Genomic DNA, 57,671 nt, shown 5'->3' with positions numbered 1-57,671 from the left:
AAATGGAGAACTAATAGATTTTAATAATAACCTGACTGTCCCATACATAAGCCATTTAATGGACGTTTATGATATTGCTAACAATGGTGGCATTCCTAACCACACAACAGCAAATTCAATCAGACATATTATTGAAACACTTACAAAATTTGATAAAATAGATACTTCAAGAGAAAGTATTGCTGAATATATTAGAGATAATATCCCATCAGATACAAGAGCTTATACCTTGATTAATGATTTATCACATGGTGGTTGGCGCTCAGAACAAGCCCCAATTACGGATGATGATTTTACAGAAATATGTTCTACTCTAATTGAGTATATAGAATCGAAGTATAAAGGACAAATTGATTATTGTAATAGAATATGCAATTAGGAAATATGCGTGTATTAATTTATAAAAGAACTCATAAAGGCGACCCCGATGACAAAGGGGTATTTGGGAATCAGGATTGTATGGGAAGGATTCGAAATTGGGATTATGATGCGGTTATTGGTATTGGAGGTAAAACTACATTTAAAGGGGATGAAGACATAAAATACAAAATCAACTGGATAGGTTTGAAACCCCAAAGATTTAACTCAGAATCCAAACGAGGTAATTATGTTGCTTTTTCTCATTTTGCATTGTTTGAAGAAAAAGGTGAGGAAATAAATTATCATTACCCGCACCTTTTTGTTTATATGTATAGTAGCCGTAAAAGGTTTGACATGGCATCAGAGTTGCCTTCAAAGGTTTATGAAGAGGTTTTGAAAATATTAGATTCTGTAAAATCTTATCCTCCATCTAATTTTGAAATTACAGATGTAAAAGAACTGGAATCTGAGTGTATAACACATGATTCTCAATGTATAAATAGTTGTGGTGAACCTGTACAATTAACTATAGATGAACAAAATTGTAGAAAGCCCAGCTCCTAATAACTAAGCGTTATGGCTGGTTGAAAACCAGAGTCTGAGCGTCCCGAGTAATTCGGGATTGACGACAACCGGATAGAAATTAGTATGTATGGCGATTGATATAAGTGAGGTGAGTTTTTAACAGCCCTTCAAGAGCCGCTCATAATACATCGCAAACCGCAAACACAAGCAACTCATCATAGCCTCGTCCGTCATAAATAAAAAAACCTGCTCCAATCCTATGCCATTTCAGATTGAAGGTGTTCACCCCTCTTGACAAGTGCATAAACTATTCATTTCTTAACCTGGAGCGGCTTATTTCCATTAACAAATACGCAACTGACAACATTACTACTTTTAAATACTACACACATGGGTACCTTACACAATTTAAAATGCGAGGCATGCAGTGTTAATGCGCATCGATTATCAGCTGATGAAATTGCATCCCTGATGCCGGATGTACCCCACTGGGAATTGATTGAAGATGGGACTATTCAAAAGTTGAAACGGGTATTTCGCACCGATAATTTTATTCAATCCATGGCATTGACCAATGCTATTGCTGAACAGGCGGAGAAAGACAATCACCATCCTCAGCTGATTGTTGAATACTCATCGGTAACGGTTATATGGTGGACGCATAAAATACATGGACTTCACAAAAACGACTTTATTATGGCCTATCATACCTCCAATTTATACGCCAATATTACCGGAGAATGACATGGTAATTAGTCAATGTCATTAAGTTAAGGGTTTTTCGTGCCGCTATACACCTCCAGATACTACCCCAAACCCCTAAAGGGGCTTACCCCGCGCGCTGTTCCCTTTAGGGAAGCAAAGGGTGAGCGTGAGGGAGGCTACTAACTTAATGACATTGTGGTAATTAAGGGGCGTGGCATATCAGTAACTAAGAGCAATTCGCTGTCATACTAATCAATCCTATTGTCGCTGTCAGTATGCATCCTGCCTCTGGCCATTGAAAAGTAGGTTCCTCCTGCACAGATCATTGCAAAAGCCAGAAAGGCATAATGAATACTTTTAATAAACAGCTGGTCTGAAACACCTTCAACCGACTCGCCTTTAAAAAAGATGGCAAATATGGCGGTGGCAATCGTCATACTTGCCATTTGTCCCAGCACCCGCATTGTTGCAGCCATACCACTGGCTAGGCCCGATTTTGTTTTGTCGACTGAACTCATGATGGTATTCATGTTGGGAGAAGAGAAAAGGGCAAAACCAATACCTATAAATCCCAGAATACCTATAATAGCTATTGTTGATGTATCGGCCCCTATAAAAGCCAGAAGGGCTAAACCGAGAGAACAGATGGCCATTCCTGCAGATGCCAGGATGCGCGGCTCCATTCGGTCAGACAGATAGCCCGCTAATGGCGAAAGAAGCGCCATAACAACAGGTTGAGCTATCAATATACTGCCTGCCTCCCGGGGGCTGTAATGTTGAATTTTCTGAAGGTATAAGCTTAGCAGGAAAACGATGGCAAAGGTGGCGCTATAGTTAATTAGCGCTGCTGCATTGGAGTAGGCAAAGAGCTTGTTTATTCTGAACAGATGTGTAGGAAATACAGGAAAGACAACTTTCGTCTGATAAAACAGAAAACCAATGATGAGCAGCACACCAAGCCCAATAAGTATTTGCCCCTGTAAGCTGGTAATTTTAGAAGAACCATACACCAAACACGACAGAGCCAACATATAAATAATAGCTCCCCACACATCCATCCCGGATTGTGGGGATTTGTTTTTATCCTCTCCCAGAAACAGAAAAGCAACCAGCATGACTGCTAGTCCTAGTATACCCGAAATCCAGAAAATACCCTGCCATCCAAAATAATAGGTAACAAACCCACCAACCAGCGGCCCTGCCGAAAGACCAATATATACGGCGGCAACATTTATCCCCAATACTCTGCCCCGCTGATTCACCGGGAATTCGGATATGAGGATAGCGGGTCCCGTTGCCATCAGCATAGCTGCACCAACCCCCTGCAGGAACCTGGCAACAATCAGAATGGTTGAACTATTGGTAATAGCACATAAGAACGTGAACACCACAAAAACAACGGTACCTTGCTTAAAAATACGCTTTACGCCTTTTATATCGGCCCATTTCCCCATTGGCAAAAGAAATATAGCCGATGATAACAAAAAGGAAGTAATGACCCAGCTTAAGGTGATGGCATCAATAGCGAAATACCTTTCAATATCTGGCAGGGCAATGTTAACCGACGAGATAATGAATGGCCCGATAAATGATGTAAGCGTCACAACAAGCAGCACTGATTTTTGTGTCTGGGCCATTTTTTCCATAAACCGGTAGTTTTTATACCAATTACTATTCAAAATGTGCCTTTAGTGCGTTTCACTCCTAAAGCCACTATGAATATGTATCGGCATTATACAAGCGCATTTTAATATTTAAATGGTATTACTTACGCCATCAAGCAAATTAAATGTATCAATAATTTCACAACATTGCCATAGGCCTTAGCTTCTAAGCCTATGGGTCAAACAGCCGAAAAACCAGACAGCACTCATTCAGAACCAGCAAACAAAAAAGCCACCACAACTCGTTAGCTGCAGTGGCTTTATACAAAAACCAAAACCTTTAGTCTATATTATTTGGTCTTTACTTTTTCAGTACTGGGTTAATGTACAGGTCTTCATAATACCCTTCATTCGGACCACCTGTAAACGCGATGGCAAACGGATTGCGGAAAACAATATCTCCTGTTACGGGATCAATATCCCCTATTAAATAACCTTCGGTGATAATTCCACCTGGTGTCTCATCGTCACCAAACATGGTTAGCACATTTGTACCGTCATTGTAGGTCTGCTGACCGTAAGCAATACTAACTGTCATGGCTTCTAAATCAACTGTTCCCTTTACTTTGGTTGACAAGGCAAAATCTTCATTATCGCGATAATACCCAAGCACAATACCTACTTCAGTATCACTGCCCTCAACAGAGAATATTTGATTGACTTCCTGCTGACCATTGCCATTCCATGGCGAATCATAATTCAGTGTATAGGAGCCTAACACTGATGCCAGCGGGTGTTCATCATCAATGATGGTTACTAATACTTTTGACTGCTTACCATCAGCCAGTCCCAGGTCAGCATTAATATCATTGGAAACCATGGTCAGGTAAAACTGCTTATCACCATCTGTCTCGTCATTGTCCATCACTTTAATCGAAACTTCCTGGAAATACTCCCCACGAAATGTAATCGTTTCATCCCCCACAATTTCAAAGTCAACGCCCTCTATTGCCGGATTATCCAATCCTTCACTGTCTGCCTCCAAAACTACCGTACCAATAGCCTTGCTTTTGGCTATGTACAGACTCAAGTCTAATCTGTCTTCTGAGTTTTCGCTTATGGACGCACTCTCAGCCTCAAAAGCAAAGTAGGCATCCTGGTCATCAAACAGTTGCTTATCAGCTTCGCCACATGCCACAACGAGCAGTGCAATAATGGCGAGAAATATATATTTCACTATGTAATTCATAATTTATTGTCTTTTCAGATAACTACTAACTATTCTGTATAACCTCCGTTTTGAACCATGTTATCATTGGCAAATATTTCTTGCTGAGGAATGGGAAATACAAATCGATAATCGCCAGCCGGCAGATTCTTTGCGGTTGTTTCCGAGTCCTCATCTAATCGACTAACACCTAAATTCCAGCGTTTAAGGTCGTAAAAACGATGGCCTTCATAAGCAAGCTCACGGCGTCTTTCCAGCTGCAGTGCTTCCATGGCCTCTGCGGCAGTATTAAAGCTCAATAACACTGGATTGACCATACGCTGACTGCGCAGGTTATTAAGTTCTGAAGCCGCTTCATCCAACATATCTTTGGCGATGTATGCTTCTGCCTTAATCAATACAAGTTCTGATACCCTAAAAACTTTTAAGTCTACTACGTTTGGCTTATCATTGGGGCGACCATCATGCTTGATAACGACATCCTGCCCTCCTGAATTCTTGCCAAAGAAGGCCAAAGCGCGTATGTCGCCTTCTTCATACTGATTCATCAAATCATATGACGGATGAAAGAAGATATCACCATTTGAGCTACGTGTATAGTAATCGCCAAGCGTACCGTTCTCACGAAACAGTTTGAAAATAACCTCAACGCCTTCAGTAACGGCATCATCCCACACGCCTGTATATTCATCACGGTTAGCCAGACGTACACCTGTTTCAAGGCATTTATCAGCGGCTTCAATGGCTAAATCCCAATTGCGCATATATAATCCTACACGGGCTTTTAATGCATAGGCAGCTGCTTTGGTTGCAAAATAGCTTCCCTCAGCTTCATCAGGTAAAGACGGCAGTGCTGCGTCAATATCACCCAGTATATTCTCATAAACTACCCCTTGTGGCAAACGTGCAGGAGACTCTACACCTGCTTCGTATTTATAAGGGATACCCAGCGGATCGTTCGAATCATAGTTTTTACAGTACAGACGTACAATTTCGAAATGCGCATAAGCGCGTGTGAAAATTAATTCGGCTTTGATTCTTTTAACATCTTCATCTTCCGCATCGAAGCGCTCTGCCACCTCTAATATGCGGTTAGCACGGTCTACCAAAGTAGCATTGCCGTTCCAGGTGCCACTTAAATCACCAGTTGAGGCATTATAAGTCCAGTTATGAACCTGCACTCCCTGGCCAGTGTTACTCAATGAGTAGCGTAAATCGTCGCTGGCCCAGTCACTCATACCTACAATACCATGACCTCCGTAAGTACCCATAACCCCAACAAGGCCTTTTTCAAGGTCTTCAATTGTTTCAAATGCTTTATCGCTACTAATTGAATCAGTTGGTTCTATATCTAAAGAACAACTTGACATTAACAGCATTCCTGCCAAAAAAGCAGTGATTATATTTCTATTTTTCATGTGTTAAATTTTATTACATATTGTCACATGGAACTCCCAGTGAATTTTAGCTTGAGATATGTATATCCTAGAAGGTCAAATCAAGACCAAGTGTGAAAATTCGGGGAGTTGGATATTCATATTGGGCAATATTATTGCTGTCCTCAGGATCAAAACCAGTCCATTTTGTCCAGGTAAACAGATTCTGACCTTGTCCATACAGTCGCATACTCCTTATAAATCCAACTTTACTCAATACCGTTTTAGGCACATTATAAGCAATCATCAGGTTGCGGAAACGTAAATAAGAGGCGTCTTCAATATCTTTTGAAGAAAACTCACGCTGAGAGTGAACCCCCTGGATTTCGGTCATGTCACCTGGTTTTTGCCAGATATCTAACATGTTGGAAGACATATTGAACTGCGCAAAATTGGGATTCTCCTGGAAGAATGACTGGTTGTTGAAACGATAAAACCCTTGCGCAAAAGTGAAGTGAGCACTCAACTCAAATCCTTTATAACTCACCGAGGTATTAAATCCGCCAAAGAATGGAGGCTCAGATGAACCAAAGTCTGCCACATTATTATCGGCACTATAGTCGGTGGTAACCTGTCCATCTTTGGTATAATACATGGCATCACCGGTTGCAGGATTAACACCGGCCCACTGCACAATATAATGCGAATTAATAGGCAAACCGACGCGAACGATGGATGTTCCCTGCTCAAATTCCTTTACCTGCCCCAGGTCAGTAATCTCATTCGCATTGTATGACAGGTTGGTTCCTACCGTCCATGTTAAATCGCGGTTACGAATGATGTCGTAATTAATCAGTAACTCGGCACCACGGTTACGCATCTCACCGGCATTGGTGGTTTGGATATTACCCGGAACACCATCCCATGCGGAGAAGGTTTGTTGAATAAACAAATCAGAGGTTCTGTCATTATACAGATCAATCGAACCATTTAAGCGGTTATTAAACAGGTTGTAATCAATACCCACATTGAACTTGTGAGCCACCTCCCATTTTATATTCGGGTCTCCGGCTTGTGCTAAGTAATAGCCAGGATTACCGGCATACTCTGTGTTTGACCAAAGCGTTTTTGATTCAAAATTGCCAATGCCTTCCTGGTTACCGGTGGTACCATAACTGATTCTGAACTTCAGATTATTCACCCAATCAACCTGGCTCATAAAGCCTTCGCGTGCCACATCCCAGGTAAAACCAGCTGAATACAGCACAGCATACTGATTATTCGTACCAAAAGCAGAAGAACCATCGCGACGTAAACTTCCTGAAAAAGTGTATTTACCATCGTAGGTATAGTTAACCAATGAAAACAATGAGAACAAAGCACGCTCACTTTTGTAACCACTTACTGTTGGGATATAACCATTGGTATCGGTACCAGGCGTAATAGTTGCTGGTGTTTCAGGCAATTTAGGATCCAAGCCATAACCTGTATAACCAAAGTTGAAATATTCCCTGTTTAAATATTCTGTTCCGACAACGGCCGATATGGTATGGATATCATTAAAAACCTTTTTGAAATCAAGTGTATTGGTGAAACTGGTGGCCGTGCGACGACTAAAGGTTTCACTGATGGATCCATCGCGTCCCGGAGCACCTTCACCCAGACTGTTTGAGTAAAAGCTATCAGGACTCACCCAACGTTCATACAGGCTGTGACGATAATCAATACCGTACTGGCTTTTAGCCGTTAAATAGGGTAACACATCCCACTCCAGTGTAAAGGCCCCAATAAACTTTGTTTCTTCCTCCTTATTGGTAGAGTTGGCCATCATATCCAAGGCATTGGTTCCTGTTTTACTATATGGGTTGTACAAACTATTATTTTCGTCCTCAGTTAAATGTGGGTTCACGTAACGATAATGCCCGGCTGCTAATTCGCCATCTGCATTGTAAGGCTCTTCCCACGGGTTAGCTAAATAAACGGCAGCATAAGGATTACTTAGCGCCACGCCTCCTTCACTCTCAATATGGTTGATTTTTGATTGACCAATGGTGGTATTAATACCCACTCTGATATTTTCAAACAGCTGATGATCCAGGTTAAGTCGCCCGGTATTTCTGTTTAAGTCAGAACGAGGTGATAAGCCTTCCTGGTAATAGTTCTGGTAAGACACATAGTATTTAGTCTTTTTATTACCACCCGAGAAATTTACTTCATTGCTCATTGTTTTACCATTGCGGTAAAACTGATCCTGCCAATCGGTATTAATCTGGCGTAGTCGATTTAATTCGGCCACTTGAGCTGCCTGCGCTTCAGGACTTAATAATTCGTAGTTTGGGTTCATTGGACTTAACTCCCAGCCCGGACCTTTTTTAGCAATCTGCTCAAACCACAGTTTTTCTGATGAATTCATCATGTCAAACTTCTCAACACCTTTGATAGAAATACCTGACTGGTGACGCACATTAACTGTTGAAGTGCCTTCAGCACCACTTTTGGTAGTAATTAAGATGACACCATTGCTGGCTCTTGAACCATAGATGGCTGTTGATGCAGCATCTTTCAATACACTTACCGTTTCAAAATCATTGGCATTTAAACTGCCAAATACACCCGGCTCAATAGGGACACCATCAACCACATATAAAGGCTCATTGGAGGCCATAATAGAACCCGTACCACGAATTCGTACTTTGGTGTTGCTCGATCCGGGTTGCCCTGAACCACTGGATATTTGCAGACCTGTTGTTTTACCTTGCAGCATCTGGTCAAAAGTAGCAACGGGCATCTGTTCCAGCTCTTTGGCCGACACTACCGAGATAGCACCTTTCAGGCCTACTTTACCTTTACTACCATAGGCCGTTACAACCACTTCATCCAGGTCTTTGCTATCGCTCTCCAGTACTACATTAATGACATTTCTTCCTTCAATGACTTGTTCCTGGCTCGACATCCCAATAAAAGAGAAAACCAGTGTGCCGGCATCTGCCGGTACCGACAGATTATACTGCCCATCAATATTGGTGACAGTACCAATGGTAGTACCCTTTACCAACACAGACACACCCGGCATGGTAAATCCGTCATCTTTATTTGTTACGGTTCCTGTGATGGTGCGCGATTGAGCTTGCAACAAGCCAATACTCACGCAGCACAGCAAAGCCATGAATACGAAAAATCTTTTCATAGATTTAATAGATTAATTAATAGTTGAATTTATTATGCACCTCATTATCAGGTGCTGTATCATAGGTTTCGTACAGCTCGAATACCACCTTTCATCTAACGTTTAAAAGGTAGCTGCTAAGAGTTAATGAAAAAACGTGGGTGTCCGAAAATCAAAAAATCACAATAATAAACTTATAATTCATAAGAAAACACCTCTCCTCAATCCTCTCCTTCAAGGAGAGGAAGCCACTAATAAATAAAGATATCTTCATACATTAGAGATAGTTGCCTTATTAAATAATGTCACCTTCTCCTTGAGGAGGATTTATTCCGCCAGAGCGGAAAGGCTGGGATGAGGTAATGAAGTTATAGATTATTAGTATAAAAAATGTCTCTCTTCATTATCGGACACCCTCATAAATACTTATACTGAGATATTACTCTATGGTTAAAACCATGTTATAATTGGCAAAATTAAACTGCTTGTCAACCACCATAAACTCCAGATTGTATACGCCCGATTTGATATCCATCGGGATAGCTTCTCCAAATAATTCGTATGCCGAAAGATTTTGACTTTTGCCTGATAATTCAATGACTTCGCTTGTTTCCCAAGGCGTATTCCAGCCCTTCAACACTTGTGCTTCTTCTATGGATACCTCCACATGCGACAGCTCTTTATCATCTTCGAATGAAGCATTAACAATTATGGATTGTCCTCTTTGATAAACTGTTTCTGTTAACGGACTTGTAAAAACTGCTGTTGGTGCCATACTATCGCCGGGTTCATCTTTAGAGCAAGACCCGCTTAGCAGGCCAACCACCATTATCAGGTATAAAGTGGTTCTATATATTTTTTTATTCATCTGATTGCATTTTTTCTTAAACCAAGGAGTACCCAAAGAGGCACTCCAATGGTTTAACTATTAAAAAAAACCTAACCCAATTACTTCTTAATTAACTTGTAAACACTTGATTCTGAATCATGGTAAATCTCCAGCAGATAAATACCATTCGACAAGTCATCAATATTGACTGTGTGCTTTTGTGATGCACCCCAGTTAAACTCCTTCTCCTTAACCAGTGTTCCTGCGGCATTCATGATACGAATACGAACTGATTCCACATTAGCTGAACACTTAATATTAATAACCGAAGAGGCCGGATTTGGATAAATTTCCCATTGTGCAGCATCCATGTCATCAAACCCGGTACGGTGTATCACTTTCACATTGAATACGTGCTCAGTAAGTGCATTATGAATATCCGTTGCCATTACTGTAACAGCAATCCCTTGTTCACTCACCATCAGTGGCTCCAGCTTTAGTTTGTTGCCTGACAGGAATACGTCGAGGATTGATAAATCAGCACTATACACCTCATAGCTTACTGCTTCGCCATCCGGATCGGTGAAGTACGCATCCAGATCAAAATCAACCACCCCGTTCTCCCACACCATTTGCATATCATCAAGCATGGTTGTCATTTCAGGTGCACGGTTTACATTAATAACTTCTACTGGTATCTCCAGTATGCTGGCATTATTGTGAACATCTGTACCTGTAATAGAAATCACATTAACTCCCGCTGAAACATAATCGGGCGAGTAAGTCACTGTTATCGTATTCTCTGCGACAGCTAAGGTAACCATCTCATTGGCTTCCGTCAGTTCAAAAGTACAGGCATCACCTTCGTAGTCGCTTGCTGTAACATCAAAACTTATGGATGCGTTTTCTTCAACAGACAACACAGCATCCGGGTCAATGGTAAATGATGGTCCCTGGTTCAATCTCAGGTACATTGAGCGATCAACCATCGGACTCACAGGGTCATTCGACTCTACTATCAGCTTCGCATAATTATCAGCATCCATCACTCCTGCCGCGTTGAAATCCATCTCAACATTCAGCGACTGTCCCGCCTCTACAATACCAGTTAACGGCGAAGTAATGCGTACCCACGAAGCTGAGACATGCTCTTTTTCAAGCGCTTTAATCATCCAGGCATATCCTGCCAGGCTTTCAATGTCAGTTACATCCAGCCAGCCTTCATCGGTTGGGAAGAAGAAACGGCCTGCCACTGGTTCCTCCACTGTGGCTGTCCCCTGCGGATATGCAATACCCAACTGGTAAGCAATCGCAATATAGAATTTCTCATTCGGATAGAACTGCTGTGGCTCATCCAACTCGATGGTAACAAAACCGCCACCTTCAACAGCTTCTTCAACGCTATGTGTGTAGGTTTGCTCAGTTAGTAACTTTGCATCATCAAACCCGGTACCACCAGCCAATACATATACTGTCATATCAGATGTTAATACCTCACCAGGCGCATACCATGTTTTAATATGCGACAACTTAAACCCTTCGGCTGGTGCACTGAAAACAATACCCGGCATAAAGGCCTGTCCTTCGCCATAACCGGTAAAAATATCGGCAGCAGCATTTGTATCATATTCAAGTGTGGTATCAAAAGCTTCATTGCTCTGGGCATATGCACTCACCACAGGCACACTATTTTCTACTGACTGCAACTGCGCCATTGGAGTCACACGACTATATACAACAGCTGCAGGTTCGCCTGTCCGGTTGTAATCAATCGACAAACGATATTCAAGCGGCCCCTGCCCATTCACATTCGATAAGGTTAAACTACCTGTTTCTGTATGTGCCTTCGTGTTGGCCAGAATATTAATGTCGGCTCCTTCGATAATAGCAGCCGGTGCTTTAGATACGCTTGCTGTAACAGGGATTAGCACTTGTCCTTCAGGCAAATCAGTATCGAGCACTAAGTTGGTATTGATGGTTGCTACGTCGCCACCAGGCGTTAAAGCTACCCTGAATTTCATTGATGTACCAGGAGTTATCTCAACCCAGCGCGCGTACTGGATATCCTGCCAATACATAGGGGCTCCAGGGAAACGACTGGAGTACACCTGACCGGCTAACTCTGTTGCATCTTCGAAGAAGATTGAGTACAGGAGTAACGATTTAGTGCCTGGGTTGGCTACTTCAAATTCCTTATAGTAACTCACCGGATTGAGCTGCCCATAATTATCTTCCGTTTCATAGGCCATTACTTCGCCAAACTCCAACGTTGCTGGCGCTTCAATAGCTGCCTGACCAATAACATCCAGATTTACAGGAATACTAATCTTTGGCTGATCCGGTGTATTATTAATGATATTAAGCTGTCCGCCATACCAGTTTTCATTGAGCGCCACTGCATCCAATGCAATATCAAATGTTACAGCACTATTTGCCGGTACCACACGCTTTTCTGCTGGTGATAATACCACGGCCAGTTGGTCTTTTAAGTAAGTTTGATAACCAGCCACAAGCACTCCGTCATCACCGGCTGCATTTTCTAAGCCTACAATACCCAGGTGGTACCATGTATCCATACCTCCGGCCTTGTACTGGTATTTGATAACACCACTGGTATATATAATGGCCTGGAAACTATAGTTTGATCCCAATCCATACTTATCGAAGCACTCGTTCCACTGAACCACAATGCGGTCTTCATACAATTTGTGGTATACACCCGACACCAGGGCTTCTTCAGCATTTCTATCGTAGTTATGAATGCCGAAATATGGTGCTATCAAGCTATTGGGCTCTGTTGTATTCGGGAAAATATCAGGACCAATGTATGGTGGGTTAATTCGCGGCTCAACAGTTGTTATAAGGCCTTGCCAGCTAATCCATAGTTTATTTGTTGGCTGATTATAGAGCTTTATTTCGAAAGGCAACTCTACTTCTCTCCAAAGCTGCTGATGCTCCGAATACCATGACATAGGTGTTCTGACACCATCTTTCACAATGTCATCCCAATCGAAGACAATCCCACTTTCCCACTCATCGGATGTAGCAAAGCTATAAGCGAATTCAGGTAGCGACAGTGGCGCCACTGTCTCCTGCTCATATACCCAATCATTTCCACTAATCAACAACTCAAGGTCGCTATTACCATTATTGGTAATGGTCAACGGACGTACCACTTTTTGTCCGGCATCCAGCACTTCATAAAACTCGGTTACATCCACCTCTATTTGAGGTGCATCCAGCACTTCACCAGTACATGCAACATTAAAGACCGTACCATCTGCGCAGGTAATGGTCAGTTCATCGCTTAAAGTAGCAACAGCATCAGTTACCATACTCACTTTGATGTATTCTGATGTTTTTGCCTTCAGCACTTTAGGGTAAGTCGTTTCGATGGCAAAACCTGCTCCTGCAAAGGTTGCAGACGTTATCTCAACATCTTTATTTCCACTATTTACCAGGGTAACAATCTGCTCTGCAACTGCACCAGTAAAGACCTGTCCGAAATTCACATTCGTCCGATCAATGGTTGGCTCAGCTACCCCTCCGGCGTTTACATTTACTTTCACTGTAAAAGGCGTAGCTTCGGCAAATGGGTCGTTACTTAAGATGGATATATGCTGATATAGCTGGCCTTCGTTCACAGCAGATGTATTAATGTCGACCGTTATCACTTCTGATTCACCTGGTGCTATGTAACCAGATGTTTTAGACAAGGCTTCCACTAATTTTGTACCAGGATATTTTACCTTAAAAATAGTCTCGTTGCTGGTTAAGACACCATAGCGATCGTAACCAAATTGAAAATCAGCTCCACTAATGCGGAATTCATCATCATACGCCGGATTAGCAATACCTATCAAGGCCTCATTAGTATCCCAATGGGACATATTCTCGATGTCTTTGAAGCGAAAATCAATATCGCCGTTATTGAAAAGTACAATCTGGAATGTTCCCGATTCATAAATACTCCAGGCCTCTTCAAAGAAGACATCAGTATACTGCACAATCACCCTGTCACCATACTTTTTATAGTGGATGGAACCCCGACGATTAATATCAAAAGGCCAGCCTAATATTGATATAGCACCTTTAGGCGAACAGCGCGGGTCAAAGTTGGGCGGCGAACAATTGCCAAATGGTCCATTCTTGTCTAAGGTTAAAATCCCGTTTCGGGTAATATACAAACGCTCAATCTTATCGTCATAGAATGGAAACTGAAAACCTAGCTCCAACTCTTTATAGGTATAATTCGGATGTACATCCTTGAAATAATCAGATACATCAACACCAGTAGTTGTAATATCCTCCCACTCGAAAGGCACCGCTACATTTCCGTTGTTATTAGTCTCATAGGTATAACCAAACTTATGACGCAAACTATCCTGACGTGTCAAAGGCTGATTATCATAGGCGGCTATTTTATAATTTAACGGGTATTCGCCCACATTGGCAATGCTGAATGTGGTGGTAGTTGTTTCGCCAATGGCCATATCTGCTAATACTTGCTCAGCTGGGGTAACTTCTATTTTAGCCGGATTAACACCCACGCCAAACAGTCGTATATCATGCGTATGACCTTTTTGATCGGTCAGTGACAAAATCGCATTGTTGTTACCGGCCCCGTTAGGTGTGTATTTAACCGTAATATAGCCATAATCGCGTGCATTAATGGAGTAATCATTGGTAACTACTTCAAAAGTCGCATCAGAAACACTTGTTGATATACCAAAGAAGTTACCATATCCAAAATTAGTAACCGGGATAATCAGTGTTTTGGAAGTACCATTAAACACACTACCATAATCAATTACATCAAGATTACGTAAGTCGGGCTGCTGCTCCGAAACATTTAAACTAATGCCTAATCGTGATTCTTTCTCATCGCTATCGTTCGATTTAACCAGAATATTGGCATTATAGTTTCCGTTAATTAAAGTAGTACCATCTACATTCAGGTTCACTTCCTGAGATTGATTTGGTTCAACACTTCCTGATGCAGGTGTTAATGTAATGTACTCTCCCAGGTATTTATTATTACTTACTGCAACAGTTGACCAGGTATAAAAGTCATCAATCAGGCTACTCAATGGGTGCCATGTATTTCCCATATCAAAGCTCATGAAGCTATAATCTGAATAAGAAGGATCCAGTTCTACCTGGGCACCTAAACAGTAGGTATTACCCACCGGCACATGCAGCACTACCCAGAAAGTCTGTCCATAGCTGAAATACAATTGCTCCATCAACTGCACATTCATATCATAAGGATCTGGCGAATAACTTTCCACCTCCTGCGCCATTATGAGCTGAGCATTGTCCAGCGTTTCTCCTTCATATATCTCCATCACCATAGGACCTGTCTCTGGATCATGGCGTACATACATCTCAACATTTGTTAAGTTGAATCCATCTTTTCGATCTACGAAAAATTTCATGGCCGATGAATTCGTCAACGTTACATCTCCTTCGCCGATAATGTAAATATTACCATCAGCAAATCGTATCTCATCCTTAAAACCTGTCAGTTCAACGGCGCTTAAAGCTGATACCTCTGATTGATTTGTACGAGAAGGTACCTTTCGAACATTGTAAGAGGACTTACCTGCCAAAGTGTTGGCTACCGGATAATTGATATTGAGGGCATTAAAATCAAGGTTATGTGACTTATGACGCATCACGCCTTCCCATTTTAACAATCCTTCATCATGGTTTTCAATAACAAAGCTGCCGGTATTATCGGTAAAGCTATTGGCCTGATTCAATTCGTAACTGATCGGTGCTGTTGGTATATTAATATCGGGTCCGGCATTGGTTGTGCCTGAAACATTGGCCGATAATGCCGACTTATTGGCCCATCGGTCCATCGAACGAATGGCAAAATAATAGGTAGTAAGCGGTTCGAGACCTGTTACCTCAAACTGCTTTAAAGTCCCTGCTGCATCAATATTATTAATACTAACCAACTTAGCCTCAGCAATATTACTTTCCGTCACCTGTTCTGTATGATAGAATAGCTGGAAATTAGAAGGATAACCATCATCACTATCAGCTGGTACACTCCATGTCAGAGTCGCGAAATCCTGTGCAATTCCGGCGAGTGCTAAATCAGTAACATTGTCGGGTGTAACACCTTCATTTTTCTTTAATACCATGGCGGCATCAATGTACCCCACCCCTAATTTGCCTGCAAAGTCTGGGTTATATTGATCAATATCGTGAGTTGAGCTCTCCAGGTATAAACGTAATTCGTCAGCTGTAAAATTCGGCCCTCCATGTTCAGATACCGCCAAAGCTGCGATTCCCGACACATGCGGACAAGCCATAGAAGTACCTTGCATATAGGCGTATGAGTTATTGGGCGCCGTACTTAACACGCCTGCTACCTGGCTCACCATTTGGTCACCGCCAGGTGCTGCAATATCTACCCATGTTCCATAGTTAGAATAATGCGCTATGGTATTATCAGGACCAAGAGCTGCCACACAGAATGTTTTGTCATAGTAACCCGGATACATTTCGGCATCTACAAAATCGTTACCGGCTGCAAAAATGACGATACCCCCCTTCATGGGGCTACCTTCGTACATCCCGGCTTCAGCAATAAAATAATCGATGGCCGCTAATACTGTTTGTTCAACAACTCCGGCTGATTTATAACCCCATGAGTTTTGAGAAATAACAGCACCATTATCAGCACCATATACAATGGCTGATGCGAATCCACCAGCTCCGCCGGCCGAAGTAAATACCTGCGACGACATTAGACGTGCGCCATCACCGTTACCTGTTCCTCCGGCTACCCCGGCTACTCCAATACCATTGTTATTTACTGCCGCCACTGTACCAGCTACATGAGTTCCATGGTCGTGCGCAGTAATTGAACCTGTTGCATCAGCAAAGTTAAATCCATATATATCATCCACATAACCATTGCCATCGTCGTCCTGACCGGCTGTACCATTCAGCTCAGCCTGGTTCACCCACAGGTTATCTTTCAGGTCGGCATGTTCTGTATCAATACCACCATCAACCACGCTTACAATAACGTTAGGTTGACCGGCCTGTGTTTTCCAGGCCTCGTAAACATTAATATCGGCTTCAGGAATGCTTGGAGTAAGCGTACCGGTATTTTCATAGTGCCACTGCTCAGCCAAAAACTGATCGTCAAATGGCGCATTGGCTGTGCTTTTTAACGATGAACCATTATAAGGTACTGCCTCGCCTTTGATATGCACTTTCTGGTAAACAGGTTCTGCTATTTCCACTTCGGCACTCGCCTTATAAGCTGCAACCGCCTCCAATGGATTAACGGTGTTATCAAAACGCACCTCATACCACAAATCCAATCCATGCCTGCGATGCTTTGCATCGTGCTTTGCTGAATAAGGGAATACACGCTTCATGTTTGATGCCTGCACTTGCTGACTGGCCGCATCAAAGGCTTCAATACCGGTTGATAGTACACCGGCTTGTTTGGTCGACTTCAGACTTTTAAGTGTTGTGGAAAGCTCGCGCTTGAACTTTACCCTTACAACACCATCGTGCATACTTGCATTAGGCACTTGTGCTGCAAGACTGCCAAGCAGCAGTATCAAGCAAAGCCCTGTAAGCATGACTTGTTTCATTTGTAATAACTTCATCATAGATTTTTATTTATACAATAAATGTGATTATTGGCACCCTCGGATAATTATCCTTCAGGCATTATTTGGATTTCGTTAGTTTATGAGCGTTAGCTTCACGCTTGGCATTAATGGCATCCAATATTTTTTTCAATGCCTCACTTTCTAATCGTTTCTTGGCAATTAGCTTCTCAATCTCTTTATCTTTCTTATCGTTCATACTCCTTGTGTCAGCTGATGATTGACTCTGATTTTTACATGACGACAAGTTTATGATATATGAAAACAGGAGGTGATATTGGAGTCCACTTAATACAACTACAAACACTGATAAATAAACACTCAGGAGCTTTTTTGTACTACCTCAACGGCACTACAAAAATCAGCATCAATTTAATTACCTGCACATTACACTCCGCAAGCCAATGGCACACATCGTATTACTCCCTTTAATATTCAAGACCAGAATTGCTTGTTTTCGTTGCCTTTTAAGGGCCCTTTATCCAGAGGCATTTACAAACGACGAAACTTAATGAGGCATATTCAGAATAGAATCAGATTGACAGAGTGCCTTTAGTTTATTTTATAAATTAGCAATAGTATGAATGTATTTCTCACATCAGGAATTGCATAGCTATTCACATTTAGAAAGTAGGATAACCTGCCATGTATTAATGATAAACTAATAACCCGGGTTCGACGTAAAATTTTGAACCGGGGTTAATACATGATACGTCCACCTGAAGATTGAGATGATCATGAATCGATGCAGTCAGATTCATAAGCGATCAAATCAACTAATATAGAGTCTGATAATAATTGGTCCAACAATGGATAAGACATCTTCAGATGTCTACCGTTGAGTTACTGAAATAACCTACAAATCCATTAAAAAATTAACCAGGTTAACCTCTTTGTTGGTCAAGCGCATTTTTTTGCGAATGCGGGTACGAGCTACTTCAATACTCTTCACACTTTGCCTGGTAATGGCAGAGATCTCTTTACTCGTCATATTTAGTTTTAGAAAAGTACAAATTTTAATCTCACCAGGGGTCAGGTCAGGGGCATGCTCTTTAAGTTTCTTAAAGTAATCATCATGCACCTGTTGGAAGCGTATTTCAAATTCTTCCCACATATCCTCTTTGGCACCTTCCTGTATATCCAGTATTATTTTCTGAATAGCGTTGTGATTTTCTGCCTTCATTTTCTTTTTGATCTGGAGTAATCGCTCAGATACATTATTAAGCAGCTCATTCTTTTTTAGCAGATATAACACTGATGAAGCCAGCTCCTTATCCTTGACTACAATATCCTGGTTACGCATTTCCAGATCCTTCTCAAGGTTCTCATTTTCGAGCCTGACGCGTTTTGCCCTATTCTGTGTTAAACGATACAATAATATGGAGATAATTAAGCCGAGTAGTAAGACTGAAATAACCAATATGTAACGAAAATTCCTTTTTTGCTGCTCAGCTTCTTTTACTTTTTGCTCCTTTTCATACTCATACTTAATCTGAAGCTCAGTTTGTTTTTTTATGGAACTTTCATTTATCAGGCTATCATTTAAGGCTTTATATTGCTTATACGTATCAAGTGCCAGGTCTAATTCACCTTTATTCTCGTATATGGTTGACATATTTTGCAGCGCTGTCAGCCGTGTGAGCATGGCACCTGCCCGGTGAGCCAGTTCAAGGCCTTGTCTGGCTGCGGCATAAGCATCATCTGTTTGATTAAGCATCAGATAGTACGTGGCCAGGTTATTGTAGGATTTGGCCATTCCATTCAGATCATTAATTTTTTGGCGGCACTTTAACGAGTTGGTCAGATATTCGTATGCAACCTCCCATTCCCTGGCTTCCAAAGATACTTTTCCCAGGTTATTGTATATAGTTCCTAGTGCCTGGTAATCCTCTTTTTCAGTAGCCAGTTTAAGTGCCTTCTGATAGTATTTAATAGCTGTGGCGGTATCATTTTTTTCATCATAGATATTGGCCATGCTATTATAAAGCGTATGCACACTTTGCATGGCATCCGATTTATCGGCTGCATTATTATATACATACAGTGCCTTCTCATAATAACTTAAAGCTTGATCGTAGTCGGCAAGCCTATCGAACAACACCCCCATATTATGATATAAAGTAAAAAGCAGGGTCTCATCATTTAGCCGCTCAACTATTTCAAGACCTGCCAGGTAGTGCTTGAGTGCATTACTTTTATCGCCTCTGAACACAAGTGCATCTCCCACTTTCTGGTATGAGATAGCAATTAACCTGTCATCTTTCAGTTCTTTGGCCAGTGTCAAGGCTTCTTCGGAGTATCGGTAAGCCTGCCTCAAATCATCTGCCCAATAATAGTCAGATAATTCCCAAAGCGTTTTTACCTTATTACTATCTTGTTTTGCATAGTTAAGCTGGACATTCAGGCTATCGAGCAGCAGAACATCTTGTCCCAGTACATTCGTTGATAAAATAGCAACAATGCATAATAGTTGAATACGCATAAAGCTTATTGAGATTTTATATTCATGTTCAAATTCCCCATGGCATAGAAAGCAATGCCAATACCTTGACGTATTTTTAATTAAATGGTTGCGTTTTAAATATTTTTTAAAGGATGAACTTAATTCGGTCCCTTTAGTTCAACTGCATATGACCTTTGCCCTCCAATCTATATTTCAAGGTTAATTCTGAGGTAAAAAGAGTTTCATTAATAGCATCTACAAACAAAAAATTGAGACAGGCTTAAAACCTGCCTCAATAATATACCTACCTATATAACCTACTCTACAGTTACATTAAACTTATAAGTCGAATAATTCAGGGCTTTGTCAAACACAGTAAACTCCAACATGTATTCGCCTGACATAATTTCAAAAGGAATAGCCTCTCCAAACACCTGGTAGGCAGAGAGCTCACTGGTTTTACCTGTGAGTTCAACAGATTCACTTGCTAACCAGGGATCATTATAGCCCTTTAAGCTTTTTAGAGAACTAATGGAAATATCGACATGCGACAGTTCATCATTATCCTCAAATACTGCGTTACAAATGAGTGATTGCCCACGCACATATTTCGTTGCCTCTACTGGTGACGAAAAACTGGCCATCGGTGCTGTTGTATCGGCCGGATCATCCTTTGAGCAACTCACCATCAACAAGAAGCAGGTTGCTAAAGTGCATATCAGGTAGAAATAAAAGATATATAACTTCATAATACTATTTGTTTTTCAAGTTGTAGTTATCGACTGGTTGCAAACAGACAGTCACAACCAGTCGAAGAAAAATAACTAACTCACATTTATTGCTTAATCACTTTAAATACAAATGTCTGCTGACCTTCGATCAACTCAACAAAATAAACTCCCGGACTAAGCTTATCAAGTGTTATTGTATGCTCACTTTGCATCAAGGCATTAACCACCTCATTGGCAACTACATTACCAGATACATTCAATAACCTCACCTGCACATCAGTTGTGACATCAGCTCCCCATGACACAGTTACATGATAGGTTGCCGGATTTGGATAAAGCATCCAACGGTTATTGAGGCTATCATCAATACCGGTACGGTTACGAACAGTTACAGTAAACTCATGTGTAACAATAGCACCGTGCGGATCGGCAGCTGTTATTGACACAAGCGATTGTCCAATCGTTAATGGATTAAGCATAATTCGATTATCAGCAACAAATACCTCAATGACAGCATTATCACTATTAATCAGCTCGAAGCTTAGTCGTTCATTATCCGGATCGCCAATAAAATCATTCAGGTTTAATGCCACTACACCGTTTTCCATGATGACATCCTGCTCACCAATTTCCTTTGATACAACTGGTGCCCTGTTATTGTTGATAACATTAACAGTCATAGGTAAGGTAGCAGAATTATTAAAGGCATCAGTGGCCTCTATACTAAACTGATAAACACCTGCCGCTTCGTAACCAGGCTCTATGGTAAGTGCTAACTTGTTGCCCTCAATAACCTGCGAAGTGATGAATTCCGGCATCTGGTTTGGCAGCCAGTCAAAATCATTCCCCTCATGATCAATACCAGCTATCTCAAGTTGCATCACCTCATTTTCAATTACCGACACCTTATCATCAGGGCTGATAATTTCGGGTGCACGGTTACGCAACATGTGCAAGTTGATTTTATCCATGGAATTAAACGGGTCGTTTGAGCTAATGGTAGCCACTGCGCGGTTATCACCATTATCCGCATATATAGCACTGAATAAAAAGTCAAGATCAACGGACTGTCCGGCAGGCACAGTCCCCTGCATTTGATTTTGCAATTCTACCCAAAGGCCTGTTTTATATTCCGCTTCAATGGCTGTTGTCATCCACCCTTTGGTGGCAAAATCTGTACCGCCCAGGTCATACCAGACATCAGCAGCATTGTAGGCAAAGCGGCCATCAACAGTTTCGCCTATCTCTACAATTCCTTGTGGATATTTAACTGCTGTTGGATATTTAAAGACCACAAAAAATGGTTCATTTGGATAGAAAATCTGCGTCTGTGTTAACTCAAAGGTGAGCATCTTTCCAATAAAATCAGCTTCTTCAATGGTATGCTGAAAGTCCTCCGTATAGATCACCTCGCATTGAGAGATATATTGAGAACCAGCCAATATATCAACAGTGATTTTTGAATCCAGCCATTCTTCAGGTGTATACCAGGTTTGAACATGAGTCAGGTTAAAGCCATTCTCTGGTGCCATATAGCGAGTAGCAACACCAAACTGATAGCTGCCTCCAAGTCCCAGCTTTGATTCTGGTTCGGTAGCATCTGAATAGCTTAGAATTCGATTGTATTCGTCGGCATTATGGGCATTAGGCGCTATGATTGATTGCTCATGGGTACTTTGTATCAATGCAGGCTTGTCTCCTTCATTAGTTGCCAATGGCGACACAGCTGAAGATGTAACCGCGTTGCGCTCATAGTCCATCTTAATGGTATATGCCAGATCAGATTTTCCCTGTGTGTTATCCAATACTACGGTATGGGTTTCCACTACGTGCTCATCTTCGGCATATACAGTAACTAAATCGCTACCAGCCGACATCACCGGCGGTAAAACCGGATTGGCCGTAAAGGCAATCTCAATATCTGGCATTTCTGCCATGTCAGTATTAATTACCAGAATATCTGACAATGGCAACAATGCAGTACCTTCTGCATTTAATGTCTCGTCTGGCATATAGTTGGCCTTTAGCTTCAGCGATGACATTGGCTCAACATAAATAGGCACCATACTACCTGTCTGCCAATCATATTGAGGCAAATAGAAGATATCAACCCATTGCAGTATTGGCTCACCCCATCCTGAAGATGCAAATGTATAGGCCTGGATTTTATCATAGGTTGAATTCTCTTGTATCATTTTACTCACCTTCGACAGGTCAAACCCAAGAATCTCGAACCGCTTGGTTCCTTCATTCTTAATCTCAATCTCAATCTCATAAGCTTTAAATGGCGGTTCATACCATTGTGCATTAGGCTGCTCAATCACCATTGGCGAACCAAAATCAACTGATGATGGTGCAACAGGCAATGCCTCACCGGTTACATTGAAAGTAACGGGTATATCAAATCTACCTGTTCCGGGTGTATTATTAAGTACTCCTAAATTAGTAGTATAAGTACCTGCAAATAACTCAGCGGCATTTAATGTTGCCACAAAATCCATTGAAGAACCAGGGGCAATTACATGCTTTTCAACTGGTGTAAACACAACAGCTAAATCATCATGGATACGACTATCTTCATAGGCTGAATAAACCACTGCCTCTGTTCCGTCTGCATTCTCCAATCCAGCTTGCGAATAACTGGCCACATGAGTTACCCAGGCATTGTGCCATTCATACTGCAACTTAATATTACCATTGGCATACAGTATAATCTGACACGATGTAGGATCGCTCATGCCAAAACCATCAACCATCATGTGGTACTGCACAATCAGCTTATCGTCAGCCACCTGGTAATAGATGCCTGCATCCTCGAAGAATTCCATATTTGGTCCGGTCAGCCCCCACAAAGCTGCTACAAGATTGTCAGGTTCGTTGGCGCTTGGCATTAAATCACCACCAAACCAGTAATCCTCAGTGTACTCATTAAAACTTAATACTCCATTGCCACCAACATAAACAGACGAGTAAGCCTGACCATAGAAATTAAACTCAAATGGCAATTGAATCGTTTCAACCCAGTATTGATTATATATCGTTTCTTTAGGAATTGCTACCCCTGTTTCCACAATATCAACCCAATTGTAGTCAGGGCCATTTTCCTCGTCACTCGTGCTTATGAAATAAGTGAAATCTTTTATTTCACTCATTGGAGCCACCTTCTTATCAATCGTCAACCAATCGCCACCCACTGCTGCTACATTAAGGTCATTGCCACCGGTATTTGCAATGTTGAATGGCACAGTAACCTGGTTCCCGGCAGCTATTGTTTCATTAATCGAAGAGATAGACACTTCCATCACAGGTGCCTCAATCACCTCTCCGGTAACAGCAACAGTTAGTTCATCTCCTTCACTGGTTGTAATAACAACATTGGCATTAAATACGCCTAATTCACTGGTATTAAATGTAACAACATAAGGTAATTTACGACCAGGTGTTATTTCTTGTGGCGTCACTCCGTCAATGGTAAACTTCACATCGCTTGATACAACTGAATTAATGCTGGATGTAGCGCGGCCATTATTAATTACCCAGACAGGCTGATTAACAACTGCTCCCTGAAATACCTGACCAAAATTAATAGCTGCCTGACTCACCTCTACATTAGGAAGTCCGCCTCCTGTAATATTCATGTCAATGGTGAAAATACCAGGGTTATTCAGGGGATCATTACTAAGTACCGATAATTTTTCAAGATGACGCTCTACATTAAGCACGTCAGTTGATGCTTTGAAAGCTAATGTTACCGATTCTCCAACCTGTATTTTTCCTTGTGGGTTGGTTAGTTCTGTAACCAGTCCCAAACCGGGATTAACAAAACGAATCACCGTTTGATCGCTTACTACAAAATCAGGTGAATCAATATCTGTAATAAAATACCCATCGCTTTGGAGCTGATCTTCAATGGCAATAAACGATTGCGACAATGTTCCGGCATCAAGCCCATCCAATGTATTATAAATGAATTCAATGTTTCCATTATTATAGATGACAATCTGGAATGATTGTTCGTGCATCAAGCTTTCACCAGACCACCAGTCGAAGCTTTCCCACACAACCTTATCGTACTGAACAACAAACTTATCGCCAAAACTTTGATAGTAAATAGCACCTCCTTTACTCAAATCATAGTGGCGCCCCATTACTGAAATAAAACGATCAGGACAATCGGCCAGTTTAAAACTTGGTGGCCACACATTAAATGAACTGTTCTGGTCAAAGGTAACCATACCCCAGTTGGTAATATACAGGCTATTCTCACGCTTCCCGAAGAATGGGAACTCAAAATCCAACTCAACAGGATAGTAAAAGAAATCACGGGTACGATCATAATCCTCAACTTTTGTTCCCGTATTGGATATATCTGTCCAAACATAAGGCGGATTGGGTAATAATCCTCCCTCATTTATTTGTGCTGCATAACCAAACAAATGTGTTTTTTCGTCAACCGTAACTGTTTGGTCGCTTTCAACAAATGCCGGCAAAAAATATTCTAACGGATATTTACCAGTGTTAGTAATAGTGAACTCGCCCTGAACCTCATCACCAATAGTTAGATTATCATATGTTATAGTGGCCGGACTGATTTCCATTACCGGAGGTTCGGCAGCTACACCAAACAGGTTGAAGGTGTATTCATGACCATTATAATTGTAAATGCGTGCAACCGCATTAGCGTTGCCGGCTGCAGAAGGCTCAAAAACCACATTAAACTGAACACCTGATTTTGCCGCTATCTTTCCCAAATAGTTGGACTTTACTTTAAAATCCGGATTGTCAATCTCAAGATAGGCCGATGAGAAATTCCCTAAACCAATATTATCAATAGTTACCGGTATTACTTTAGCATTACCCAAAATAACACTTCCGCAATCAATAATACTTTCACTTTGTAAATTAAATGGATGCCCGCTTAAGTTAACGCTTGTTGGCACACGCAACATCGAAGAGTCTGTTTCATTGGTGTATACCACAATATTAGAACGGTAGGTTCCATTCACTAACTGCGACATATCCACACTTACATCCACAGTAGAAACCTCGTCGGCCAGAGTCTCCCCGGATGATGGTGTAAGACTTAAATATTGCTGCTCTGGTTTTAACTTGCTGATTGGCGTAAATGCCCAAACCACCAGATTATTATAATAAAGGTCTTCGAAACGAGCCCACGACTTACCCCCGTTTAAACTCATGTAACACATTTCTGACAATTCGGGCTGTAACTCAACACCAGCACCCAGAGGATAACGGTTGCCCGATGGTACATGCACCACTATCCAGAAATGGGTCCCATAAGGGAAAAACAATTGCTCTTCAAGCTGAATATTTGTAAATCCATATTCACTGGCTTCGTCAATCTCTTGAGCATACAGCAACTTCGAGTCCAATAAATCAGATCCTTCGCGTACTTCAAGAATCATCGGTCCCCTTGCTGGATCGTTGCGAAGTAAGGCTTCAACATGGGTCATGTTAAATCCTTCTTGCCGTGAAGCAAAGAAACGAATGGCAGCAGAGTTGGTATATGAAGTATCTTCCTCTCCTATATAATACATACTCCTCCAGGTATCAAAGTACCGGATGTGATCAGTTGTTGTGGTTTGGCTATAGGTGCTGATGGGCATATCTTTGCCTGCCACATAAATCTGGATATTAGCTTGCTTACCTAAAGCCAACTGCTTAAGATTTGGGTAACGCAGATTGTTTGCAAAGCTATAAGCGTCGATGCTCGAAACATGATGATTCTCTGTCATCCAGCGCAATAAACCTTCTCCTTTATTCAGAATATTAAAATTCATAGACGCCAAAGCAGAAGTAGTGACGTCAACATCAAAATGCAAACTCTTTGTTGTCGGATCAATCTGAGCATCCGGGCCTGCATTGGTAGTTGCGGTTAATAGATTTGAGAAATCGGAATAGTTCCCCCAACGGTCGATACTTCTTACAGTAAAATGATATTCTGTTAAGGCCTCCAAACCGGGTACTTCAATACTCACTTTTTCACCCGGTTCATTTTCGTTGCGCAATTGTATGCTACGAGCGTACTCCAAAGTACTATGGGTAATGGTTTCTTTCGAATAAAGAACTTCAAACTCCCATGGTTTAGCATCATCATTGTCAACCGGCACGCTCCATTCTAACACAGCAAAATCCTGAGCAAGACCAGACATTGCAAGGTCTGAAATAGCATCAGGCATATTGCCCTTATTGTTTTTTAAAGCGAGCGCAGCATCAATAGCACCATTACCAAGTTTGCCAATATAGGGCGTGTTGCCTTCAAGTTCGTAAATATCATTTACTGCTGTTAAAAGATGCCTCTTCAGGTCTTTATTGGTAAAACTCTCGTTGCCATATTTGGATACTACCAAAGCAGCAATACCTGAAACATGCGGACAAGCCATAGAGGTTCCGTCCATATAGCCGTAAGTATTACCGGCATAACAACTCAGCACACCGTTTGAATAACCAGCTTGAGCTTGATTATCCGTCATATTAGCATCATCACCAGTATCACCACCAGGTGCTGCCAGGTCAACCCATGTTCCATAATTGGAATAGGATGCTTTCTCATTGCTCGAACCAAGTGCAGATACTGCAATGACTTCGTCGTAATAACCAGGATAAAATTGGCCATCGTAATTATCGTTACCAGCTGCAAAAATAACAACACCCCCCTTCATAGGGCTACCTGCATAGGAACCGGCCTCCTTAATGAAATAATCAATGGCATCTAAAATGGCTTGCTCAATATAACCTGGTTGATTGTATCCCCAGCTATTTTGTGAAATAACAGCACCATTATCAGCTGCATAAACAAATGAATTGGGTAAATTTCCCTGACTTACACCACCAAGTATCTGGCAACTCATAATTCGTGCTCCATCATTATTACCCGTTCCACCGGCTACACCAGCTACGCCTATACCATTATTATTGACAGCTCCTACTGTACCAGCCACATGCGATCCATGATGCCCCGGAGCAATGTCTCCCATATTATCGGCAAAGTTAAAACCATAAATGTCGTCCTTAAAGCCATTGCCATCGTCATCCACATTGGGTTCGCCATTTAGCTCAGCTTCATTTACCCACATAGCGTCTTTTAAATCTTCATGTTTAACATCAACACCTTCATCGTGTATTGATACAATCACATTATTTGAACCCGCTGTAACCTTCCAGGCCTCAAAAGCATTCATATCAGCACCTGACATTCCATTTGTCTGACCTGTATTATTATAATGCCATTGCATTGGCAGATACGGGTCATTAAAAGGCATCGAAGCAGCTGCTTTCAATTGCTGACTCTTCTCAATTGTTTTACTGTTCATGGGGTGAATAAGACTCACCTCCCGAATAGGTTCGCAGACCTCAACAGACGCTAAGGCACTGTAGGCCTGTATCGCATTTAGTGTTGAAGCTTCGTTGGCAATGCTGACCTCATACCAAAGATGTAAGCCATACTTTTGATGTTTGGCTTCAAACTTTGGTGAAAGCGGAAATATCCGTTGCATTTTAACAGCCGAAAAACGTGCGTTTAACAGGTCTATATCACTAACACCTGTTGTTACAACCGGCTGCCCGCCTTGGATATTAAGCTGCACACCTTCAGCCAACTGAGGCTTAAGTTTTACTCTGAACGCTCCTTGCAGAACGCCATTCTCATAGTTCTGTGCCTTTGTACTCAAACTTAGTAACAAAGCCAGAACAATCACACCAAGGTGATAAGAGAATACATGTAGATTTTTCTTCATGTTCTGTAGTTTAAATTAATACTAGTATTTATCGATTTTGAGATTTTGGTTTATTGGGTGCTTCTTCCAACTCTTTGAGTAACTTCTTTAGCGCCTTAATGCGTGCGTCATTCTTTGATAGAAAACTGGAATAATCATCAACAGGATAATTGCGCTGATGAGGGTTTGTTTTTGCTTTCTTATTAGCCATAAAATCATCAATTCACTTTCTTACAATCAAAAGTAAATACCACGCAAGCAAGCCCGGAATTTGCTACCGGAACACGAATGATACAAGCTGCAAAAGCACCGGATCATTTATGATACAAACAGAGAAACAGGTGCTACATTACCTGCACAAAAAAACTACATATCTCATTATGTGGCTCTTGTAAATATTTAACCGAGTACTTCAGAATTTATTGAGGAATGCGACCAAACCAACATCGGTATTAGTAAGATCCAGTTTTTTTCGCAAACGGGTGCGGGCCACTTCAATGCTTCGAATGGATTGATGGGTAATGGCCGATATCTCTTTCGAACTCATATTCAACCTAAGGAAGGCCGATAGTTTTACTTCATTAGGGGTTAAATCCGGAAACCGTTCTCTTAGCCTATCATAAAAATCGGAATGTACCTGATTAAAACGCAACTCAAACTCTTCCCAGATATCGTTATCGAGACTTTGTTGAAGCTCCACCATAATACTCTGAATCAGCTTTTGATTTTCGGGCTTAAAATTACCCAATGTATCCATTAACCTGTTTGACACCTCTTTGATGAGTTCATTCTTACGAACAAGATACATCACATTCGTCGTCAGCTCTTTTCTTTTAAGATGTAGGTCTTGCTCCAGATTAGCATTCTCCAGCTTCAGGTTCTTCTTCTCAAGCCGTATACGTTTTTCACGAGCTTTGGATAAAAAGTAAAGTAATAATAGGATGGCCGCCAGCACCAGTAATCCGGCACCTATGAGAATATATAAATACTGTTCCTTTTTTCGCTTTTCATCCCATTCCTTTTGCCGTTGCTGCAACTTAAAATCGAACTCTGTAGCCAGCCTCTGCTTTTCAGAATTCTGTATCAACAAGCTGTCATTATATTGATGATATAACTCAAAATAATCATACGTCTCCTTGTAAGACTCCCTGGATTTATAATACACCGATATGGTTTTGGCTGTTTCAGTAATTGACAACCAGGCATTAGCTTTTATACCAAAATCCAATGATATTTTGTAGGCATCTATTGCTTTGTCCTCCTGACCAGTTTCATAATAATATAATCCAAGCACGTAATAACTGGTTGCCAGGCCGCTATTATCATTTATCTGTTTGCGTATTCTAATGGACTCTGTAATAAATGGCAAGGCATCATCATGGCGGTCCATTTCTATGTACAAATCGCCAATATTCTTATTTATAACCCCAATGTGTTCATAGGCCTTATATGCAATTGCCACTTCAAGTGCATCTATATAGTACACTAAAGCTTGAGGATTATCATTTAATTCGTCGTACACATTGGCGATATTATTATAGATGCCAATAAAAATCTGTGGATACTGTTCATCCTCTATACTAATGGCACCAGCTTCAAATAATTCTTTTGCTTTATGAAAGTGTGTTAGTGCTTTATCGTATTGTTTGATTTGATAGTATATGGCACCAATATTAATCAGCAGACCAACATATTTAAAGCCTGCCTCCTGCTCGTTTAGCTGACACAGCTCCTTATTAAGATGACTTAAGGCTTCATTATACTTGCCTTGTTTGATTAATAAGTTAGATATAAATAAGTTGGTCTTGGAGTGTAGTTGCTCAATATTGTATTTGTCGGCAATCTCACGTACTTTCAGTATATAGTCATAACTTTTTATCAAGTCACTATATTCGTAGTAAGTCGCTAAATCCAAATAAAGTTCGCCCCGATTAAGCTTATCATCCTCATGTGCAAGAAGATTAATTAAACTGTCCAGTTCAGCATCCTGAGCCTTAATTGGGTGAATCGCAAGAAATAAAAATATTAGCCAAAGAGTTTGATACATGCTTATCATTCTATGAAGCAAAAGGTTTTATAGAGTAAAACCTGAATTAAAAGAGCTATCCATACATTATGTCGCTTATTGTGTTGATTTGCCAGACCACAATAATCTGATGATATTTTAAGGATATTATTTTAGTAAGTATAGCGGATGAAAATTACACCTTCACTGCACAATGCCACTTAATACAACTACTATAGCTAATATTTTACCACTCATTCAGGCTTTAATTAACCTACATTAGCACTACTCTTAATTGTTAAAACCTGTATTGATGACGATTACATTATCCCCAAAGGCCTTGTTATAACAAATAGTAGCGTGGGTAAACACGCAAGCCTATACCGATGAAAATGGAATGGTCAAACACTCCTGTCACTATAAGCACAACGAATGGACTTCTGCCGCCTGCAAGCCATTACCAGCAATAGGTGAAGATTGCTTCATCAAGCTGAAATACATATTCTATATGTTACCATTTTCCTAACCATACAAGAGGATGATTTGGTATTTTTGTTAGTTTTAGAGGGTGAAGTTGGGTAATAGAGTATCTCTAAATTATAAGCAGGATATTGATTAGTTAGGCCACATGTAATGAAAGTAACTACAATGTTTGAATCACCTTACATAAAAATCAACGAACATGGAATTGACTTTATAAAGAATTATCAGGTTGACAAGCACATTGACTATTGCGAAATAATCACAATCCATTTTAAAAAGGACATTTAATAAATAACTGGATTTTGTCACTAATTCTTTCTTTGTTGTTAATTGCTTATTCTTTAAAGTGGTTAATAAGCTCATTTATGACTTTTGAAATTCAGATCTTATCAGGTCCTAATGCGAGAGGATATTTAGCATTCAAATTTATTATTCCAATATTGCTTTTTATTGGTGGTTCAATATTGACATATTTGGCAACTAAGCGTGGTCCCATAATTTCGATATATACTAATCACAAGAGTTATAAAATACCTCCAATAGAATTTAAGAGAAGTGGAGCCTTAAATGACTTGATTGCATTTCTTTCTGAAAGAGTTAAACTAGTAAAACAACTATAATCATTTAGATCTATAAAGCACGACGGCCCAAATGGCCAAATAAATAATAAAATATTAATAACCGATTAAATATATTCAACCTCGCTGAGGTTGATTGGTCATTTACATTTCACTTATCTACAAATATTTATCTCCGCTGGAGATAATAAAACAACTTCGGAGAAGTTGAATATTTATAGAAATAATAAGCTACCCTATTAATAAACAATCCCAGCGGGATTGCATATCATATAGGCATTTCCACTTTTTTTTTACATTTTTAATCGGTCTGTAATGATAAAAAAACACCTAACAAAGTCGCAACCTTTGCTTACATGAAACAAATACTAGCTATATAAATTAGCCGCTGATAAAATGAAAGAAAGCCTGGAGAACATACTAAAAACTGTAAATATTCTGACCGATTCCGAAATATCGACCGGATTAGGCTACTTCGAAACCAAGTCATTTAAAAAAGGAGATATTTTAATGGAAGCCGGAAAGGTATGTACCTGGATGGGATATGTCAATTCGGGAGTTTTGAGGAATTATTACATCTCCAGCAAAGACGAAGAGGTAACCTACTGCTTAACTTTCCCAAATAAATTTATATCTGCCTTTTCTTCTTTTATCACTCAAAAGGAGACTTTCGAAAACATCCACGCACTAACCAATGTAGAGCTTCTGATTATCCCATACAATCAGTATTACGAATTGATGAATTCGAGCATAAACTGGCTGAAATTTTCAAGATTCGCCGCCGAACAATCATATATTGAAATGGAAAACCGATTACTTGCACTGCAAATGGAGTCGGCAAAAAAACGCTATGAAGACCTATTAAAGTATAATCCGGAATATTTGCAAAAAGTACCTCTAAAGTATCTTGCATCCTACCTTGGCATTACGCAAAGGCATTTAAGCCGCTTAAGAAAAGAGCTCTCCTTTTAGACATTTGTCCTTTCTGAATCATCTGCCGGCCAATACCTTTGTGCTTTATTCATATTCCAGGATTTAAATGATGAAGACAACAATAGTATTTGCCCATCCTTGGCACGGTAGTTTTAACAAAGCCATATTAGAAACAATCACTAAAAAACTGGATGCCAGCTCTAATGATTATCAGATTATTGACTTGAACAAGGATAATTTTAATCCGGTGCTTGAGGAAAAAGATCTTGCTCAATATTCAAAAGGTGAGACCACTGATAAATTAGTTCTCAGCTATCAGGAGGCTCTTAAGGATACATCTGAACTAATATTTATCTTTCCCGTTTGGTGGTATGATATACCTGCAATATTAAAAGGTTTTATTGATAAGGTCATGCTCAAAAACTTCTCGTATGTAGAAACTAAGTACGGCTTGAAAGGAATGCTTACTCACATCAATAAAACAACAGTAATAACTACCTCTGAATATCCAACCTGGTATCTTAAATTCTTATCAGGCAATCCGATAAAAGGAATATTTATAAACAAAACGTTGAAAGGTATTGGCCTTAAAAACATTAAATGGTTGAATAGTGAATATACCACATCGGGTAAAATTGAAAGAAGAAAGAAATTCCTGCAAAAAGTTGAGTCTATTTTTTAAAACGCCTTTTTGGCCTCATGCCTTTTGTAAGCATGTGAATTAATGGTTCAACCCGCAATATGCATAAGAAAATCTATTACGCATTTAAACTGCTTCAAATCAAAACACTTCGTTGCTTTACCTCAACTCTCCAGAACGATGCTATGCCTCGTTTCAGTAAAGCCTTGTTTTATTGCATTTTTAACGCTCATAACGAAGTTCTAATACATAATCCGGGTTAAAACTTGCTTAATATAAACCGTCAACCCATATCAGGGTTGTTTTCTCACCATATTTATAACCCCGCGCTTCGCACGGGGCTATTATTGTTAATGTCCTAAGGACATTTTTTTATCCCGAAGGGATTTAATTTTAATAGTGGGTATCCGAAAATCAAAAAATGATAATAACAAACTTATAATTCGTAAGAAAACACCTCTTCTCAATCCTCTCCTTGAAGGAGAGGAAGCCTCTACATAGAAAATATATAACCCTACACTAGAGACAGTTGCCTTTTTCTGATAATGTCACCTTCTCCTTGAGGAGAAGGCCGGGATGAGGTGATGAAGTTATAGATTAATTGTATAAAAATGTCTCTCTTCATTTTCGGACATCCTCATATTAATACATTAAAAACAGAACTCCGGAGTGGGTTCAACTATTGATTCGCATAAATTGATTGCTTTTACAGCTTGTGCCTCGGCACTCTAATACATTTACTTAGCAAAGTCTGCAACTACAAAAACAAAAAAAATCTGCACCCTAAATAAAGGATGCAGATTTATATTTAGTACTGCTACATTCTTATCGAGCCCGTTTGTATTGCGGCTTGTCAGGGTTAAAAAAGTCATTGTACTCCTGAAAAAATTCAACACCTAAAAGCTCAGGTAAAGCAGCCAGTCCCAGTAGCATGCAGGCATAATCAACACCTTCTACCTTCGATGGTCGCCAGTTTAAATCACTGTAACTGTATTTCCACAAAATATAATCGCCACCATCGGATATACCTTCACGTGCCGGCAGAGTCATCTTACCCAATCCACGTGGATCGCGATACATCGCAATTAAATCCTTGCGAACCAAATCGGGCAATACCGGCGAGTAGCCCGCCATGGCACTCAATGCTACATTTTTGCCCTTATTCCGGTCGCGATTGGTGCCAATGTGCTCAATACGACAAATACGATCAACGGTATAGCCCTCGTGCAATGCGCCATCACGATCGCGCAAACCAACGCCGGCTGTGGTACCCCATTCGTAGGGTTGCAATCCCATTGGCTTTAAGTCATCACGGTCGTTCCACCAGGCACGGTCGGCCAAAGCCGCCTGCCTCATCGCCTCCTGGTACTTTTCGCTGGTGGTAAATTCGTTCACAAATAAATAATTGAACATGAATGTGAAATTCGAGGTAAACTCTTTCGAAACCGCATGATCAGTCATCACATGGTACGCTTCGCCCGACTTTGATGTGTAGGTAGCTGTAGGCAAACCATCTGGGTTACCATACCATTTATCCCACAGTTTATTGGCCGGTGCATTCTTCTTTTTCGCCTGATTCTTAGCCAGCCAGGCCACCACCATGTATTCATTATAAGGCAATGTATAGCTGTTAACGGCGGGTCCTTCCTTGGTCATCTTTAGGGCAATCTGTCCTTTTGTCCAGTCGCCGATAAACTGCGCCTGATCCACTAAATTATACAACTCATCCACATAGGCCCCAAGCTGTTCATTATGGTTAAAATAGCGCTTGGCAAATAAGGCCCCGGATATCATCAGATCGGTATCAATAGGGCTCCAGTCCTCGCCAATGGCTTTACCGGTGTTGATATCAAAAAAATGGATGAAGCAGTTTTGTGCTGTCCGTTCGAGGCGTATCCCCTGCTCGTTATGTCCCAAAACCGATTGCAAGGTTTCGATAATTTCCTCTTCAGCTGTGTTGGTCCAGCCCATTTCGCTGGCCACACACTGCGCTACTAGTCCCATGCCAATATTAGCTGCCGAGCCACGATTGGTCTCTCCATGCGTACTGACATAATCGTGGTACAAGCCGTTATCGGCTCTTAACATTTGGTAGAACTTTACCGTATTGTGCAACAGTTTTTCCAGAATTTGGTGATCTGTTTTTTGTGCATTACCCGTTAGCAGGCCTAAACAAGCAATCAGTGATACTATTAATTTCTTCATATAACTTATTTGTTAATGTAATTACTTAACCAGTATGGGAGCACTCTGCTGCGAGATACCGTTCTCATTGAAGGCTTCAATGGTGAAATAGTAGGATGTGCCTTTATCCAGCGAAGGAATTTTATGCACATTATTATCGTATACCAACCACGAGTGGTACAGCTTATCAGGTGCAATACCCCAGCGAATGTTATATCCCTGTGCTCCCTTTACCTTATCCCAGCTTAGCTCGGCATCACGGCGATCTTTATCGCGACTGATGTTCAAGTTCTTCACCTTAGCCGGCCTTTTACCATCTCCTAAGCCAAAAACACGAATCTCTGACATCGCGAAATTATTGCCGGGCACCTCAATGTTGTTATACCGAACATATTTAGCTCTTACCGGCATGTTGAGCGGGATGTATGCATTTGGTGTATCTTTAAAGCTGTTGCTTCTGTCCACAATGGTTTCCCAGTTTTTGCCATCTACAGAGGCCTCTATGGTATAACGATGACGTAATCCTTCGGTACGTGTGTAGATACCCGCTTCGTGATCATGGAAATTGAGCTGTATGGCATGGATAGTGCCCATGTGGTTCATCTCTATCTCCACCCATTGGCTATTGTCATTAGCACTGGCCACCCAGTAAGATTTCGGACTTTCATCGGTTAACACCTCCGATAAGATGCGGCCATCGGCGGTGTATTCTCTGCCCATCTCTTCAATATCAAAATCGCCATCGGTTGCCGTGCTCTTCTTAATCTGCAGTTCAGATGTGGATACAGTCGTTTTGCCTTTGTAAGATAGCAACATCCATCCGTTATGCTCACCTGCTTTAGTTGGGTGACTGGGTGCAAAGCGCGGATAATCGCCATAGTGGGTATTGCTGTGCATGATACCTTCCTGGTCGAAATAGGTAGGGAACATACACAGGCGGCGTTCCCAATGTGAGTTGGAGGCCAGGGCCATGGTGGCAAAATGCCAATACTGATCATTGGTAGCTTTCAAAGTCATCCCGTGGCCGGCACCATTGGCGAAGCCGCCCGGCTTAAAGCTTATCGGGTTACCTTCCATATATTCAAACGGGCCTTCAGGCGATTCGCCAATATAAGCACCATCGGCATACACATTAAATTGCGTACCCGGTGCCGCATATTGCAGGTAGTACTTACCATTATGCTTGGTCATCGACGCCCCTTCCATGTAGCCCTCTTTTATGGTTGGATGAAAGTTATTTTCGCCAAAGCGTTCCCAGCCATGCTCCTCTTCATTTAGGTTAATCAGCTCCTTGGGCTCACCAATCTGCAGCATCCGATCATCTTTATTGAGTTGTTTCACCTTTATAGGATACACGTTGGATGAGCCCCAGTACAAATAGGTTTTTCCGTCATCATCGATAAATAATTCCGAATCCTGAATGTTATTGGTAATGGAAGCGGTTGGTGTCCACTTGCCTGATTTTGGATCATCAGTATACAATATACTACCGTAGCCGGCCGGGTTTCCGGCAAAATAAACCACGGAATCTTTATAATTAAAAGCAGTTGGTGCATTAGAACCTTCGAAGAACCATTGTGCCGGTTTAATAAACTCCCAGTTGACCAAGTCTGTTGAATGCCAGTAGCCAAAAGAACGCGTTACAAACATGTAATATTCGCCCCTGAACTCAATAACAGCCGGATCGGCTCCTGAGCGATACGATATATTCTTAGCCGAATTATAAACCATGTAGGTATAATCCAAATCGATTGGATTACAGTAGGTCTGCGGCTGCACATCCTGAGCTGACACCTTGAAATGTAGGAGCATCAGTACGATTACTGTACTGATTGTTATTAGTCTTTTCATATTTCATCTTGGTTTTAATTGTTATAAACAGAAGCTCACTCTTTAATACCTATTTCAAATACTTATCCGGCACCTGATATTTAAGTATTAAACTATCCAGTTGGGCGTGCAAAGTTGCTCTTACATCAGCATAGTTTACATCATCATACACATTATTCATTTCGCTCGGATCCTCCTCTAAATCGTATAGCTCCCACTCATTATCCTGATAAAAATGAATCAGCTTATAGCGAGCTGTTTTCACGCCGTTATGTGCTTTGACACTGTGAAAACCCGGATACTCATAGTAATGATAATAGAGCGACTGGCGCCATGGTTCATCTAACTCCTCACCTTTCATTAACGGATAAAACGATTCGCCCTGCATTTCATCGGGTATCTCCACATCGAGCATATCCAGAAACGAAGGTGCAAAATCGATATTTTGCGTTAAAGCAGCGATGGGCTCTGGAGAATGTCCTACCTGCGGGTGCCTGATAACAAGGGGCATTCGGAATGATTCTTCGTACATCCAACGCTTATCAAACCAGCCATGCTCACCTAAAAAGAAGCCCTGATCGGAGGTGTACACAATGATGGTATTATCCAAAAGCCCTTTTTCTTTCAGGTACTCGTAGATTTCACCAACGCTGTCGTCCACCGAGCGCACACAGGCCAGGTAATCCTGCAGATAGCGCTGTAATTTCCAGACTGCTTTTTCCTCGTCTGTTCTTTCGGTCAGATAAAAATCATTATTGCGTTCGCGGTAAGCCTCCAAAAAGCGTTGACGTTCATCATCGGTCATTCTGCCAAAAAACACTTGTGGCCAGCGGTCGTACAATAAGGTATCGCTATCAATACCAGTCACCATTTTCAGGTCGTGCCCCTCGTAGGCATGCTGAAAGATATTCATCTCCTGACCAGCCGCTGCAATGCGTTTGTCATAATTATCGAAATAATTATCGGGCACCGGAAATTCGACATGCTCGAACAAACGATAATACTTTTCGGCCGGCACCCAGTTACGATGGGGTGCTTTATGCTGCATCATCAGGAAGAAAGGCTCACTTTGGTCGCGCTTTTCCAACCAGTCAATGGTCGATTCGGTAATTAGTTCGGTAACATAGCCCATCTCCTGCTGAATGGTATCCTTCGTTATAAAATCAGGGTTATTATACTCGCCCTGATCGCTTAATATTTTGTAGTAATCAAATCCAACCGGATCGGTGTTTAAGTGCCACTTGCCGATGACTGCCGTTTGATAACCATTTTTTTGCAGAATATTAGGAATGGTTAGCTGGTGACCATTAAACCTGGTACCATCGTTTTTCATAAAACCGTTGGCATGCGAATGCTTTCCAGTTAGAACGGTTGCCCGGCTCGGGCCGCAAATAGAATTGGCACAATAGTTTTCGAGAAACAGGGTTCCTTCATCGGCCAAACGATCGATGTTAGGCGTTGGAGCCAGTTTGGAGATAGGATGACCATAGGCACTGAGGGCCTGCATGGCATGGTCATCGGTCATAATAAATAAGATATTGGTTGGCTTATTATTAGCCCCGGTATTAGTGCTGGTGCACGAAGTCAAAATCTTTCCGGCCAGTAAAAGGAATAATATTTTAAAAAGTAGTCTCATGTAGTTAAGTTTTATGCCTTGATTACGGGTTTTCGGATAAGCAGTAAAGGGAATGAAAGCACCCCCGAAGGGGTGCTTTCATGATTAGTTATAGGTGAACCTTGTATGGTTACTTTCATCATCGGAGCTGGTGGCAATCCATAGATTAAAATCACCAGCTTCAGCTATTGGCTGCATATCAACCCCTAAGAACTCAATAGTTTTTTCATCAATTGTAAACTCCACGGTTGTTGATTCACCCTTTTTAAGCGCTATTTTTTCAAAACCTTTCAGCTCTTTCACAGGTCGTGTTACCGATGCTGTAATATCCTGAATATATAGCTGTACTATTTCTTCACCGTCGTAGTTACCGGTGTTGCTAATGTCGATTGTTGCCTTAATGGCACCACCTTTAGAGAAGGTCTTGTTATCCAACTTCAGGTTGCTGTATTCGAAAGTTGTATAGGATAATCCGTGACCAAACGGATACAATGGTGAATTGGCAACGTCGATGTAAGACGAGCGGTAATCGGCAGGATGTGCATCGTCAAACGGACGCCCTGTGTTTTTCACATTGTAATGGATGGGTATCTGTCCAACATTGCGAGGGAATGTCATCACCAGCTTGGCAGATGGGTTATAATCGCCCGATAAAACATCAGCCACCGCATGGCCGGCCATTAAACCAGGATACCAGGCCTCCACAATGGCATCTACATTTTCAGCCTCCCATGATAAATCAAGCGGACGACCATTAAATACCACCAAAACAATTGGCTTGCCAGTCTTCTTCAGCTCTTTCAATAATTCGCGCTGGTTACCCGGCAAGGTAATATCGGTGCGCGATGCCGCCTCGCCCGACCAATGGTAATTTTCGCCCATCGCCACTACAATTACATCGCTGTTACGCGCTACATTTACAGCTTTGGCAAATCCGCTCCTATCCGGCACATTCACGGTTGATACCTTTTGGGTTTTACGGTCGATAAGAGGTAAATCTGTTCCTTTGGCGTAGGTAAATCTCACGTTCGAATCAGCATATTTGGCATCCAAACCTTCTTTCAGAGTAACTGATTTACTGCGATCGCCTTTAATGGCCCACTCTCCATTTAAACTCTTACGCTCATTAACAAAAGGTCCTATAAGAGCTACGCGCTTCTTGTCTTCTTTCTTAAGTGGCAACACATTATTCTCATTTTTCAGCAGTACAATTGAATTTTGAGCTGCCTCCTGAGCCAATTGAATGTATTCCTCATTCATTACCACTTCCTTTTCGCGCTCCACATCGCAATAGCGGAAGGGATCGTCGAACAGCCCCAGTAAGAACTTCATCTCGAGGATGCGCGCCACAGCGACATCCACCTGGTTTTCAGAAACACTTCCTTCTTCAACCAGTTCGTGTAGGTGCGTAACAAAAGCCTCACTGATCATATCCATATCAATGCCAGCATCCAGACTCAACTGTGCTCCATGCTTTAAATCCTGGGCATAACCGTGGGCAATCAGTTCCAATATGGCCGTATAGTCGGTCACTACCAATCCGTTAAAACCCCATGAGTTACGAAGAATATCGGTATACAAATGTTTATTGCCGGTACAAGGAATACCATTTAGATCATTAAAAGCGGTCATAAACGAACCAACACCTTCGTCGATAGCCGCCTGGAACGGCGGAAAAAAAGTTTCATTCAAACTACGCTCCGAGATATCAACCGTATGGTAATCGCGTCCGGCCTGCCCGGCTCCATAGCCCACAAAGTGCTTAGCGGTGGCTATCAGCGTATTGTTTTTATTCAGATCAGTATAATCATTAATGCCCTGAAAACCTTTAACACGCGCCCTGGCTACCAATGATGCCAGGTACACATCTTCACCGGCTCCCTCCATAACACGGCCCCAGCGCGGATCAGTTGACATATCAATCATAGGTGCAAAATTCCAGGCTACACCCGATGCCGTTGCTTCGTCGGCTGCTGCCCTGGCGGTTCGCTCCATCAAATCCAAATCCCATGAACAGGCCTCTGCCAAAGGAATAGGAAAGGTTGTTTCCAAACCATGAATCACATCGGCAGCAAACAACATGGGGATTTTCAGGCGTGAGTATTTCAGGTTTTGCTCCTGTAACATCTGCACATTCTCCGCACCAAAGGCGTTGAATGTACTCCCAATCATCCCTCTCTTAAGGTATTCGCCCGATTGATTATCTGCCACCTCACCAGTTGGTGCAAAATTGGCGGAGTATTGATTCATCTGCCCTATTTTTTCTTCCAGTGTCATCAATGACAACACTGAGTCGACCTTAGCCTCAATTAAGGGGTCGCCACTGAAGCTTTTCCAACCGGGCACCTTGGTGCCACCTGCATCAGAGCAGGCAGCCAATGTACTTACAAACAAAGCCATTGCGCCCAATTGCATCATATTTTTTTTCACCTTTCCCATTAACTCTATATTTTAATGTGCTAACATTTTTATTTATTGCGTATCAACTTAGGAAACTGGGAGAAGGATAACTCCCCCCATCCTGTCTGGTTATTCGTCCTTAATTGGCCCTGCCAAATTTGGATTCAGATCTTCCTGAAACAATGGGATTGGCAGGTACTCATGCTTACCCGTTTCAAAACCATCCAACACGCTGGCTGCTTTACCAGTTCGCACCAGGTCGAAGAAGCGATTACCCCACTCAACTGAAAGCTCTGCACGGCGCTCGTCAAGGATATCATCAAGCGTGATTCCTGAAATTGGATCCATACCGGCTCTTCGCCTTACCTCATTAAATGGCGTTGCCACATCTCCACCAATTTGCAATCTCGCTTCGGCATTCATCAGTAAAACATCAGCGTATCTCAAGACTCTGATATTATTGTTTGAACCATAATCGTTACGACCAGGTGTCATTTGGTCTTTTGGCAAATAGGCTTTCCCATTATAGTGAGCTTTAATATCCATATAATTTGGTTCAAATATTTCAATTTCATCACCAGCAGGTGTTGTTGCTCCAGACTCTAAAACAGCTACATCCCAGCGAACTTCCTCATTACGGTCTTTCATGAAGTCAAGAAATTCGGGACGTAGTAACATGAATCCCCAACCACTAATTGGTGCCGGGTTGTTTCGTGGTCCCTGGTGCTGAAACCATGCTCCACCATATACCTGTTGCCCGTCACCTGTATCAAAATCTGTATACTGCAGTTCATAAAGGGATTCAGAAGCTAGTTTACCTGGTACTTTAAATAAGTTATAGTAATCTTCATACAGGTAGAGGCCGGCTTTATCAATGATTTCATCCGTCAGTGAAGCCACCATATTATAATCACTTTCCATCAAAGCAACTTTCGCCTTTAAAGCCATAGCTGCATATTTTGTAACTGCGCCTTTCCTGCTGCTTTGCGTCTCAGGCAAATGCTCAATACAGAAATCCAACTCTTCATAGATGTATGCTCTCAACGATTCTACACTATTACGATATGGTTGATAAGGGATACCATAAGTAATATCATCAGGATTAATAATAGGCGCATTCCCCCATAAGTTGCTTATAAAGTAGTAAGCTAATGCACGATGAAATATAATTTCGGCATCGTACTGGTCAGCTAATGCCAACTGTTCTTCAGATACCAAATGCTCTCTGAAATTTTCAATCAGTTCCTGATTATCGTGTGTTGCAAACACAATCTTGTACAAGGCCACCCAGGTATTATTTAAGGCCCAAAAGCCCTTTGCCTGATTATAATTAAACTCTTCGAGGTATAAATATTCGCCCTGATCACTTTCTGAGCCTCCTCCTTTAGTTACTTCGTCACCACGTATGTTTAAAAGTGGCCACATTTCCCATTGAGCCAATCGTTCGCGAGTAATGGCATAAACACCTGAAACGGGGCCGTACATCTGGCTACTATCGGTGTAATCTATCTCGTCGCTTGGTACTTCACCTTCCTGGACAATATCCAGCCAATCGTTACATGAGCTCAATAGAAAGAGTCCCATGAACAGAGCAATATATTTAGTTATCGGTTTCATAATATCTATGTTTAGCTTCATTAAAAATTAAGACGTAACCCTAATGAAAAGATGGCAGGAATAGGGTAAACTGATTCATCAATACCTCCTGGTACTTCAGGTGTAAAACCGTTTGATGAAAAGAAAGTGTAAGGTCTGTCGGCATTCAGGTACACCTGCGAAGCTCCTAATCCGAATTTATTCATCACTGATTTTGGAATATCATACGATAAACGTACATTCTGAATACGGAAATAGGAACCATCCTCCAGGAAGAAATCATTTAAACGACCTGTATTCCAAGGATTATATAAACCTTCGGCCGAAGGGGTACTGTTAGTTGAGCCAGGACCTGTCCAAACACTGTTAGCCAGATTAGCATCAACATTATTGGCACCGTGCTTATTAATATCGGCTCTGCGGCGGTTAAAGATAGTTACACCTTGTACGCCCTGGAAAGTAGCTGCCAGTGTAAAGCCTTTATACCCTACAGCCATGTTGATACCATAGGTAAAATCAGGATTTGGATCACCTAACAAAACACGGTCGTTATCATCGATCACTCCATCACCATTGGTGTCAACGTATCTGAAATCACCAGGCTTCAAGCCATTGGCACGTGCGATTGGATCAGCATCAATTTCAGCCTGGGTCTGATACACGCCATCAGTTTTCCATCCATAGAAAGAGTACAGAGCACCACCTACATATGAACGCTGAGGAAATTCAGCAGATCCGGTTTGCAGGTAAGGTTCGCCTGACAGGTCGGTTACCCTGTTTTTAATGGTGGTGATATTACCGCCAATTGAATAGTGAAAATCCTTCCCAATCTTATCAGACCAGTTTACCATCACCTCAACACCAGAGTTTCGAACCGAACCGGCATTTTGCAACAGATTACCATTACCCATTGGCAAAGTGGTTAAAATTACCATATTGCGTGTTTCGCGATTATAGTAATCTGCCTCAACATTTAGTCGGTAGTCAAACATTTTGGTCTCAATACCAATGTTCTTCTCATCCACTAGCTCCCATTCCAAATCGGTGAAGATGCGGTTGTTAATCATCCCCGGCACTAAGGAACCTCCGAAAATACCAGAGCTACCTAAATCGCCACCGGCAATTGAACCAAAAGCACTATTAGCTGGTACGCGGTCGTTACCTAACAATCCCCACGATGCACGTACTTTTAAGTGATCAATCTTAGCACTTGTCAAACCAGATGCAAAATCTTCCTGCGAAACAACCCAACCAGCTCCTAATGAAGGAAAGTAACCCCACTTTTGCTGATATTTTGATGAGCCATCAGCACGCATTGTAAGTGACAGCAGGTATTTGTGTTGATAATCGTATGAGAAACGTGTAAAAACTGACATGCCTCTAAAACGCGTACCTCCATCGTCAGATGTTCTTGTATCAGCAATACCCGAATTTAAGTAGTCTTTGTTAGTGACTCCTTGAGCTGTGCCATTTAACCAACGATAATTTTCTTCACGTACCGATAATCCACCCATTGATGTCAGATTATGGCTTCCCCAGCTCTTGCGCCATGTTACAGTGTTATCCCACACATAATCGTAATTCCAGTTGGTTGTTTTACTTAGTGAATTCAATACCTGCTGAGTATTGCCCACTTTATAATCTGGAATATATGCGGAGGCAGCTCCATAACGAAAATCCATATTCATAGCCGAACGAAATACAATATCCTGGCTATCAAAAGGACGTAGCTCAGCATAAATATTAGGCATAAAACGCGTAATATCTGACTGATTGTCGCTATGATAGTAGGCACGTGCTACAGGATTGGTGTAATACGTGTCGTAACCCAGGTTATGAGGGTTACCATATGGCTTAGGAAATGATTCACCATCGGCTAAGTTATCATCATAAACCGCATACATTGGATTATTGACATAGGCCTGAAACCAAGCTGACTCATCATCAGTCATGCGCTTTTCCTTGGTTAAGATGGTGCTAAATCCGACTTTTAACTTTGATGACACATCGTAATCTACTTTACCACGAAGATTAAATCGATCGTAATACCCTGTTGAATTCATAATACCATCCTGGCCAAAGTAACCTAAGCTAAAAGAGTAGGCCGACTTCTCATTTCCACCATTCAATGAAAGGTTGTGATTTTGAATAGGCGCAGAGCTTCGTATCAGTTCATCGTACCAATCGGTCGAAACAGCAGGGATACCATTGGTCCCACCCCATCGTGCGATAGCCGCATCAACATATTGTTCGTTACCGGCCGCACGCATTAAAGTGGCATACTGCTCAGAGTTGGCCATATCCAGGCGCTGTGTAACCAATTGCACTCCATAGTAGCCATCATAGCTTACCTGCATCTCACGATTTTTAGAACCGCTTTTGGTGGTGATAAGCACCACCCCATTGGCAGCACGAACACCATAGATAGCAGCTGCCGATGCATCTTTTAACACCGACATTGTTTCAATATCGTTCGGACTTAAAAAGTTAATATCATCTAAGAACATGCCATCGACCACATACAACGGATTGGAGTTTTGAATTGACCCAACACCGCGTATGCTTACCTGTGGTCCTTCTCCCGGCACTCCTGAATTAACAATGGTTACACCGGCTACCTTCCCCTGCACTGCACCCATGGCTGAAGATGCACTCATTGAGGTAATCTCTTCGGCCGAAATGGTTGCAATTGGCGAAGTCAAATCTTTTGATTTACTGGTACCATAACCAATCACCACTACTTCTTCCAAATCACTGGCATCCGGGGCCAGGGTAAATTCGAAATAATCTTTATCTCCAACCTTTACCTCCTGGCTTTGCATACCAATGTATGAGATGACCAGGATGTCGGTAGACAACACATCTTCCAGCACAAACTGGCCTTCAAAATTGGTGGCTGTACCTTTTAGTGTTCCTTTCACAAGCACACTGGCACCAGGCAGTTCAAAACCTGCATCATCGCGAATCACGCCTGTTACTGTTTTGGCATCTTGGGCTAAGGCTATATGGCCAATCATCCAAAATGCTATTAACAATCGTTTAATCATAATAATTGAAATTTATTTAGTTATTACTGTTTATCCATTGACAAAATCAACTCCTTGCCGGCATATTGCAAATCGGCAAAAGGAAAAGAAATAAAGTTGGTACTAATCTCAAAACCTGAGCAATACATTAAATTATCCAATAATGGTGGAATACCTGTATTCCTGTTGTCAACTATTACCTTTGTTTTATTAATCAAATTACACAGCAAGGCTACTGATAGGTCAATATTAAATCCTGTATAACTATCATTGTGCGTGTGCAGTGTTTTGCCAATTAGAGTAACAGTTGCCCTTGAGACGACGCTTTCAAAAAAGAAGAAGTTCTCAAGCCTTTCACCATCCGAATTCATGTAGAACACCTTCTGATATATTGCTCCACCTCTGAAGTATTCATGCCTTGTATGGACGTCCTTATTCCAATGATGAGACAGTGCCACCTGATCTGTCTTATTATTGCTACCTGATAAACTAAAATTCCATCCTTCGTTGAAGGATGTTTTTTGTAATTGGGCATTACTAATACCTTGCCCAATGAGTGAGACCAGAAGCAACAATAAAGCATTTTTCATCTGCCTGGAGTTAAATAAGTTTTTAGCTTCACAAATATTTCGAAATGGGTACAATATGCCTGATTTATATATACATCATATATACATCACCCACCGACTAATTAACGTATCTCATTGTATTACTTATACTTCGACACACCATCATCTTTGTTGAAAAAACTTACAGAGATTGAATTGATAGGAGCAAATACATCATTGAATGCATCACAAAATTGTGTATAATCTAAAATTTGAATAATATTGATACGATTAATTAAGTGGCCATTTAGCCACATTTAACATCAACTTAATGACTAGATTTGCCATCATATTTCTGCATTTAGTATACTCAATTAATACCCTTGCGACAGATATTACCAAACCTTTTTCGCAAAGATTGATTATAACCCCCAGGATATCTAGTTTTACAAAGCATGATTATGGCGCCGAGAACCAGAACTGGAGTGTTTGCAGTTCGAAAAGTGGTGCCGTTTATTTTGCTAATTCAATGGGTCTGTTGCGCTTTGATGGTGAAAACTGGAAGCTATTTAAAACACCCAATATTTTAAGAACTGTTTACTGCAGTGGTGACACCATTTATGTTGGAGGGAATGGTATAATGGGCTTTTTCTTAGAAAACGACCTGAATACCGGCTATCATGCCCTGGCAACTATTTATAGCGACATTTGGAAAATATTCACATCGGATAAATACATCATATTCCAGGCATTTAATAGGATGTATCACGTTAATGAGCATGGTCATATAGGCATTGAACGCATCGAAGAAGGCAATACTTCCTTTGCCTACCCCATTGATAACGAGATTTTTTATCAGCACAGTTATGGTAATCTGATAGCTCTTAAGCCCAACGCTAAAGAACGAACTATATTAGCCAGTCCTGTTCTTAATAAGCTCATGATAAAGTTCATTAGCGAAACAGCTCATAATACTTATTTGCTGGGTACCCTTAACAATGGCCTTTTTGAACTAAAAGACGGGCAATTAACTCCCCTTCCATCGGTACTCAATGATTTTTTAATTAAATACCAGCTTAATAAGGCCATATACCTATATGACGGATACTATGCCTTTGCAAGCATGAACGGTGGGGTTATTATAGGAAATTTAGAGGGCGAAATTAAGTACATTTTTGATAAAAGCAATGGCCTGAACAGCAACCGAATTCATGGACTACATCACCAGAGTGATGGTCAACTGTGGATAGCAAGCGACAATGGCGCAGCGTTTATTGATTTAAAGAGTCCTTTTCTATTCCTTAACTATAAAAACAATCCCTTAGGCACTTTTTATGACGCCCTTGCATATAACGGCAACTACTATATAGCCACTAACAAAGGCGTGTATGTAGCTAAACCAGATACCCTTCATACAAATATTTTTGATATTGAAATAGTCAGAAACTCAGAGGGACAAGCCTGGAATCTGGACATCATCGACAATGAGTTATTAGTTGGTCACAACAATGGCACATTTCAGCTGGTAAATGAGCGATTAAAGAAAATAGCCGATGTTGCCGGTGGCTACAGCTTTTTACAAAGTAAATCAGATAGCAGCATAATGTATGAAACATCTTATTACGGTTTAGCAGTTTACACCAAACAGCAAGGCCAATGGCAGTTTGATTTTAACATTAATAATATGGAAGGACTGACCCGTGATGTGGTAGAGCAGAACGACGGCTCCCTAATAGTTACAGGGTCATTAAAAGAGGCTTATCATATTACCGTTGACCATAATAGTAAGAAAGTACAGATTGAAGACATCAGCAAGCATACTGCTTTTAATAGTTCTAACTGGATACGTGCCTTTGACTTAGATAATCAAACCTACCTGGTGGCCAGTGACACCACACTTCAATTTAAGAAAGGACTACTCATACCAACACATAAAGCTTTTGACAAAATAAGTTACATCTCCGAAGCAGTAGGCAACTACTGCTTTATAAGAAAGAAAGGAGCACTGGAATTATTTGATTTTAAAAAGAATGAGTTGGTTGAAATACCTTACAACTTAACCCATATTGAGAATGAGCTGGTTTATAAATACGAGAACATTACAAAAATCAGGGAGCATAGCTGTTTCTTTTGCCTGTCTGAAGGGATTGCCTATGCCAACATCGAAAATTTAACAACGGCCAATACTAAACAGAAACCCACACTCATCACCAATATTGAATACAGCAACAACCGAACCGGAGAAGTGAACCGGTATGATACCCTCCAATCGACGGTTCCGTACATTTACAACACGATTAAATTCACGTTTACAGCACTGAATTATGAATCAGATGCTATTTATGAGTTTTACCTGGATGGATATAGTCAGAACTGGCAGCGTTTAGCAAGCAGTAATGAGGTCGTATTTCAGGACCTGCGAGAAGGACAATACACCTTTAAAGTGAAACAAAAAGGAAGTTCGGTGTATGCCGCACATACCTTTATTATAGCTCCACCATATTATCGAACAACCTACGCTTATTTTGCATATGGCTTACTAATTATTGGTTTATATATAAGCAGTATTTCTGTTTATCGTCATTTTATCAGGAAACAAACGTATAAACAACTAATTGCTAAACGAAAAAAGTTGCATGAACAAAACATGGAACTAAAGCAAAAACAGCTGGATGAAGAAGTAAAAGAACTGCAAAGTGAAGTCACACTCAAAAATGACAAGCTCTCGAACCTACTGCTGCAAAATAGTAAGAAGAAGGAAATAATAGATAGCATTCAGCAAGAGCTTAAACAAATAAGGCAAAATGAGAAGTATGTGAGCTCAAGACATATTGATAGACTGACTCGCATGATAAAAAGCAATTTTAATGAGCAAAAGGATTGGTTGATGTTTGAGGCAGCCTTTTCCGAAGCAAACAATCACTTTTTTAAAAAGCTCCGGGAAAAACACCCTATACTGACGGATGAGGACTTAAAGCTAAGTGCTTACCTAAAAGTGAATATGTCATCAAAAGAGTTGGCTCCAATATTTCAGATTACAACCCGCAGTGTAGACCTTAAAAAGTACCGACTGAAAAAGAAGTTGGGACTAAGTCGCGAACAAGGCCTAAATCACTATTTACACAGCTTTTAGAGGCCAATCCAAACCTTATTGTATATCACAAGAGAATTACTTGAGCTGTAAAGCCTCCACCTCACTCAATCGCCTCACAAACGAATCATCAAACTTACCCGATTGTTGAATTCTCTTTTGTGTACGCTTGGCTGTTGGATAATCGATATATGCCCCGTACAAATAGCGGGTATAACCATCTTTACACTTGATCGTACGGATGTCATCCACATCAAGACCTTTCAGATAGAGCGATGCAAACAGGGGACGCCTTTTCAAAGCCAATACCTGAAGCGTGAAATAGGGGGTGTATTCTATGCGTTTGATGTCTGCTTCAATAGCTGCCACGGCTGCAATATTCTGCTCAGAGAGTGTTTTGGCAACAATCACTCTTTTTAGAGGCGGTGTCATTTGTATCTCACTAAAAGAATATACTTTGGGTTCCTTTTGGTAGGCCATCTCTGGCTCAACTGCAATTACTGATTCGCCCATTGGCTGGTTGATGGCCATCTGCTCAATGGAATATTCATGACCTGTTTCTAGAAACATTGTGTATTTCCCGCTTTGTTCATCAGGGCGGTAATCACCAACCAACTGACGGTCGGTCATGCGGGTTACCATTAATCGAATGGGTCCACGTTTCATATCGGCACTACTCACCTGCCCTTCAATAACCGCCAGTTCACCTTCAAAGGCCGCATCAAACTCCACCTTATAAATATCTGAACCACCATAATTATCATCAAAGCGTGACGATGCGTAATAAGCATGGCTCTTATCAAGACTGGGCAGGAAAAAGAAATCATCGTCGGGGGTGTTTATCGGGTATCCCAGGTTAACTGGCAATGACCATGTGCTATCAGGATTCATTTGGGCATAAAACACATCCAGTCGCCCCATAGAGTTATGTCCCTCCGAGGCAAAATACAAAGTACGGCCATCAGCATGTATCATGGAAGTTTCTTCATCAAATCTTGTGTTGATGGATGACCCCAGGTTACGAGCCTCTCCCCATCGTCCATAGGCATCTTTTTTACACATGTAAATATCCAGGCCGCCATAGCCCCCCTCACGGTCACTTGTAAAAAACAAAGTACTCCGGTCACCCGACAAGGAAGCATGTGTTTCATCAGCTGGCGTATTGATAGGGAATGGTAATTTCACAGGCTCAGTCCACTCTCCTTTTTCCAGATAACTTACATATATACTTTTACCATCATTATCGCTACGGTAAATAAACAGGCTATTACCATCGGGCGACAAGGATACTCCAGACTCATGCACCGGGTTCTTAAAAAAAACATTCAGGAGTTTGGCCTTTTCCCAATGTGCCTTTTCATTGGCCGATACATATACCTTTTCTGGAAACTGACCATCGGCTAATTCCGGCAGCTTGGCTTCAGGACGACGTGATGTGAACAACAATACATCTTCATACACATTAACTAACGGACTATGATCATCATACCTGCTATTCACAGCTTCCCCCAGATTAGTAATAGTTAGCTGCACAGGATTAGCTAAAAACACTTTGGCATTTCTACAATTATTGATTTCCTGCTCAATCTGAGCCTTAAAATCAAGGTCGGCATTATCAACTTTGGTTAGCAGAACATTATATACCAATATGGCAGAATCTGGCTTAAGCGAAACCTGATAGGCTTCTCCTAATGCCATCATAAAATCGTGCCCCAGAGGTGTTGCCTGGTCATCGGCACTTAGCTGACTTAAACCAGTTTGTAATGCAGGAATAGCTGATTCAGCTCCTTTGTTGGTATTTAAATAACATAAACCCAAATGCAAGTAGGCCTCTGTAAAGGTGGGAGAAGTCTTCACCAGATTTGAAAACGCACTAATGGCCTTTTCATAGTCATCTGATTCAGCATAATTTAATGCTTTAAAAAATGCCTTTTGTTCCTGGCGAACATTCTTCTTTTGCTGTGCTACTGACCAATTGCCAATCAATAACACAACTGCCAACAGAATTAGTTTAGTCCTAAAAATTATCATATAGTTATCCCGAACTACATATTCATCGCAAAATAAGTCAAATTTCCGTAAATACTTATCTATCAAACAAAAAAATGTTAATAAATGTTTACCAGGTCTTTTATCGCCGAAATGCAAATCCACTATACTCCTGAATACCTGAATCTTAATCCACATAAAACGACAAGTTTAATTTTCGACCAAACGCGCAGGAATAATATCAACTTGGCGTCCAAGGATTAATATTGAATAAAAACCGAACAAAATGAGCAATAAATTAGTTGTATTTACAGTTATTTTAATAGTTGCAGGCGCTTGCAACCTTAAAAGTAGTCAGAGGCAAAATTGGAGTGCCGAAGATATGGCCAAGAGGCAAACAATTATGATGCAGGAGGCTCTGCAATTAACTGAAGAGCAAAGGAGCAAGATTGAGCGTATTAACCTTAAGTTTGCAGACCAATTCAAAAAACTAAGGGACAATACTCAAGGAGATAGAGAAAAAATGCGTATATTGAGAGATGATTTACGTGACGCCAAATACAAAGAATTAGAAGCAGTGCTCAGTACTGAGCAGTTTGAAAAATATATAGTGCTCGAAGAAGAACGGGCGAAAGAAATGAGAAATGGGCACAGAGGTGAAAGAGGCGATAGATAGCCCATATTTTTTCATAATTGGTAAAAGTTTTGGTTTGAGAGACCTGTGATTCAAAGGAGTTGCAGGTTTTTTTTCGACCATATTATTGGTCATTCATTGATATGAGCCTGTTGTAAGAACAATATTTCCACCGAAAAAGCGTAATTTCGTGCTTTTAAACCAATGCAATAAATATGTGCATTGTTTGACAAGCATATTATATAGGAAACTAGTTACATGGATTCAACGAGACAAAAGAAAATATCCCGCCTTCTGCAAAAAGAAATAAGCGAAATCTTTCAGCGCGAAATGCGGGCTGTATGCCTTGGCACTATGGTTACAGTGACGGTTGTAAGAATATCACCAGATCTGGGGCAAGCCAAAGCATATTTAAGCATCTTCCCAACAGGAAATATTGACGAGGTGATGAAAGGAATTAATGAACAAAGTTCTCAAATCAGATTTGCCCTTGGCAAACGGGTTGGTAAACAAATGCGCATCATCCCGGAACTACGCTTCTTTGTTGATGACAGCCTCGATTACCTGGATAACATTGATCGTCTATTAAAAGATTAAGCATGCAGTACGATCCAATTAAACGTTCATTAGGAAAAGTATTTAATCAAACGCCTGCATTACGCATCTTTTTTTACCGCTTACTGGATCTTCTCTTACTCAGGGCCTGGTATATACGACGCGAGTTGCGCCGGGTAGCACGCCTGAATCAAAAAGAGATGCAAGTGCTGGATGCCGGAAGCGGATTTGGTCAATATGTGTATTATATGTCGTCGCTTGGCAAGCAGTGGACCATTAAAGGCGTTGATGTTAAGGAAGAACAAATTGCTGACTGCAACCAGTTTTTTGAGAAAATTAAACGCCACAACCGGGTGGTCTTTGAATATGCCGACCTCACAAAATTTGTTAATACAGAAGCCTATGATCTAATTCTTTCAGTAGATGTGATGGAGCATATCCTTGAAGACGAATTGGTTTTTGCCAATTTCTACCAGTCGATGAAAAAAGATGCAACGCTTATTATCTCTACACCATCGGATATGGGAGGCTCAGATACACATCACCACCACGAAGACGAAGGCGTGCATGGTTTTATTGATGAACACGTGCGCGATGGCTATAACGCCGAAGATATCAGGGAGAAACTGACAAAGGCAGGATTCAGAAACATTCGAACATCCTATACATATGGGAAAGCCGGTAATATTTCATGGCGCCTTTCAATGAAATTTCCTATTAAAGCACTCAATACTACCAAGTTATTCTTCATTGCATTGCCGTTCTATTACCTGGTTACTTATCCAATTGCCTTCGTACTCAACTGGATAGATATTAGCACACGTCACAGCAAAGGAACCGGTTTAATGGTAGTAGCCCAAAAGTAATAACGCATGAAGTTAGCCTTTGACATAGCGCGCCGGTATTTATACGCCAAGAAATCGCAGAACATTATTAACATCATCTCAATGATTTCGGTTTTCGGCGTATTAACAGGCAGTATGGCTTTGGTAATCGTGCTATCTGTCTTCAATGGCGTTCATGGTCTGATGGGCGATCTGTACACAGCTTTCGATCCTGATTTAAAAGTTGTACCCTTAACGGGGAAAGTAATATCTACCGAATCAATACCTTATGAAGATATTAAGCAAACCGAAGGTGTGCTAAGCATCTCAGAGGTACTGGAACATCAGGCACTACTTCGGTTCCGCCAGCGCAAAATACCCGGCATGATTATGGGTGTTGATACCATGTTTAATAAAGTGAGCAGCATCGATTCAATAATGATTGATGGCAAGTATGAGCTAAAATACAAATCGGAGTTCAGAGGGGTTATTGGTAAACGTCTGGCCGATCAGCTGGCTATTCGGCTCAATTTTGTGACACCGCTTACCATGTATGTTCCCAAGCGCCTGGGCAATGTTAACATGATGGCACCACAAAATGCTTTCAGGCAAGAATACTTAAGCCCATCAGGTTTCTTTGCCGTCAATCAGGAAGAGTATGACGGACAATACCTGATTGTTGACATTGAACAAGCCCGACGATTATTACAATACGATGATAAAACCATCTCGTCGCTGGCCATTAAGGTAGATGACAATGCCGACATAGCGAAAGTAGAAAAAGCCATTCAGGCATTGACTGGTGAGCAAATGAATGTATTGAACCAACAGGAACAACACGAGGCGTTTTATAAAGTGATGAAGGTGGAAAAGCTCATGGCCTATATCATACTTAGCTTTATTATAGCCATTGCAGCCTTTAATATTGTGGCCAACCTGGCCATGCTTATTTACGAAAAGAAGGAAAGCATTTTTACGCTTAAAAGCATGGGTGCTGATAAGCGTTTAATCACGCGTATCTTTATGACTGAAGGCTGGTTAATTTCAGTTGCTGGCATTATCATAGGCTCATTGCTGGGAATTGTCATCGTTTTAGTGCAAGAACATTTCGGCATCATCAAATTTAGTGGCAGTGGCAATTATATAACCGATGCCTACCCCGTGGTGCTGCAATGGACAGATGTGGTCCTGGTCATTATTACCGTTTCCATTATCAGCGCCCTGGCAGCCTGGTATCCGGTAAGAGTGATTGTTGGCAGGTATTACGCCGAGTCAGCCTCTGAATAATCAGCATACTTATCGCCAATTTGCATAAGCACTTCTGATATCCCGGCAACTGTCTTTTCTCTTAACAGCTGAATACGCAATGGCCTGATATCAGGTAGATTTTTAAACGGAATGGCCAGATGGCGGCGGGCATGCAGTATTCCACGACGCTCTCCAATCATTGCGCAGGATTTTTGCACAATCTCATCCATCAATTGAGCCTGCTCTTTAATAGTCAAAGGCGGAAGCAATTCACCTGTATCCAGAAAGTGCTTTATCTCTTTAAATATCCATGGTCTTCCAATGGACGCCCTGCCAATCATCAAACCATCCACATTATAATCATCAAAAAACTGCTTGGCCTTCTGCGGGCTGTCAACATCGCCGTTACCAATAATTGGTATGTTGATGCGCGGATTTTCCTTCACTTTCCCAATCAGGGTCCAGTCTGCTATTCCATTGTACATTTGCTCTTTGGTGCGCCCATGAATACACAAGGCCTTTACGCCAACATCCTGTAATTGCTCTGCCACCCGCTCAATCACCAGCGATTCACTATCCCAACCCAATCGGGTTTTAGCAGTAACAGGTATATTTACAGCCTTTACAACAGCATCGGTAATGGCCAGCATCTTTGGGATATCCTGCAATAGTCCTGAACCACTTCCTTTACCGGCAATTTTTTTAACCGGACAGCCAAAATTCAAATCAATCACGTCAGGATTAGCCGCTTCAGCCATTTTGGCTGCCACCACCATCTTCTCTATATCATTGCCATAAATCTGTATCCCAACAGGTCGCTCCGCATCCATCAACTCCAGCTTGCGCAACGAACGATTAACATTGCGCACCAATGCATCGGCCGACACAAACTCGGTATACATCATATCTGCTCCCTGCTCTTTACAAAACACCCGGAATGACGGATCAGTCACATCTTCCATTGGTGCCAAAAACAATGGTTTATCCCCTAATTCAAGCTTTCCTATCTTCACAGCCTTCTATAATTTTCGTGCAAATATATATTTATTCCCGCCTTGATACTGTTTATAACTTGGTTAATAACTTTCTGTTCAAATAAAAACATTCACGCTTAAATTTTTATAATTTGTACTAAAGTGTAAATTAGCCGTTCACTAAAGTCGAAGAATTTTGGATCTGAGAAACACACTCATCATATTAATTACCTCGTTCGTATTATTCAGTTGCGACTTTCAAAAAGCGGAAGTTTCTGATGAACTGATAGAAACATCTGTATCTGCGCAGGATTCATTGATGATTGAACAGCTTATTTTACAATCGAATGAAACGTATGATGCCAGTTCGGGCAACTTACCCGCTTTTGACAACTACCTGAAGGAGGCTGAAGATATGGCGATAAAAGGTGATTTCAACAACTACCTTTTCAATATTTATACACTTGTAGGTCAAAGGCTCCGCAACAAATCCTACTATTCTGATGCTATGAAGATGCTGCAAAAGGCACTTAACATAGCCGAAGCCTCAAACAACCTGCAGTTTCAAACAAGAGCTTATAACCAAATAGGCGTTATATTCCGACGAATAGATGAAAATCCACAGGCGCTGGATATGCATATGAAAGCGCTCCAACTGGCCGAACAATGCAATGACTCACTTAGCCTTAGCAAGGCCATTAACGGAATGGGTAATGTAAGTATAGCCATGGAAAGGTATCATTCAGCCATTGAATATTTCAGACGCGGGTTGCACATATCCGAACGCATGAATAATATGCTGGGTATGGCCATTAATACCAATAATATTGGTGAAGCTTACATGAAGCTGAACCAGCTGGATTCGGCCATGTATTATTATTTTAAATCACTTGATTACAATACGCAAATCAACAGCCGGGTGGGCCAATCCATCTGCTACAACAGCATAGGCAGTGCCTATATAGCCAAGCAGCAAAACAGATTGGCACTCGACTACCTTTTAAAAGCATTGGAGATCAATCAGGAGTTGGAAGATCGTATGCTTACCTCGGTTAGCTACACACAAATAGGTAAAACATACCTGAATGACAATCTGCCAAACCGGGCCATCACTTACCTGGAGCAAGGCTTAAACATGGCCATGGAAATTGGCTCGAAATACACTGCCGAAGAAGCAGCATCACTTCTCTCAAAAGCCTATGAGCAAAACCAGCTATACAATCGCTCCCTTGAACACTACAAGCTGGCAACAAGTTTTAAGGATAGTATACTTAATGAGAAAAACCTGTTTCATATGGCTTCCATTGAAGCCAAATACAACAATACCCTGCAGCAACTGCAAATAGATGAATTGAACAAAGAAGCGTTGTTGCAAAAAACATTGCTATCCAAGCAGCGCTCGGTGCTTGTGGCAACAGTAGTTGTAGTAATTGTACTGGTGGTAGTTGCCATGCTCATCATATTCCAGGGAAGACTGCGCAGTCGTTATAAAAACCTGCGCTTTCAGCAACGCTTGCTGCGCTCACAAATGAATCCGCATTTTATTTTTAATGCCCTAAGCGCCATACAGGTATTTATACTGGAAAACAACATGGAGAAGTCCAGCCGCTTTTTATCTGATTTCTCCAAGTTGATGCGACATGTATTACGAAGTAGCAACTATGAGTTTATCCCCATCCAGGAAGAAACCGAAATGTTGCAATACTACTTGAAAATACAGCAACTCCGCTTCTCCCCGCCCTTTACATTTGATATTATCATCAGCGACGAAATAAAGAACAACAAGGTAGTTATCCCGCCTATGCTGATTCAACCATTTGTAGAAAACGCAATAGAACACGGCCTTAAGCCACTGGGTGAAACTGGCAAGCTTATTGTTCGCATTATTAAAAACGGGAATCAAATGATTCTGGAAGTAGATGATAACGGCCTGGGCATTGATTACCAGGATCGATTAAGCAAAAGCGAAAAACAGCACGAATCGATGGCGATAAAGATTACCCAGGAAAGACTTAGCATATTAGAGAAAGACACAAAACAGAAAACAACATTTGAAATCTTCGACAAAAAGAAGAAAGACCCGTTTGAAAGAGGCACAATAGCCCGTATATCAATACCTTTAATCACCCAGGAAACAACCTTAAAAACCTGAAATGAAACGAATAAAAA

General features: G+C 41.2%; 33 protein-coding genes (2 of these 33 only partly in view). 12 read left to right on the top strand and 21 right to left on the bottom strand.

From position 1 onward, the window contains the following. The 3 genes from KEM09_RS02105 to KEM09_RS02095 all read left to right on the top strand — a co-directional run. A protein-coding gene (locus KEM09_RS02105) for an AAA family ATPase (RefSeq protein ID WP_212224698.1) crosses the window boundary here: on the top strand, positions 1-379 show its 3' portion. It extends 1,898 nt beyond the left edge of the window; 379 of the gene's 2,277 nt are visible here — the last part of the coding sequence; its start codon lies beyond the left edge, outside the window; its stop codon occupies positions 377-379. Next, the gene (locus tag KEM09_RS02100) at positions 370-924 is read left to right on the top strand and encodes a hypothetical protein (RefSeq protein ID WP_212224695.1); all 555 of its coding nucleotides are present in this window, start codon (positions 370-372) and stop codon (positions 922-924) included. Before KEM09_RS02105 ends, KEM09_RS02100 begins: the two co-directional genes overlap by 10 nt. Before the next feature lie 351 nt (positions 925-1,275). After that, a complete protein-coding gene (locus KEM09_RS02095) occupies positions 1,276-1,629 on the top strand; it encodes a 4a-hydroxytetrahydrobiopterin dehydratase (protein WP_212224693.1) in 354 nt (117 codons plus the stop codon). Positions 1,630-1,838: 209 nt separating this feature from the next. On the opposite strand, the gene KEM09_RS02090 is transcribed toward KEM09_RS02095, so the two are convergent. From KEM09_RS02090 to KEM09_RS02035, 12 genes are all read right to left on the bottom strand, one after another. Then, positions 1,839-3,236 carry an MFS transporter gene (locus tag KEM09_RS02090; RefSeq protein ID WP_244824758.1) on the bottom strand — a complete coding sequence of 466 codons (1,398 nt, stop codon included), beginning with the start codon at positions 3,234-3,236 and terminating at the stop codon, positions 1,839-1,841. 319 nt (positions 3,237-3,555) lie between these two features. After that, positions 3,556-4,443 carry a Calx-beta domain-containing protein gene (locus tag KEM09_RS02085; protein ID WP_212224691.1) on the bottom strand — a complete coding sequence of 296 codons (888 nt, stop codon included), beginning with the start codon at positions 4,441-4,443 and terminating at the stop codon, positions 3,556-3,558. 29 nt (positions 4,444-4,472) lie between these two features. After that, a complete protein-coding gene (locus tag KEM09_RS02080) occupies positions 4,473-5,840 on the bottom strand; it encodes a RagB/SusD family nutrient uptake outer membrane protein (protein WP_212224689.1) in 1,368 nt (455 codons plus the stop codon). A 67-nt stretch (positions 5,841-5,907) separates the two neighbouring features. Continuing rightward, a complete protein-coding gene (locus KEM09_RS02075) occupies positions 5,908-8,985 on the bottom strand; it encodes a SusC/RagA family TonB-linked outer membrane protein (RefSeq protein ID WP_212224687.1) in 3,078 nt (1,025 codons plus the stop codon). A gap of 418 nt (positions 8,986-9,403) precedes the next feature. Then, positions 9,404-9,832: a DUF4625 domain-containing protein gene (locus KEM09_RS02070; protein WP_212224685.1), complete on the bottom strand. Its 429-nt coding sequence runs from the start codon at positions 9,830-9,832 to the stop codon at positions 9,404-9,406. Positions 9,833-9,912: 80 nt separating this feature from the next. Then, positions 9,913-17,439 carry a S8 family serine peptidase gene (locus KEM09_RS02065; protein ID WP_212224683.1) on the bottom strand — a complete coding sequence of 2,509 codons (7,527 nt, stop codon included), beginning with the start codon at positions 17,437-17,439 and terminating at the stop codon, positions 9,913-9,915. A gap of 61 nt (positions 17,440-17,500) precedes the next feature. Further along, a complete protein-coding gene (locus KEM09_RS02060; protein ID WP_212224681.1) occupies positions 17,501-17,638 on the bottom strand; it encodes a hypothetical protein in 138 nt (45 codons plus the stop codon). Positions 17,639-18,295: 657 nt separating this feature from the next. Continuing rightward, on the bottom strand, positions 18,296-19,921 hold the full coding sequence (locus KEM09_RS02055; protein ID WP_212224679.1) for a tetratricopeptide repeat protein: 1,626 nt from the start codon (positions 19,919-19,921) through the stop codon (positions 18,296-18,298). Between the two features lie 278 nt (positions 19,922-20,199). After that, the gene (locus KEM09_RS02050) at positions 20,200-20,631 is read right to left on the bottom strand and encodes a DUF4625 domain-containing protein (protein ID WP_212224677.1); all 432 of its coding nucleotides are present in this window, start codon (positions 20,629-20,631) and stop codon (positions 20,200-20,202) included. An 86-nt stretch (positions 20,632-20,717) separates the two neighbouring features. Continuing rightward, on the bottom strand, positions 20,718-28,370 hold the full coding sequence (locus KEM09_RS02045) for a S8 family serine peptidase (RefSeq protein ID WP_212224675.1): 7,653 nt from the start codon (positions 28,368-28,370) through the stop codon (positions 20,718-20,720). 28 nt (positions 28,371-28,398) lie between these two features. Next, entirely contained in the window at positions 28,399-28,560 is a 162-nt protein-coding gene (locus tag KEM09_RS02040; protein WP_212224673.1) for a hypothetical protein, read from the bottom strand. 201 nt (positions 28,561-28,761) lie between these two features. Continuing rightward, the gene (locus KEM09_RS02035; RefSeq protein WP_212224664.1) at positions 28,762-30,396 is read right to left on the bottom strand and encodes a tetratricopeptide repeat protein; all 1,635 of its coding nucleotides are present in this window, start codon (positions 30,394-30,396) and stop codon (positions 28,762-28,764) included. A gap of 1,415 nt (positions 30,397-31,811) precedes the next feature. On the opposite strand from KEM09_RS02035, the gene KEM09_RS02030 reads away from it, so the two are divergent. Both KEM09_RS02030 and KEM09_RS02025 read left to right on the top strand, forming a co-directional pair. After that, positions 31,812-32,387, top strand: a complete 576-nt coding sequence (locus tag KEM09_RS02030; protein ID WP_212224662.1) for a Crp/Fnr family transcriptional regulator — start codon at positions 31,812-31,814, stop codon at positions 32,385-32,387. 67 nt (positions 32,388-32,454) lie between these two features. After that, on the top strand, positions 32,455-33,030 hold the full coding sequence (locus KEM09_RS02025; RefSeq protein ID WP_212224660.1) for an NAD(P)H-dependent oxidoreductase: 576 nt from the start codon (positions 32,455-32,457) through the stop codon (positions 33,028-33,030). A gap of 783 nt (positions 33,031-33,813) precedes the next feature. On the opposite strand, the gene KEM09_RS02020 is transcribed toward KEM09_RS02025, so the two are convergent. From KEM09_RS02020 to KEM09_RS01990, 7 genes are all read right to left on the bottom strand, one after another. Next, the gene (locus KEM09_RS02020; protein WP_212224635.1) at positions 33,814-35,193 is read right to left on the bottom strand and encodes a hypothetical protein; all 1,380 of its coding nucleotides are present in this window, start codon (positions 35,191-35,193) and stop codon (positions 33,814-33,816) included. Between the two features lie 21 nt (positions 35,194-35,214). Then, positions 35,215-37,023: a family 43 glycosylhydrolase gene (locus KEM09_RS02015; protein ID WP_212224633.1), complete on the bottom strand. Its 1,809-nt coding sequence runs from the start codon at positions 37,021-37,023 to the stop codon at positions 35,215-35,217. A 49-nt stretch (positions 37,024-37,072) separates the two neighbouring features. Next, positions 37,073-38,638, bottom strand: coding sequence for a sulfatase family protein (locus KEM09_RS02010; RefSeq protein WP_212224626.1), 1,566 nt, complete (start codon positions 38,636-38,638; stop codon positions 37,073-37,075). Between the two features lie 84 nt (positions 38,639-38,722). Beyond that, positions 38,723-41,056 carry a beta-glucosidase BglX gene (bglX, locus tag KEM09_RS02005; protein ID WP_212224624.1) on the bottom strand — a complete coding sequence of 778 codons (2,334 nt, stop codon included), beginning with the start codon at positions 41,054-41,056 and terminating at the stop codon, positions 38,723-38,725. Between the two features lie 90 nt (positions 41,057-41,146). Beyond that, entirely contained in the window at positions 41,147-42,634 is a 1,488-nt protein-coding gene (locus KEM09_RS02000; RefSeq protein ID WP_212224622.1) for a RagB/SusD family nutrient uptake outer membrane protein, read from the bottom strand. Positions 42,635-42,654: 20 nt separating this feature from the next. After that, entirely contained in the window at positions 42,655-45,660 is a 3,006-nt protein-coding gene (locus KEM09_RS01995; RefSeq protein WP_212224614.1) for a SusC/RagA family TonB-linked outer membrane protein, read from the bottom strand. Between the two features lie 23 nt (positions 45,661-45,683). After that, the gene (locus tag KEM09_RS01990) at positions 45,684-46,229 is read right to left on the bottom strand and encodes a hypothetical protein (RefSeq protein WP_212224612.1); all 546 of its coding nucleotides are present in this window, start codon (positions 46,227-46,229) and stop codon (positions 45,684-45,686) included. A 289-nt stretch (positions 46,230-46,518) separates the two neighbouring features. Between KEM09_RS01990 and KEM09_RS01985 the strand changes: the two genes are divergently transcribed. Next, positions 46,519-49,320 (top strand): triple tyrosine motif-containing protein, encoded by a 2,802-nt coding sequence (locus KEM09_RS01985; RefSeq protein ID WP_212224610.1) that lies wholly within the window; start codon positions 46,519-46,521, stop codon positions 49,318-49,320. Positions 49,321-49,356: 36 nt separating this feature from the next. Here KEM09_RS01985 and KEM09_RS01980 read toward each other — a convergent pair whose 3' ends face one another. Then, a complete protein-coding gene (locus KEM09_RS01980; protein WP_212224602.1) occupies positions 49,357-51,279 on the bottom strand; it encodes a PD40 domain-containing protein in 1,923 nt (640 codons plus the stop codon). Positions 51,280-51,553: 274 nt separating this feature from the next. Between KEM09_RS01980 and KEM09_RS01975 the strand changes: the two genes are divergently transcribed. From KEM09_RS01975 to KEM09_RS01960, 4 genes are all read left to right on the top strand, one after another. Then, positions 51,554-51,943 (top strand): hypothetical protein, encoded by a 390-nt coding sequence (locus tag KEM09_RS01975; RefSeq protein WP_212189622.1) that lies wholly within the window; start codon positions 51,554-51,556, stop codon positions 51,941-51,943. A 216-nt stretch (positions 51,944-52,159) separates the two neighbouring features. Next, positions 52,160-52,498: a 30S ribosome-binding factor RbfA gene (rbfA, locus tag KEM09_RS01970; protein WP_212189620.1), complete on the top strand. Its 339-nt coding sequence runs from the start codon at positions 52,160-52,162 to the stop codon at positions 52,496-52,498. 2 nt (positions 52,499-52,500) lie between these two features. After that, positions 52,501-53,322 (top strand): class I SAM-dependent methyltransferase, encoded by an 822-nt coding sequence (locus KEM09_RS01965; protein ID WP_212224600.1) that lies wholly within the window; start codon positions 52,501-52,503, stop codon positions 53,320-53,322. A 6-nt stretch (positions 53,323-53,328) separates the two neighbouring features. Beyond that, positions 53,329-54,567, top strand: a complete 1,239-nt coding sequence (locus KEM09_RS01960; RefSeq protein WP_212224598.1) for an FtsX-like permease family protein — start codon at positions 53,329-53,331, stop codon at positions 54,565-54,567. Here the strand turns inward: KEM09_RS01960 and dusB are convergent. Beyond that, the gene (dusB, locus tag KEM09_RS01955; protein ID WP_212224590.1) at positions 54,543-55,541 is read right to left on the bottom strand and encodes a tRNA dihydrouridine synthase DusB; all 999 of its coding nucleotides are present in this window, start codon (positions 55,539-55,541) and stop codon (positions 54,543-54,545) included. The two genes, KEM09_RS01960 and dusB, sit on opposite strands and share 25 nt — an antisense overlap. Positions 55,542-55,698: 157 nt before the next feature. Between dusB and KEM09_RS01950 the strand changes: the two genes are divergently transcribed. Both KEM09_RS01950 and KEM09_RS01945 read left to right on the top strand, forming a co-directional pair. Further along, entirely contained in the window at positions 55,699-57,654 is a 1,956-nt protein-coding gene (locus KEM09_RS01950) for a histidine kinase (protein ID WP_212224588.1), read from the top strand. Between the two features lies 1 nt (position 57,655). Further along, positions 57,656-57,671: the beginning of a LytR/AlgR family response regulator transcription factor gene (locus KEM09_RS01945; RefSeq protein ID WP_212224586.1), read on the top strand. Its footprint extends 740 nt past the window's final position; 16 of the gene's 756 nt are visible here — the first part of the coding sequence; it begins with the start codon at positions 57,656-57,658; its stop codon lies off the right edge, out of view.

The organism is Carboxylicivirga mesophila, from assembly GCF_018271975.1.
GTDB classification, from domain to species: Bacteria; Bacteroidota; Bacteroidia; order Bacteroidales; family Marinilabiliaceae; genus Carboxylicivirga; species Carboxylicivirga mesophila.
The sequence above is the reverse complement of the archived record's forward strand: the minus strand, read 5'-3'. Positions and strand labels throughout refer to the sequence as shown.

What these genes read in the sequence shown, in the direction of transcription:
- KEM09_RS02035 (WP_212224664.1), bottom strand. Translation starts at nt 30,396, where the DNA reads ATGTATCAAACTCTTTGGCTAATATTTTTATTTCTTGCGATTCACCCA.
- KEM09_RS02090 (WP_244824758.1), bottom strand. Translation starts at nt 3,236, where the DNA reads ATGGAAAAAATGGCCCAGACACAAAAATCAGTGCTGCTTGTTGTGACG.
- KEM09_RS01975 (WP_212189622.1), top strand. Translation starts at nt 51,554, where the DNA reads ATGAGCAATAAATTAGTTGTATTTACAGTTATTTTAATAGTTGCAGGC.
- KEM09_RS02055 (WP_212224679.1), bottom strand. Translation starts at nt 19,921, where the DNA reads ATGCGTATTCAACTATTATGCATTGTTGCTATTTTATCAACGAATGTA.
- KEM09_RS01985 (WP_212224610.1), top strand. Translation starts at nt 46,519, where the DNA reads ATGACTAGATTTGCCATCATATTTCTGCATTTAGTATACTCAATTAAT.
- KEM09_RS02065 (WP_212224683.1), bottom strand. Translation starts at nt 17,439, where the DNA reads ATGATGAAGTTATTACAAATGAAACAAGTCATGCTTACAGGGCTTTGC.
- KEM09_RS01995 (WP_212224614.1), bottom strand. Translation starts at nt 45,660, where the DNA reads ATGATTAAACGATTGTTAATAGCATTTTGGATGATTGGCCATATAGCC.
- KEM09_RS02095 (WP_212224693.1), top strand. Translation starts at nt 1,276, where the DNA reads ATGGGTACCTTACACAATTTAAAATGCGAGGCATGCAGTGTTAATGCG.
- bglX (WP_212224624.1), bottom strand. Translation starts at nt 41,056, where the DNA reads ATGGGAAAGGTGAAAAAAAATATGATGCAATTGGGCGCAATGGCTTTG.
- KEM09_RS02000 (WP_212224622.1), bottom strand. Translation starts at nt 42,634, where the DNA reads ATGAAACCGATAACTAAATATATTGCTCTGTTCATGGGACTCTTTCTA.
- KEM09_RS02020 (WP_212224635.1), bottom strand. Translation starts at nt 35,193, where the DNA reads ATGAAGAAATTAATAGTATCACTGATTGCTTGTTTAGGCCTGCTAACG.
- KEM09_RS02010 (WP_212224626.1), bottom strand. Translation starts at nt 38,638, where the DNA reads ATGAGACTACTTTTTAAAATATTATTCCTTTTACTGGCCGGAAAGATT.
- KEM09_RS01960 (WP_212224598.1), top strand. Translation starts at nt 53,329, where the DNA reads ATGAAGTTAGCCTTTGACATAGCGCGCCGGTATTTATACGCCAAGAAA.
- KEM09_RS02100 (WP_212224695.1), top strand. Translation starts at nt 370, where the DNA reads ATGCAATTAGGAAATATGCGTGTATTAATTTATAAAAGAACTCATAAA.
- KEM09_RS02070 (WP_212224685.1), bottom strand. Translation starts at nt 9,832, where the DNA reads ATGAATAAAAAAATATATAGAACCACTTTATACCTGATAATGGTGGTT.
- KEM09_RS02085 (WP_212224691.1), bottom strand. Translation starts at nt 4,443, where the DNA reads ATGAATTACATAGTGAAATATATATTTCTCGCCATTATTGCACTGCTC.
- KEM09_RS02080 (WP_212224689.1), bottom strand. Translation starts at nt 5,840, where the DNA reads ATGAAAAATAGAAATATAATCACTGCTTTTTTGGCAGGAATGCTGTTA.
- rbfA (WP_212189620.1), top strand. Translation starts at nt 52,160, where the DNA reads ATGGATTCAACGAGACAAAAGAAAATATCCCGCCTTCTGCAAAAAGAA.
- KEM09_RS02050 (WP_212224677.1), bottom strand. Translation starts at nt 20,631, where the DNA reads ATGAAGTTATATATCTTTTATTTCTACCTGATATGCACTTTAGCAACC.
- KEM09_RS02030 (WP_212224662.1), top strand. Translation starts at nt 31,812, where the DNA reads ATGAAAGAAAGCCTGGAGAACATACTAAAAACTGTAAATATTCTGACC.
- KEM09_RS01990 (WP_212224612.1), bottom strand. Translation starts at nt 46,229, where the DNA reads ATGAAAAATGCTTTATTGTTGCTTCTGGTCTCACTCATTGGGCAAGGT.
- KEM09_RS02060 (WP_212224681.1), bottom strand. Translation starts at nt 17,638, where the DNA reads ATGAACGATAAGAAAGATAAAGAGATTGAGAAGCTAATTGCCAAGAAA.
- KEM09_RS02040 (WP_212224673.1), bottom strand. Translation starts at nt 28,560, where the DNA reads ATGGCTAATAAGAAAGCAAAAACAAACCCTCATCAGCGCAATTATCCT.
- KEM09_RS02025 (WP_212224660.1), top strand. Translation starts at nt 32,455, where the DNA reads ATGATGAAGACAACAATAGTATTTGCCCATCCTTGGCACGGTAGTTTT.
- KEM09_RS02075 (WP_212224687.1), bottom strand. Translation starts at nt 8,985, where the DNA reads ATGAAAAGATTTTTCGTATTCATGGCTTTGCTGTGCTGCGTGAGTATT.
- KEM09_RS02045 (WP_212224675.1), bottom strand. Translation starts at nt 28,370, where the DNA reads ATGAAGAAAAATCTACATGTATTCTCTTATCACCTTGGTGTGATTGTT.
- KEM09_RS02015 (WP_212224633.1), bottom strand. Translation starts at nt 37,023, where the DNA reads ATGAAAAGACTAATAACAATCAGTACAGTAATCGTACTGATGCTCCTA.
- KEM09_RS01965 (WP_212224600.1), top strand. Translation starts at nt 52,501, where the DNA reads ATGCAGTACGATCCAATTAAACGTTCATTAGGAAAAGTATTTAATCAA.